General features: G+C 72.3%; 55 protein-coding genes and 1 pseudogene (1 of these 56 cut by a window edge). 22 read left to right on the forward strand and 34 right to left on the reverse strand.

The genetic code is table 11. The features are described from left to right. From ftsZ to ACTZWW_RS04675, 4 genes are all read right to left on the reverse strand, one after another. On the reverse strand, positions 1-1,167 hold a 1,167-nt coding region (ftsZ, locus tag ACTZWW_RS04660), incomplete at its 3' end, for a cell division protein FtsZ (RefSeq protein WP_444779777.1). 113 nt (positions 1,168-1,280) lie between these two features. Next, entirely contained in the window at positions 1,281-2,594 is a 1,314-nt protein-coding gene (gene ftsA, locus ACTZWW_RS04665; protein WP_444779778.1) for a cell division protein FtsA, read from the reverse strand. Then, positions 2,591-3,568 carry a cell division protein FtsQ/DivIB gene (locus ACTZWW_RS04670; RefSeq protein WP_444779779.1) on the reverse strand — a complete coding sequence of 326 codons (978 nt, stop codon included), beginning with the start codon at positions 3,566-3,568 and terminating at the stop codon, positions 2,591-2,593. The genes ftsA and ACTZWW_RS04670 overlap by 4 nt, the downstream gene beginning before the upstream one ends. Continuing rightward, complete coding sequence (locus tag ACTZWW_RS04675; protein WP_444779780.1) at positions 3,535-4,455, reverse strand: D-alanine--D-alanine ligase; 921 nt, start codon at positions 4,453-4,455, stop codon at positions 3,535-3,537. The genes ACTZWW_RS04670 and ACTZWW_RS04675 overlap by 34 nt, the downstream gene beginning before the upstream one ends. 191 nt (positions 4,456-4,646) lie before the next feature. Between ACTZWW_RS04675 and ACTZWW_RS04680 the strand changes: the two genes are divergently transcribed. Continuing rightward, the gene (locus tag ACTZWW_RS04680; protein ID WP_444779781.1) at positions 4,647-5,387 is read left to right on the forward strand and encodes a ribonuclease HII; all 741 of its coding nucleotides are present in this window, start codon (positions 4,647-4,649) and stop codon (positions 5,385-5,387) included. 28 nt (positions 5,388-5,415) lie between these two features. On the opposite strand, the gene ACTZWW_RS04685 is transcribed toward ACTZWW_RS04680, so the two are convergent. The 9 genes from ACTZWW_RS04685 to ACTZWW_RS04725 all read right to left on the reverse strand — a co-directional run bounded on the left by ACTZWW_RS04685 (position 5,416) and on the right by ACTZWW_RS04725 (position 14,294). Further along, complete coding sequence (locus ACTZWW_RS04685; protein WP_444779782.1) at positions 5,416-6,102, reverse strand: hypothetical protein; 687 nt, start codon at positions 6,100-6,102, stop codon at positions 5,416-5,418. A gap of 99 nt (positions 6,103-6,201) precedes the next feature. Further along, positions 6,202-6,867, reverse strand: a complete 666-nt coding sequence (metW, locus tag ACTZWW_RS04690; protein ID WP_444779783.1) for a methionine biosynthesis protein MetW — start codon at positions 6,865-6,867, stop codon at positions 6,202-6,204. Next, complete coding sequence (gene metX, locus ACTZWW_RS04695) at positions 6,864-8,054, reverse strand: homoserine O-acetyltransferase MetX (RefSeq protein WP_444779784.1); 1,191 nt, start codon at positions 8,052-8,054, stop codon at positions 6,864-6,866. Before metX ends, metW begins: the two co-directional genes overlap by 4 nt. Before the next feature lie 446 nt (positions 8,055-8,500). After that, entirely contained in the window at positions 8,501-9,988 is a 1,488-nt protein-coding gene (locus ACTZWW_RS04700) for a TrkH family potassium uptake protein (RefSeq protein ID WP_444779785.1), read from the reverse strand. 4 nt (positions 9,989-9,992) lie between these two features. Beyond that, positions 9,993-11,390 carry a Trk system potassium transporter TrkA gene (gene trkA, locus ACTZWW_RS04705; RefSeq protein WP_444779786.1) on the reverse strand — a complete coding sequence of 466 codons (1,398 nt, stop codon included), beginning with the start codon at positions 11,388-11,390 and terminating at the stop codon, positions 9,993-9,995. A gap of 240 nt (positions 11,391-11,630) precedes the next feature. Further along, positions 11,631-12,500, reverse strand: a complete 870-nt coding sequence (locus ACTZWW_RS04710) for a hypothetical protein (protein ID WP_444779787.1) — start codon at positions 12,498-12,500, stop codon at positions 11,631-11,633. A 70-nt stretch (positions 12,501-12,570) separates the two neighbouring features. After that, positions 12,571-13,074, reverse strand: coding sequence for a DUF3618 domain-containing protein (locus ACTZWW_RS04715; protein ID WP_444779788.1), 504 nt, complete (start codon positions 13,072-13,074; stop codon positions 12,571-12,573). A gap of 16 nt (positions 13,075-13,090) precedes the next feature. Next, positions 13,091-13,525 (reverse strand): phage holin family protein, encoded by a 435-nt coding sequence (locus ACTZWW_RS04720; RefSeq protein WP_444779789.1) that lies wholly within the window; start codon positions 13,523-13,525, stop codon positions 13,091-13,093. 10 nt (positions 13,526-13,535) lie between these two features. Then, positions 13,536-14,294, reverse strand: coding sequence for a hypothetical protein (locus ACTZWW_RS04725; protein ID WP_444779790.1), 759 nt, complete (start codon positions 14,292-14,294; stop codon positions 13,536-13,538). 338 nt (positions 14,295-14,632) lie between these two features. Between ACTZWW_RS04725 and ACTZWW_RS04730 the strand changes: the two genes are divergently transcribed. The 4 genes from ACTZWW_RS04730 (at position 14,633) to ACTZWW_RS04745 (ending at position 18,733) form a co-directional block, all read left to right on the forward strand. Next, complete coding sequence (locus ACTZWW_RS04730; protein ID WP_444779791.1) at positions 14,633-15,574, forward strand: YihY/virulence factor BrkB family protein; 942 nt, start codon at positions 14,633-14,635, stop codon at positions 15,572-15,574. Beyond that, positions 15,571-17,001 carry an NfeD family protein gene (locus ACTZWW_RS04735; RefSeq protein WP_444779792.1) on the forward strand — a complete coding sequence of 477 codons (1,431 nt, stop codon included), beginning with the start codon at positions 15,571-15,573 and terminating at the stop codon, positions 16,999-17,001. The genes ACTZWW_RS04730 and ACTZWW_RS04735 overlap by 4 nt, the downstream gene beginning before the upstream one ends. Then, positions 17,001-17,867 carry a slipin family protein gene (locus tag ACTZWW_RS04740; protein WP_444779854.1) on the forward strand — a complete coding sequence of 289 codons (867 nt, stop codon included), beginning with the start codon at positions 17,001-17,003 and terminating at the stop codon, positions 17,865-17,867. Before ACTZWW_RS04735 ends, ACTZWW_RS04740 begins: the two co-directional genes overlap by 1 nt. Before the next feature lie 155 nt (positions 17,868-18,022). Further along, on the forward strand, positions 18,023-18,733 hold the full coding sequence (locus ACTZWW_RS04745) for a Spy/CpxP family protein refolding chaperone (protein ID WP_444779793.1): 711 nt from the start codon (positions 18,023-18,025) through the stop codon (positions 18,731-18,733). 120 nt (positions 18,734-18,853) lie between these two features. Here the strand turns inward: ACTZWW_RS04745 and rpsD are convergent, their stop codons facing one another. After that, complete coding sequence (rpsD, locus tag ACTZWW_RS04750; protein WP_444779794.1) at positions 18,854-19,471, reverse strand: 30S ribosomal protein S4; 618 nt, start codon at positions 19,469-19,471, stop codon at positions 18,854-18,856. Positions 19,472-19,742: 271 nt separating this feature from the next. On the opposite strand from rpsD, the gene ACTZWW_RS04755 reads away from it, so the two are divergent. Beyond that, positions 19,743-20,195 (forward strand): DUF1489 family protein, encoded by a 453-nt coding sequence (locus ACTZWW_RS04755; protein ID WP_444779855.1) that lies wholly within the window; start codon positions 19,743-19,745, stop codon positions 20,193-20,195. A 25-nt stretch (positions 20,196-20,220) separates the two neighbouring features. Here the strand turns inward: ACTZWW_RS04755 and ACTZWW_RS04760 are convergent, their stop codons facing one another. After that, a complete protein-coding gene (locus tag ACTZWW_RS04760; RefSeq protein WP_444779795.1) occupies positions 20,221-20,715 on the reverse strand; it encodes a GNAT family N-acetyltransferase in 495 nt (164 codons plus the stop codon). Between the two features lie 48 nt (positions 20,716-20,763). Between ACTZWW_RS04760 and ACTZWW_RS04765 the strand changes: the two genes are divergently transcribed. Continuing rightward, entirely contained in the window at positions 20,764-21,489 is a 726-nt protein-coding gene (locus ACTZWW_RS04765) for an NAD-dependent deacylase (protein WP_444779796.1), read from the forward strand. An 18-nt stretch (positions 21,490-21,507) separates the two neighbouring features. Here ACTZWW_RS04765 and ACTZWW_RS04770 read toward each other — a convergent pair whose 3' ends face one another. Further along, a complete protein-coding gene (locus tag ACTZWW_RS04770) occupies positions 21,508-22,674 on the reverse strand; it encodes an acetyl-CoA acetyltransferase (RefSeq protein ID WP_444779797.1) in 1,167 nt (388 codons plus the stop codon). A gap of 226 nt (positions 22,675-22,900) precedes the next feature. Here ACTZWW_RS04770 and ACTZWW_RS04775 point away from each other — a divergent pair, with 226 nt between their 5' ends. From ACTZWW_RS04775 to ACTZWW_RS04800, 6 genes are all read left to right on the forward strand, one after another. Then, positions 22,901-23,815, forward strand: coding sequence for a DMT family transporter (locus ACTZWW_RS04775; RefSeq protein WP_444779798.1), 915 nt, complete (start codon positions 22,901-22,903; stop codon positions 23,813-23,815). A gap of 137 nt (positions 23,816-23,952) precedes the next feature. After that, a complete protein-coding gene (locus tag ACTZWW_RS04780) occupies positions 23,953-24,195 on the forward strand; it encodes a hypothetical protein (RefSeq protein ID WP_444779799.1) in 243 nt (80 codons plus the stop codon). 20 nt (positions 24,196-24,215) lie between these two features. Continuing rightward, positions 24,216-24,737, forward strand: a complete 522-nt coding sequence (locus ACTZWW_RS04785; protein WP_444779800.1) for a hypothetical protein — start codon at positions 24,216-24,218, stop codon at positions 24,735-24,737. Between the two features lie 41 nt (positions 24,738-24,778). Beyond that, complete coding sequence (locus ACTZWW_RS04790) at positions 24,779-24,916, forward strand: hypothetical protein (RefSeq protein ID WP_444779801.1); 138 nt, start codon at positions 24,779-24,781, stop codon at positions 24,914-24,916. A gap of 160 nt (positions 24,917-25,076) precedes the next feature. After that, positions 25,077-25,652, forward strand: coding sequence for a molybdopterin-guanine dinucleotide biosynthesis protein B (mobB, locus tag ACTZWW_RS04795; protein WP_444779802.1), 576 nt, complete (start codon positions 25,077-25,079; stop codon positions 25,650-25,652). 13 nt (positions 25,653-25,665) lie between these two features. Further along, positions 25,666-26,928 carry a molybdopterin molybdotransferase MoeA gene (locus ACTZWW_RS04800; protein WP_444779803.1) on the forward strand — a complete coding sequence of 421 codons (1,263 nt, stop codon included), beginning with the start codon at positions 25,666-25,668 and terminating at the stop codon, positions 26,926-26,928. On the opposite strand, the gene ACTZWW_RS04805 is transcribed toward ACTZWW_RS04800, so the two are convergent. From ACTZWW_RS04805 to ACTZWW_RS04845, 9 genes are all read right to left on the reverse strand, one after another. After that, the gene (locus ACTZWW_RS04805) at positions 26,925-27,101 is read right to left on the reverse strand and encodes a hypothetical protein (RefSeq protein WP_444779804.1); all 177 of its coding nucleotides are present in this window, start codon (positions 27,099-27,101) and stop codon (positions 26,925-26,927) included. The two genes, ACTZWW_RS04800 and ACTZWW_RS04805, sit on opposite strands and share 4 nt — an antisense overlap. A 58-nt stretch (positions 27,102-27,159) precedes the next feature. Continuing rightward, positions 27,160-27,825, reverse strand: coding sequence for a molybdenum cofactor guanylyltransferase MobA (mobA, locus tag ACTZWW_RS04810; protein WP_444779805.1), 666 nt, complete (start codon positions 27,823-27,825; stop codon positions 27,160-27,162). Continuing rightward, positions 27,815-28,714 (reverse strand): formate dehydrogenase accessory sulfurtransferase FdhD, encoded by a 900-nt coding sequence (locus ACTZWW_RS04815; RefSeq protein WP_444779806.1) that lies wholly within the window; start codon positions 28,712-28,714, stop codon positions 27,815-27,817. The genes mobA and ACTZWW_RS04815 overlap by 11 nt, the downstream gene beginning before the upstream one ends. Continuing rightward, a complete protein-coding gene (locus tag ACTZWW_RS04820) occupies positions 28,711-29,067 on the reverse strand; it encodes a hypothetical protein (RefSeq protein WP_444779807.1) in 357 nt (118 codons plus the stop codon). Before ACTZWW_RS04820 ends, ACTZWW_RS04815 begins: the two co-directional genes overlap by 4 nt. A 10-nt stretch (positions 29,068-29,077) precedes the next feature. Beyond that, on the reverse strand, positions 29,078-29,749 hold the full coding sequence (locus ACTZWW_RS04825; protein WP_444779808.1) for an FRG domain-containing protein: 672 nt from the start codon (positions 29,747-29,749) through the stop codon (positions 29,078-29,080). A 167-nt stretch (positions 29,750-29,916) separates the two neighbouring features. Further along, positions 29,917-31,047, reverse strand: coding sequence for an Mrp/NBP35 family ATP-binding protein (locus tag ACTZWW_RS04830; protein ID WP_444779809.1), 1,131 nt, complete (start codon positions 31,045-31,047; stop codon positions 29,917-29,919). An 80-nt stretch (positions 31,048-31,127) separates the two neighbouring features. After that, entirely contained in the window at positions 31,128-32,396 is a 1,269-nt protein-coding gene (locus tag ACTZWW_RS04835) for a c-type cytochrome (protein ID WP_444779810.1), read from the reverse strand. A gap of 7 nt (positions 32,397-32,403) precedes the next feature. Further along, complete coding sequence (locus ACTZWW_RS04840) at positions 32,404-34,365, reverse strand: molybdopterin biosynthesis protein (protein ID WP_444779811.1); 1,962 nt, start codon at positions 34,363-34,365, stop codon at positions 32,404-32,406. Continuing rightward, positions 34,362-35,372 carry a molybdopterin-binding protein gene (locus tag ACTZWW_RS04845; RefSeq protein ID WP_444779812.1) on the reverse strand — a complete coding sequence of 337 codons (1,011 nt, stop codon included), beginning with the start codon at positions 35,370-35,372 and terminating at the stop codon, positions 34,362-34,364. The genes ACTZWW_RS04840 and ACTZWW_RS04845 overlap by 4 nt, the downstream gene beginning before the upstream one ends. Positions 35,373-35,562: 190 nt before the next feature. Here ACTZWW_RS04845 and ACTZWW_RS04850 point away from each other — a divergent pair, with 190 nt between their 5' ends. The 4 genes and pseudogenes from ACTZWW_RS04850 (at position 35,563) to ACTZWW_RS04865 (ending at position 37,331) form a co-directional block, all read left to right on the forward strand. Next, entirely contained in the window at positions 35,563-36,027 is a 465-nt protein-coding gene (locus ACTZWW_RS04850) for a VOC family protein (RefSeq protein ID WP_444779813.1), read from the forward strand. Positions 36,028-36,041: 14 nt separating this feature from the next. Continuing rightward, the gene (locus ACTZWW_RS04855) at positions 36,042-36,392 is read left to right on the forward strand and encodes a DUF1428 domain-containing protein (RefSeq protein WP_444779814.1); all 351 of its coding nucleotides are present in this window, start codon (positions 36,042-36,044) and stop codon (positions 36,390-36,392) included. Between the two features lie 46 nt (positions 36,393-36,438). Then, positions 36,439-36,837, forward strand: a pseudogene (locus ACTZWW_RS04860) (GFA family protein); the annotation flags it as partial. A 62-nt stretch (positions 36,838-36,899) separates the two neighbouring features. Further along, positions 36,900-37,331: a VOC family protein gene (locus ACTZWW_RS04865; protein ID WP_444779815.1), complete on the forward strand. Its 432-nt coding sequence runs from the start codon at positions 36,900-36,902 to the stop codon at positions 37,329-37,331. Between the two features lie 45 nt (positions 37,332-37,376). Here the strand turns inward: ACTZWW_RS04865 and ACTZWW_RS04870 are convergent, their stop codons facing one another. The 5 genes from ACTZWW_RS04870 to ACTZWW_RS04890 are packed head-to-tail and all read right to left on the reverse strand — an operon-like array spanning position 37,377 to position 42,080. Then, entirely contained in the window at positions 37,377-38,657 is a 1,281-nt protein-coding gene (locus tag ACTZWW_RS04870; protein ID WP_444779816.1) for a TRAP transporter large permease, read from the reverse strand. A gap of 4 nt (positions 38,658-38,661) precedes the next feature. Further along, a complete protein-coding gene (locus ACTZWW_RS04875; protein ID WP_444779817.1) occupies positions 38,662-39,156 on the reverse strand; it encodes a TRAP transporter small permease in 495 nt (164 codons plus the stop codon). 40 nt (positions 39,157-39,196) lie between these two features. Further along, positions 39,197-40,192 carry a C4-dicarboxylate TRAP transporter substrate-binding protein gene (locus ACTZWW_RS04880; RefSeq protein WP_444779818.1) on the reverse strand — a complete coding sequence of 332 codons (996 nt, stop codon included), beginning with the start codon at positions 40,190-40,192 and terminating at the stop codon, positions 39,197-39,199. A gap of 29 nt (positions 40,193-40,221) precedes the next feature. Next, on the reverse strand, positions 40,222-41,340 hold the full coding sequence (locus ACTZWW_RS04885) for an Ldh family oxidoreductase (protein ID WP_444779819.1): 1,119 nt from the start codon (positions 41,338-41,340) through the stop codon (positions 40,222-40,224). After that, complete coding sequence (locus ACTZWW_RS04890) at positions 41,337-42,080, reverse strand: SDR family oxidoreductase (protein ID WP_444779820.1); 744 nt, start codon at positions 42,078-42,080, stop codon at positions 41,337-41,339. The genes ACTZWW_RS04885 and ACTZWW_RS04890 overlap by 4 nt, the downstream gene beginning before the upstream one ends. A 184-nt stretch (positions 42,081-42,264) precedes the next feature. Between ACTZWW_RS04890 and ACTZWW_RS04895 the strand changes: the two genes are divergently transcribed. The 5 genes from ACTZWW_RS04895 to ACTZWW_RS04915 all read left to right on the forward strand — a co-directional run bounded on the left by ACTZWW_RS04895 (position 42,265) and on the right by ACTZWW_RS04915 (position 47,557). Beyond that, positions 42,265-43,020, forward strand: coding sequence for an SDR family NAD(P)-dependent oxidoreductase (locus ACTZWW_RS04895; RefSeq protein ID WP_444779821.1), 756 nt, complete (start codon positions 42,265-42,267; stop codon positions 43,018-43,020). A gap of 118 nt (positions 43,021-43,138) precedes the next feature. Beyond that, positions 43,139-44,125, forward strand: coding sequence for a GntR family transcriptional regulator (locus ACTZWW_RS04900; RefSeq protein ID WP_444779822.1), 987 nt, complete (start codon positions 43,139-43,141; stop codon positions 44,123-44,125). Next, on the forward strand, positions 44,122-44,883 hold the full coding sequence (locus tag ACTZWW_RS04905) for a metallophosphoesterase (RefSeq protein WP_444779823.1): 762 nt from the start codon (positions 44,122-44,124) through the stop codon (positions 44,881-44,883). The genes ACTZWW_RS04900 and ACTZWW_RS04905 overlap by 4 nt, the downstream gene beginning before the upstream one ends. Beyond that, positions 44,880-45,671, forward strand: coding sequence for a 4'-phosphopantetheinyl transferase family protein (locus ACTZWW_RS04910; RefSeq protein ID WP_444779824.1), 792 nt, complete (start codon positions 44,880-44,882; stop codon positions 45,669-45,671). The genes ACTZWW_RS04905 and ACTZWW_RS04910 overlap by 4 nt, the downstream gene beginning before the upstream one ends. A gap of 725 nt (positions 45,672-46,396) precedes the next feature. Next, on the forward strand, positions 46,397-47,557 hold the full coding sequence (locus ACTZWW_RS04915; RefSeq protein WP_444779825.1) for a hypothetical protein: 1,161 nt from the start codon (positions 46,397-46,399) through the stop codon (positions 47,555-47,557). Between the two features lie 120 nt (positions 47,558-47,677). Here ACTZWW_RS04915 and ACTZWW_RS04920 read toward each other — a convergent pair whose 3' ends face one another. The 4 genes from ACTZWW_RS04920 to ACTZWW_RS04935 form a co-directional block, all read right to left on the reverse strand. Continuing rightward, positions 47,678-48,985: an McrC family protein gene (locus ACTZWW_RS04920; RefSeq protein ID WP_444779826.1), complete on the reverse strand. Its 1,308-nt coding sequence runs from the start codon at positions 48,983-48,985 to the stop codon at positions 47,678-47,680. Then, positions 48,982-50,760, reverse strand: a complete 1,779-nt coding sequence (locus tag ACTZWW_RS04925; protein WP_444779827.1) for an AAA family ATPase — start codon at positions 50,758-50,760, stop codon at positions 48,982-48,984. Before ACTZWW_RS04925 ends, ACTZWW_RS04920 begins: the two co-directional genes overlap by 4 nt. Positions 50,761-50,882: 122 nt before the next feature. Further along, positions 50,883-54,068 carry a UvrD-helicase domain-containing protein gene (locus ACTZWW_RS04930; protein ID WP_444779828.1) on the reverse strand — a complete coding sequence of 1,062 codons (3,186 nt, stop codon included), beginning with the start codon at positions 54,066-54,068 and terminating at the stop codon, positions 50,883-50,885. Further along, positions 54,068-54,547: the 3' end of a PD-(D/E)XK nuclease family protein gene (locus tag ACTZWW_RS04935; protein WP_444779829.1), read on the reverse strand. Its footprint extends 2,166 nt past the window's final position; the window shows 480 of its 2,646 coding nt (coding positions 2,167-2,646); the start codon falls outside the window, past its right edge — the gene reads right to left on this strand; it ends in the stop codon at positions 54,068-54,070. Before ACTZWW_RS04935 ends, ACTZWW_RS04930 begins: the two co-directional genes overlap by 1 nt.

A 54,547-nucleotide genomic window follows, 5' to 3' on the forward strand; every position in this document is an offset into this window, starting at 1 on the left:
CGCCTCGGCGGCGCGCTGCGCCGGCACCTGCGGCACGACGGTCGTCGTCGCGGGCGCGGGAGCCTGCCCGTGAGCCTGCCCGTGAGCCTGCCCCTGCGCCTGCTGAGCGGCGCGGGCGCGGGCCTCGGCGCGCAGGCGCTCGGCCACCTCGGCGATGCGCTGCTCGGTGGCGGAGACCTCGAGCGCCGCTGCGGCGAGCTCGTGGTCGATGCCCGTGGCGACCACGGACACGCGAATGACACCCTCGAGGGTCTCGTCGAAGGTGGCGCCCAGGATGATGTTCGCCTCCGAATCGACCTCCTCGCGGATGCGGGTCGCCGCCTCGTCCACCTCGTAGAGGGTGAGGTCGGGGCCGCCGGTGATCGAGATGAGCAGCCCGCGGGCGCCCTTCATCGAGACGTCGTCGAGGAGCGGGTTGGCGATCGCCGCCTCGGCCGCCTGCAGCGCGCGGTTGTCGCCGGACGCCTCGCCCGTGCCCATCATCGCCTTGCCCATGCCGCGCATGATCGCGCGCACGTCGGCGAAGTCGAGGTTGATGAGGCCCTCCTTCACCATCAGGTCAGTGATGCAGGCCACACCGGAGTAGAGCACCTGGTCCGCCATCGCGAAGGCGTCGGCGAAGGTGGTACGCTCGTTGGCGACGCGGAAGAGGTTCTGGTTGGGGATGACGATGAGCGTGTCGACGTTCGACTGCAGCTCCTGGATCCCCGCCTCGGCGAGCTTCATGCGCCGCGAGCCCTCGAACTGGAAGGGCTTGGTCACGACGCCCACCGTGAGGATGCCCATCTCGCGGGCGGCCCGCGCGATCACCGGCGCGGCGCCCGTGCCGGTGCCGCCGCCCATTCCGGCGGTGATGAACACCATGTGCGCGCCCGAGAGCTGATCGCGGATCTCGTCGATCACCTCCTCGGCGGCGGCGCGGCCGACGTCCGGCTGCGAGCCGGCGCCGAGGCCCTCGGTGACGGCGACGCCCATCTGCACGATGCGGCTCGCCCGCGAGGAGGCGAGCGCCTGCGCGTCGGTGTTGGCGACCACGAACTCGACGCCCTGGAGCCCCGAGTCGATCATGTTGTTGACGGCGTTGCCGCCGGCGCCGCCCACGCCGAAGACGGTGATGTGCGGCTTGAGCTCGCGAATGTCCGGAGCCTGCAGATTGATCTGAGCCATTGGCTTGCCCTCTCGTGCCCTGTCCCGTGTCCCGCGGCGCTCTCTCGACGCCGCCCCTGTTCCGTGTCCCGACCGTGCCGCGCGCCCGTCATGCCGGCGCGGGCCGGCTCACCTCAGAAGCTCTCGCGCAGCCATCGCCCGACCCGCGAGATGTAGCCCTGCCCCTCGGCGCCCCCCACCTGCCCGCCGCGGGTGTCGAAGCGCTCCGCGTGCGCCACCTGCGGGTAGACGAGGAGCCCCACCGCCGCCGTGAAGGCGGGTCCCTTGGCCGCCTCGGGCAGCCCCTTGATCCCGAGCGGACGGCCGATGCGGACCGGCCCCTCGAGGATGCGGCGTGCCGTCTCCGGCAGCCCCGCGAGCTGGCTCGCGCCGCCCGTGAGAACGATGCGCCGGCCCGGCCGCGGGCCGTGGCCGGCCTCGCCGAGGCGGTCGCGCACGAGCTCGAGGATCTCCTCGACCCGCGGCCGCACGATGCGCACGAGATGCGATTTCGGCAGGTGCGCGGCGAGCGCGCGCTCGTCCTCGTCGACGGTCGGGACGTGGATCAGGTCCCGCTCGTCGGCGGCGGACGCGATGCAGGCGCCGTGCAGCGTCTTCAGCCGCTCGGCCGCGGAGAGCTTGGTCGCGAGGCCGCGCGCCACGTCCATGGTGACGTGGTGGCCGCCGACCGCGAGCGCGTCCGCGTGGACGAGATGCCCCGCCTCGAAGACGCCGACCGAGGTCGTGCCCCCGCCGCAGTCGACGACGACGACGCCCATCTCGGCCTCGTCGTCGGAGAGCGCGGAGAGCCCGGCCGCGTAGGGCGTCGCCACCACGGCCTCGACGTCGAGATGGCAGCGCTGGATCGCGAGCATCAGGTTTCGCGCCGCAGCCGCCTGGGCCCCGACGACGTGCAGGTCGATCGAGAGCTTCTCGCCGAGCATGCCGGTGGGGTCGGCGATGCCGGCCTGGCTGTCGAGCGTGTAGGCGAGCGGGATCGAATGGAGCGTGATCCGGCCCTGCCCGACGCCCCCGGCGGTGGCGAGCCGCAGCGCGCGCTGGATCTCCGAATCGCCCACCGTGCCGCGGGCGACGACGCTCGACGAGAGCCGCTGCGAGGCGATCCGCCCGCCGGTCAGGTTGACGACGACGGATTGGATCTCGACCTTCGCCATCCGCTCCGCGGCGTGGACCGCGTGCCGGATCGCCGTCTCGGCGGCCTCGAGGTCGACGATGGCGCCGCCCTTGAGCCCGGTCGAGCGATGGTGGCCGATGCCGAGGATGCGTGCGAGATGCGTGCGGTTGGTCAGCCCCTCCGCGCCCTCCCAGGGCTGCAGCTGGGCGACCAGGCAGACGATCTTCGAGGTGCCGACGTCCAGCACGGAGAGGATCGCGCCCTTGCGTGCGGAGAGCGGCTTCAGGCGGGGGAGGACGACGGTCGCGCTCACGTGCGCACCCCCCGGCCACGCAGCGGGCGGTCCTCCATCTCCTCGGCGCGCGCCGCGGCCGCCTCCTCCGTGAGCCGCACGACGATTCGATCGGGCATGCGCAGGTCCACGGCGATGATGTCCTTGTCGAGGAGCGCGTGCTCGCGCTCCAGCGCGACGAAGCGGGCGAGCGCCGCCATCGGGTCGCGCTCGGGCAGCCGCAGGTCGATGCCGCTGTCGAGGGTGAGCGTCCAGCGCCGCTCGGCGACGAGGCTGCCGGCGCGGATGCGCGCCCGCAGCGGGCCGGCCGCGTCGACGATGGCGAAGTAGTCGTCGAGCCGCTCGTTGGCGCCCTCGCCGACGACGTGCGGCAGGACGCGGTAGCGCGGATCGTCGTGGAAGACGTCGATGACGCGCCCGTCCGCGGCGATGACGTAGACACGCCCGTCGACCTGCCAGAGGGCGTAGGGCTCGCGCTCCTCGATGCCGATCGTCACCTGGTTCGGGAAGAGCTTGCGCACCGAGGCGTGGCCGACGAGGGGCAGCGCCTCGAGCCCCTCGCGGGCGATGCCAGCGTCGAGGAAGGGCAGCGAGCCGCGCGGGTCGATCCCCGCGGCGGCGAGCACCTCGCGCTCGTCGAGGCGCGCGATGCCGGAGATGGTCACGGCGTCGATGCCGAAGCCGAGCGCCCGGGCGAGCACGTCGCGGGGAGACCCGTTCTGCGCGAAGAAGGCGTCGAGCCGGCCGCCGGCGGAGAGGCCGGCGATCGTCGTCGCCCCGAAGAACGCCGTGAGCAGCATCGTTCCGGCCCAGCGCGGCAGGCGCCGCTCGAGGCGGGCCATCGGCCCGCGGCGGCGGAAGGCGGCCGGAAGGTCGGCGGAGAGAGCGGAGCCCAGCGCGTCGAGCCGCAGGGCCGCGCGGAGCCCGGCACGCGCCGTCGCGCCGCCGGGCGATCCGGCGGTCAGCGGTTCAGCGAGGCGTCCTCCACCATCCATCGTACAAGCTCACCGAAGCTGTAGCCCGCATGGGCTGCGATCTCGGGCACGAGGCTCGTCGGTGTCATGCCGGGCTGGGTGTTGACCTCGAGCGCCACGAGCTTTCCGGTCCCGCCGGGGCCGTCGTCGTAGCGAAAGTCGGTCCTCGTCACCCCTCGACAGCCGAGAGCTTGATGCGCCGTTAACGCCGACTCTTGGACCTGATGGTAAATTTTCGGTTTAAGGTCCGCGGGCAGGACGTGGATCGAGCCGCCCGCGGCATATTTCGCGTCGTAGTCGTAGAACGCCCCCGTGGCGGGGCGGATGTCGATGACGTCGAGCGCCCGGTCGCCCATGACGGCGCAGGTCAGCTCGCGCCCCGCCACGTATTCCTCCGCGAGCAGGACGTCGCCGTAGGGCCAGTCCTCGCGGGCGATCTCCTGGGGCGGATGCGTCCTGTCCTCGCGCACGATGACGACGCCGAAGGACGAGCCCTCCGCCACGGGCTTGAGCACGTAGGGCGGCGGCAGCACGTGGCGCCGCGCCGCCTCGAAGCGGGTGCAGACGAGGCCCGTCGCCACCGGCACGCCGGCGGCGGCCATCACGATCTTGGCCTTGTCCTTCTGCATCGCCAGTGCCGAGGCGAGCACGCCGGAATGGGTGTAGGGGATGCGCAGGTATTCGAGCAGGCCCTGGATGCGCCCGTCCTCGCCCATCGGACCATGCAGCGCGTTGAAGGCGACGTCCGGGGCGAGCGCCGCGAGGTCGTGCGCCACGTCCGGCCCGACATCGACGGTCGTCGCGCGGAAGCCGACGCTCTGGAGCGCGGCGGCGCAGGCGCGCCCGGTGCTCAGGCTCACCGGCCGCTCGGCCGAGGAGCCGCCCATCAGGACCGCGACGTGCTTCATGAGATCATCCCTTCCCGGCGGCGCGCGCCCCCTGGAGCGAGAGCGTCGGACCTCGTGCTGAACGGGCGGTAAACGCCTCCGTTCGATAAGCCTCGATCGGCGGGGTAGCGCGGGCGGGTCGCGCGCGCAAATCGAGGCGGGTAGGATGCGTGGCGACGGCGCCGATTCGCGCCGCCCGATCGCGAGGCCGCATGCCCCCCGCCGACGCCAGGAAACGAGCCGCGCAGACCTCGCCCCCCCGGCTCGACGGGCGCCGCGAGCGTGCGCTCGCGCCGGGCGCCCTCGTCGCGGGGATCGACGAGGCCGGCCGCGGGCCGCTCGCCGGCCCGGTCGTCTGCGCGGCGGTGGTGTTCCACGGCCCCGTGCCCCGGGGGCTCGCCGATTCGAAGACGCTCGCGCCGGAGCGCCGCGAGGCGCTCTACGAGACCATCCTCGCACGCGCCCACGTCGCGGTGGCGAGCGCCGGACCCGACGAGATCGACCGCCGCAACATCCGCGGCGCGACGCTGGCGGCCATGTGCCGCGCGTTGCTCGCGCTGCCCTGCCCACCCGATCTCGCCCTCGTCGACGGGCGCGACGTGCCGCCGGGCCTCTCCTGCGAGGGCCGCGCCGTGATCGGCGGGGACGGTGCGGTCGCGGCGATCGCGGCGGCCTCGATCGTCGCCAAGGTGACGCGCGACCGGATGATGACGCGGCTCGACGCCGTGCATCCGGCCTACGGCTTCGCGCGCCACATGGGGTACGGCACGCCCGAGCATCTCGCGGCGCTCGCCGCCCACGGCCCCTGCCCGGCCCACCGCCGCAGCTTCGCACCTGTTCGGGCGCATCTCTCCGAGGCCGAGCGCGCCGCCCGGGAGCGTGCGCGAGCGGGGCCTGCGCACGCGAAAGAGGCCGGCGACGAGGCCGGCCTCCCTCTGCTGCGCGCGTCCTGAGGGACGGCGCTCTCACTCGGCCGCGTCGTCAGCCCTGGGGCTGGAACACCTGGCCGTCGAGCATCTCGCAGGACGACGTCTCCGCCGAGATGCGGAAGCCCTCGCCCTCCTCGGCGATGGTGCAGGTCATCGGGAACGACGCGTCGCCGGTGGCGCCCTCGACGTTGGAGAGCGTCAGCGTCTGATCGAACACCCGCCAGTCGCCCTCGACGGCGTTGCCGTCCGGACCCGTCAGGGTGAACGTGCCGCCATCGGCGAGCTCGAGCGAGAGCTGGTCGGACGCGTAGGTGCCCGGGTCGATCATCGCCCCGGTCGTGGCGCTGATCGCGCCGGTGGCCTCACCGGTCGTCCCGGCGCCGAACGGCGTGCCGCTGTCGGTCGCCTGGGCGGTCGTCTGCGACCCGGCATCGGGCGTGATCACGGTGACCTCGGCCTCGCCGCCGCCCTCGACGATCGGCTCGATCTCGGTCGCCGCGGTGTCCGTCTCGGTGGCCGTGCCGGTCACGGGGTCGGTCGCGCCGACCTCGGTCTCCGTCTCGGTTCCGAGCGGCTCGACCGCGGCGGTCTCGTTCTCGACGACCGGGGCCTCCTGCTCGACGATCGCGGTCTCCTCCTCGATCACCGGCGCCTCGGCCGTGGTCGTCTCGTTGTCGCAGGCGGCGAGCGCGAGGATGGCCACGATGGGCGTCAGCTTCGCGAAATTCATGGTGCGCATGGCATCACCTCTCGTGTGTCCGTTTCGGATGAGTTCCGATGTCGGCCTGACAACGAGCGAAAGCGCCGTGCGTTCGATCACGAAAGATGACGATATGAATCAGGTCCGGCTGAGCAGGAACACGCCCTGCTCGCCGAGTATGTTCCAGGCCCACCACGGCAGCAGCACACGCACCGGCTCGCCGCGCCCGTCCAGCACCCACGCCTTCTCCATGCGCGCGCCGACGAGCTCGCACAGGCCGACGAAATCGCGGATCGTGCAGAAGTGGATGTTGGGCGTCTCGAACCACGTGTAGGGCATCGTCTCGTTCACCGGCATGCGTCCGCGCAGCCCGATGTCGACGCGCACGCGCCAGTGCCCGAAATTGGGGAAGGAGACGATGGCGCGGGTGCCGATGCGCAGCATGTGCTCGAGCACCTCCCGTGGATGCCGCGTCGCCTGGATCGTCTGCGAGAGCACGACGTAGTCGAACGCGTCGTCGGGATAGTCCGCGAGATCCGTGTCGGCGTCGCCCTGGATGACGGAGAGGCCCTTCGCCAGGCAGGCGGCGACGTTGTCGCGGGCGATCTCGATGCCGCGCCCGTCGGCGCCGTTGCGGTCGCGCAGGAGCGCCAGCAAGGAGCCGTCGCCGCAGCCGACGTCGAGCACGCGCGCGCCCGGCGCGACCATGCCCGCGAGCAGCAGATGGTCCTTGCGCGGCTGCACGGCCTCGCCGGCGGGACCGACCGGGGCGGGAAGCGCGGGAGCTGGCTGGTGCACGGTCATCGCGAGATCCCCCGCGCCGCGGCGGCGCCGTCGACGAAGCCCTTGGCGGCCGCGAACATGTCCGGCTCGTCGAGCAGGAAGGCGTCGTGGCCCTTGTCGCTCTCGATCTCGACGAAGGAGACCGACGCCCCCGCCGCGTTGAGCGCGCGCACCACCGCGCGGCTCTCCTCGGTGGGGAACAGCCAATCGGAGGTGAAGCTCATCACGCAGAAGCGCGTGCGCGTGCCGCGGAACGCGTCGGCGAGCTTGCCGCCGTGCGTGTCGGCGAGATCGAAGTAGTCCATCGCCCGGGTGACGTAGAGATACGAATTGGCGTCGAAGCGCTCGACGAAGGTGATGCCCTGGTAGCGCAGGTAGCTCTCGATCTGGAAGTCGGCGTCGAAGGAGAAGGTCGGCGCCTCGCGCTCCTGCAGGCGCCGGCCGAACTTGCGGTGCAGCGCGCTCTCCGACAGGTAGGTGACGTGCGCGCCCATCCGCGCGACGGCGAGCCCCTTGCGCGGACGCGCGCCCTCCTCGAGGTAGCGCCCGCCGCGCCAGTCCGGATCGGCCATCACCGCCTGGCGGCCGACCTCGTGGAAGGCGATGTTCTGCGCGGAATGGCGCGCGGAGGCCGCGATCGGCATCGCCGCGAAGACGCGCTGCGGGTAGAGCGCCGCCCATTCGAGCACCTGCATCCCGCCCATCGAGCCGCCGACGACGCAGAACAGGTCGTCGATGCCGAGCTTCTCCACCAGCATCGCCTGCGCGCGCACCATGTCGCGGATCGTGACCAGCGGAAAGTCGAGCCCCCACGGCGCGCCCGTCTCCGGGTTGGTGGAGGCCGGGCCGGTCGAGCCCATGCAGCCGCCGATGACGTTGGCGCAGATCACGAAGAACCGGTCCGTGTCGATCGGCCGGCCCGGCCCGACGAAGCTCGACCACCAGCCCGGCTTGCCGGTGACCGGATGCACGTTGGCGACGTGCTGGTCCCCCGTCAGCGCGTGGCAGATCAGCACCGCGTTCGAGCGCTGCGCGTTCAGCGCGCCGTAGGTCTGGTAGGCGAGCTGCCAGGGCGCGAGCGCCGTGCCGCAATCCATCATCAGCGGCTCGTCCCCCGAGAAGCGCATGACGAGGCTCTGCGGCTCGTCGGCCTGCGAGCGCGCCTCGCGCGCGAGGGTGGAGTCGGGGATGGGGGCGGCGGCGGTCATGGGCGGGATACGGGGTCCGGGGAGCGGGATGAGCCGATCGAACGATCGAATTCGTTCGGTAAGCCGAACGGAGCATAATGGGTGGGGGCGGAGGGGGCAATGGGGAGGGGAAAGGATGCACGATGCCGGAAGGTCACGGGCTTGCGATCCCAGATCGGCACCGCGTACCTTGGCTGCAGCTGGAGGATGCTCGGCGCGGACGTCGAGGTCGGGTCAGGCGCGCGGCCTGAGATCACGATGCGGGCGCACGGCGGCAGCCGCGGCACCATTCGGCTCGACCCCGCACCTTGAGCAGCCGTCGGCACACAGGCCGATCGTGGTGGGGAGCATGATCTCGCTTGGCGCAGCGCCTCCCGAGAATGCCGGGCCGCACACCGATTCGGAGGGCGCCTCGCCAACCCCGTACGCCCTCACCCCCGGCACCTCTCCCGTCCGGAAGAGGGGAGCTACCCCCGCCAGAACCGCGGCATGAACAGGATCAGCACCGTGAAGAGCTCGAGCCGCCCGAGCAGCATGGCGAACGCCAAAACCCATTTCACCGGGTCGGGCAGCGAGGAGAAGTTGCCGGCGGGCCCGATGATCGGGCCGAGGCCCGGGCCGACGTTCGACAGGGCGGATACGGCGGCCGAGGCGCTCGTCAGGAAGTCGAGGTCGAAGGCCATCAGCACGATGGTGATGATCGAGTAGCACACGAAGAACAGCGAGAAGAACACCACCACGGAGGCGACGACGTCGTCGGGAAGCGGGCGCTTGGCGTAGGTGCGCGGGAAGACGCCGCGGGGATAGATCAGGTGCAGGAAGTGGCTGTGCAGCAGCCGCGCCATCACCTCGTAGCGGAAGATCTTCACGCCGCCCGCGGTGGAGCCCGTGCAGCCGCCCACGAACATCAGGCCGAAGAACACGCCCACCGCCACGTTGCCCCAGGCGCCGTAGTCGGTGGAGGCGAAGCCCGTCGTCGTCACCACCGAGACGATGTTGAAGGCCGCGTGGCGTATCGCGTCGACCAGCGCGTAGCGCTCCGAGGAGACGAGCCAGAGCGTCATCAGCGTGACCACCACCGCGAGGAAGCCGAACAGGATGCGCACCTGGCTGTTGCGCAGCGTGTCGAGCTCGCCCTGGAACAGGCGTACGTAGAGCACGAAGGGCACGGCGCCCGCCAGCATGCCGACGACCGCGATCCAGTGCACCGCCGGGTTCACCCAATTGCCGAGCGAGTTGTCGTGGGTCGAGAAGCCCGCCGTCGAGATCGTGGTGAGCGCGTGCGCCAGCGCGTCGAAGGGCGTCATCCCCGCGATCCAGTAGGCGAGCGCGCAGGCGACCGTGAAGCCGGCGTAGAGCGACACGATGGCGGTCGCGATCTCGCGCACCCGCGGCAGCACCTTCTCCGAGCGGTCCGAGCTCTCTGTGCGGAAGAGCTGCATGCCGCCGACGCCGAGCGCCGGCAGGATGGCGATCGCGGTGGCGATGATGCCGATGCCGCCCATCCACTGCAGCAGCGCCCGCCAGATCAGCACGCCGGGCGGCGCGTCCTGCAGGCCCACGATCACCGTCGCGCCCGTCGTGGTGAGGCCCGACATCGATTCGAAGAAGGCGTTGGCGAAGCTCTCGCGCAGCTGGGCGTAGTCGGAGAAGTACAGCGGCAGGGCGGCGAAGAGGGCCACCGTCAGCCAGGTCAGCGGGGTGAGCACGAAGGCCTGGCGCAGCGTCAGCCCGCCGGCGAGCTTGGTGCGCGCCACCGTCACGAGGGAGATCCCGCAGGTGAAGGTGACGGCCGAGGAGAGCGCGAAGGCACGCCAGTCCTCGTTGCGGGCGTAGAGATCGAAGCCGGCGGGGATCAGCATCGCCGCCGAGAGCGACAAGAGCATCCCGCCGACGAGGAGCATGATCGGCCGGAAGGCCGGCGGCGTCCAGGTGTCGAGCGAGACGCGCGCCATCGGCTCAGCGCTCGCCGATGCGGATGTCGGGTCCCTTGCCCGCCAGGAAGGCCTCCGCCTTCTTCAGCGCCTTGTAGGTCACCATCGCAATGACGGAATCCCCGGCCTGGACCAGGAAGTCGCCATGGGGGATCACGACCTGCTCGCCGCGCACGACCGCCCCGATGAGCATGCCGTCGGGCAGGCCGATCTGGTTGATCGGGCCCGATACGAGCTTCGAGCCGGCTTGCGCCTTCGCCTCGATCACCTCGCCGAACTCCTCGCGCAGCGTGTAGAGCGCCGACACCGAGCGGTGGCGCACGTGGCGCAGGATGGTCGAGATGGTGATGGCGTTGGGCGAGACCACCGCGTCGATGCCGAGCGAGGGCATGATCGGCTCGTAGCTCGTCTTGTTGACGAGCGTGATCGCGCGCTTGCAGCCCATGCGCTTGGCGAGCACGGAGGAGAAGATGTTGGTCTCGTCGTCGTTGGTGACGGCGACCACCGTCTCGGCGGAGCCGGCGTTCGCCTCCTCGAGCACGTCGGTGTCGAGCGCGTCCCCGTGCAGCACCACGGCGCGGTCGCCGAGCTCGCGGGAGACGAACTCCGCGCGCTCGCGGGAATGCTCGATGATCTTGAGGCGCACGTAGGGCGCCTCGCGGGCGAGCATCTTGGCGAGGTTGAGCCCGACGTTGCCGCCGCCGACCACCACGACGCGGCGCGCGACCCGCTCCTCGTGGCCGAACACGGCCATCACCCGGTCGACCCGGGAGGGCTCGGTGACGACGTAGACGTCGTCGCCCTTCTCGATGCGGTCGGCGCCCTTGGGCACGAAGGCGGTGCCGTCGCGCACGATGGCGACGACGATCATGTGCGGGTCGGGCATCACCTGCGGCACCTCGGAGAGCGTGCGACCGGTGAGCACGCAGCCCGGCGTGTCGGTGTGGATGCCCATCAGCTGCACGCGGCCTTCCGCCAGCGGCACGGTGTCGAAGGCGCCGGGCGTGCGCAGGCGGCGCGCGACGCCGTTCGCCACCTCGAGCTCGGGCGAGATGACGACGTCGATGGGCATCTGGTCGGCGGCGTAGAGCGCGCGGGAATAGGGGTCGAGGTAGCCGTGATGGCGCACACGGGCGATGCGGCGCGGCACGCGGAAGAGCGAATAGGCGACCTGGGCGGCCACCATGTTCACCTCGTCCGAGCGCGTGACGGCGATCAGCATGTCCGCCTCGCGACAGCCGGCGCGCTCGAGCACCTCCGGGTGCGAGGCGTGGCCCACCATGCCGCGGACCTCGTAGCTCTCGTCCACGCGCCTGGCCTGGGCGGGATCGGAGTCCACGACGGTGACGTCGATCCCCTCGTTGGCGAGATGGCGCGCGATGGTGGAGCCCACCTGTCCCGCGCCGCAGACGACGATCTTCATGCCCTGCCCGTCGCGTGTTCGACACCCGCCGCGCACGAGGGCCGCGCGTGGTCGGGAAAGGTTCGGACCGCCCTGCGGGGCGAAGGCCGGAAGCCCGTGTGTACGACGAAGCGGGAGTGCCGACAAGCCGGGGGCGCGGCCGGACGCGCGCCCGAACGCGACCGGGCCGCGCGCCACCGCCTGGAGGCGGGGCACGCGGCCGCTCGTCGTCGGGTCGGCGCCCGCGGGAAGGCGAGGACGTCAGTGACGCCCGTTGCCGCCGGGGCTCGTGCGCCGCGCGGCGTCCTCTTCCTCGTTGCGCTCGCGACGCCATTCGTCCTCGTGGACGGGGTGGCCGCCCTCCTCGGAGAAGGCGTGGTGGGCGTAGTCCCGGCCGCGGTCGATCGCGTCGCGGGCGTAGCCCATGCCGCGCTCCTGCGCCTCGCGGGCGTAGTCGTAGCCGCGACGGCGCGCCTCGTCGGCGTAGGGCCCGTAGTACCGGTCCTCCTGGCGCGTGCGCGGCAGGAGCGCGCCGAGCGCGAGGCCGGCGGCGAGGCCGAGCACGCCGATCAGGATCGGGTTCTCGCGCAGGATGCCGCGGCCGGCGTCGTAGGCCTCGCGGCCGTAGGCCATGGCGTCCTCGTAGTATTCCTCGCCGTAGTGGCGCGCCTGATCCCAGGCGGCCTGGCCGCGGCGGCTCGCCTCCTCGTAGTACTCCTCGCCGCGGCGACGGGCCTCGTCGTAGTAGCCCTCGCCGCGGGCGCGGGCCTCGCCGAGACGCTCGCGCCCGTGCTCCTGCGCACCGGCGGCGCGGTGGCGGGTCTCCTCGTAGGCTCGGGCGGCGCGGTCGCGCACCGAATCCGACGAGCTCGAACCGGCGCGGCCGCCGCCGGGGGCGGCGGCGTAGGTCGGGTGCGGCGAGTAGGTGCCGCCAGGCGCGGGATTCGGCGTGTAGGGCGGCGTCCCGGCCGCACCCGGGGTCGCGGGCATCGGCGTCGGGCTCATGCCGGGCGTCGAGCCCGGCGCGGCGGGCGAGACCGGGCTCGCCGCCGTGGCGGGCTGGGCCGGGCGATCCGAGCGGGCGTCGCCCGGCTCGACGATCGGCTTCTCGTCCTTCCTGATCTCGGCCATGATGGTCTCCTTTCGCGAGGCATTCGCCTCGATCGTGTGTCTCGCAGGCTCGACGGCGGCGCGCCCCGCGTCAGCGGCGCACGCCCGATGTCGATCCCGCCACCGGCGCGTAGGGCGCCGGACGTTCGGGGCTGAGGGGCTCGACCGGCGGGCGGCCGGCCCCGGCGGGCGTCTCCGTGCGCACCATGTCCGCGGGGACGGGATGCGCCCGTGCGGCCGGGTCGATGTCGGTGTCGCGCAGGGCGGGATCACCCGAGACGTGTCGACGCGCGGGGCGATCCCAGACGCCCCGCTGCTTCAGATCCTCGCGAGCCGTCCGGCGCCGGCCGGCGCTCGTCATCGACAAGGCGAGCCAGCCGACGCCGGCGGCGACCAGCAGGACCGGAATCGGGTTCTCCCGGATCGCCTCGGCCGCGCGGTCGAGCTGCGGGCCCCAGCCGTAGCGCCGCGCCGTGCCGAGCACGTCGTCGGCGACGCCGGACGCGTTCATGCGGTCCTGCAGGCGGTCGATCGTGTGGTCGAGCCGCGCGCGGCTCTCCTCGATGTCCCGCTCGAGATCGGTCATCTTGTTCATCGCGTTCCCCTCGGGGTCAGTGGCGCCGGTTCGAGAGCACGTCGCCGTCGCGCTCCACCGAGCGGATCGTGTGCGTGGGCTCGAGCGTGGCCGCGGACAGCTTCGAGCGTCCGTAGAGGACGAGCGCGATCGTGATCACGAGCAGCACGCCGGCCACGATCAACGACGCGAGCGCATCGGACCCGACGACCACGGCGAGCCAGTCCACCAGGGCGTCCGTGAGCAGGATGATCGTGCCGATGGCGAAGACGCTCGAGGCGAGAAGCGCTACGAGACCGGCCACGACGAGCTTCACGTTGTGGCTCATCTCCGCGCGGAAGAGGGCCACCTCCTTGCGGGCGAGATCGGCCGCCTCGCGCAGGGCCTCGGCGACGAGGCCCTGGATCGAGGCGTTCTCGCGGGCGCTGCGGCGGGCGTACTCGGCGTCGGCTGCGGGATCGCGATGATCCATGACGGCCTCCTCAGCTCTCGCCGCGCGGGCGCGCGGCGGCGTTGGCGGCGGCCTGCGCCGCGGCCGCGTTGGACGTGCCCGGCGCGCCGCCGGACCGCTCGGGCGTGCGGGTGCCCGAGACGTTCGGGCTCTCGCTGCGGGCGGCGCCGGTGCCCGTGGGACCCGCGTGGGTCTCGCCGGACGGCCGGCGCTCGGCGCCGTAGCCGCCGGGATCGCGTCCCGAGGTCTCGAAGCCCGCCTGCGCGGCGCCCGGCGCGTAGCCCGCACCGCCGTAGCGGCGGGCGTGGCGCTGCTCGCGCTGCCAGGCACCGTGCATGCGCCGCTCCTCCACCTCCTCGGCCGAGCTCTTCAGGAAGCGGGCGAGCATGAAGCCCGCGACCCCGGCGGCGGTGGCGAAGAGGGCGGGACGGCGGCGCGCGAGCTGCTCGACGTCGGCATAGACCTCGATGAAGCTGCGGTCTCGGATCTCCTCGGCGAGATTCTCGAGCCCGTCCGCGGCGCTGTCCACGAACAGCCGCAGGTTCGGCCGATCGTCGAAATTCTCCGAGCTCTCGCGCAGGGTGTGGGCGACGTCGTCGATCGACTGGACGGCGCTCTCCTTGCGGCGCTCGAGGTAGTCGGCCGCGCGGTCGCGGGCCCCGTTCACGAAGGCGTAGCCCGCCTCGCGCGCTTCCTCTGCGGTGTCGCGGGCGGCGTCGGAGGCCTCGCGCTTGAGCTCGTCCCAATCGGCGCGGGGACGATCGTCGCCGTTCTGAGCACTGGCGGTCATGGATGAGCACTCCTCGTCGGTTCGCGCTCTCAACATCCGAGCCGTGCGAGGGTTCCGTGCCCTCGGCGGCCCAGGGCGACGCTTCGTCGCGCCGTCTCGCGCCCCCGTGCGCGCGCGGCCGTCGAACGTCCCGGCGGGCGGCGGCGTTGGCAGCTACGAGGACGCAGGCGAGAGGGAAAGTGCACGACGACGACGCCGACACGAGCACGAGCGGCAGGCGGGCCGGACCGCCTCTCCCCCGGCGCCGGCCGCCGGGCCGCGGACACACGCCGCTGCCGGTCTCCCACGCGCGCGCCAGCGAGGAGGGTCGCGGACGCGACGCGACGAGCCCGTGGCGCATGCCGGCCAAGGGCCTGCGCGACGTCTTCTGGCGCGTGATCGAGGGCTACACGCGCGACCGCATCGCGCCCAACGCCGCGGGGGCGGCCTTCTTCCTCGTCTTCGCCATCGTTCCCTCGCTCGCCGCCCTCGTCGCCCTGTTCGGGCTCGTGGGCGACCCGGAGGTGCTCGCCGGGCAGCTCGACGAGCTCGAGGGCTTCCTGCCCGTGGGGCTGCTCGAGCTGATCGCCGGCGAGCTCGACCGGCTCATCGCGGCGCAGGCCGGCACGCTCACCGCGACCTTCGCGATCACGCTCGCGATCGCCCTGTGGATCATCAACTCGGCGGTGCTCGCCCTGTTCGACGCCCTCAACGTCATCTACGGCGAGCGCGAGAAGCGCGCGCTCGTCTCGCTCTACGTCCGCTCCTTCGCCTTCACGGTGGCGACGCTGGCCTTCACGATGGTGCTGGTGAACGTCGTCGTCGGCGTGCCCGTGGTGCTCCAGGCCCTCCCGCTCGGCGGGCTGGGGCGGCTCCTCATCGCGGTGTTTCCCACGCTGGTCCTGTTCTTCGTCGCCAACGTCGGCATCGCCGCGCTCTACCGCTACGGGCCGAGCCGCGTGGCGGCACGCTGGCGCTGGATCTCGCCGGGCTCGCTGACGGCAGCCGCCGTGTGGCTCGTTGGTTCGGCGGGGTTTTCGTACTATGTCTCCAACCTCACCGACTTTTCCGCGACCTACGGCTCGCTGGGCACGATCGCGGCGGTGATGATGTGGGCCTGGATCTCGACGGTCATCCTGCTCGTGGGCGCGGAGGTCGACGCGGAGATGGAGCACCAGACGGCAGCCGACACGACCCGCCCGCCGGACGCGCCGCTCGGCGCCCGCGGCGCGGTCGTCGCCGACCAGGTGGGGGCCGCGAAGGTGGATGTCAGCGCGGATACCGGGGAGGGCGGCCCGTGAGGCACGTCGCACCCGCCCCGCGCATCGGCGTGACGACGCTGGCGCTCGTTCTCGCCGGCCTCGTCGTGGTGGCGGCACTGCGCCCCGCCGCGGCCCAGGTCGAGCCGCGCGCCGCGCGCTACGCGGTGGAGACCGTCGTCGTCGCCGACATCGACGGCCCCATCGGCCCCGCCACGACGCTGCTCGTCGAGAACGCGCTCGCGCAGGCCGCCGAGGCGCCCGGCGGCATGCTCGTCCTGCGCATGGACACGCCCGGCGGCCTCGACGCCGCCACCCGCGACATCGTCGCCGCGATCCTCGCCGCCCCCGTTCCGGTCGCGACCTTCGTCGCGCCGGCCGGCGCCCGCGCCGCCTCGGCGGGCACCTACATCCTGTATGCGAGCCACGTCGCGGCGATGGCGCAGAGCACCACGCTCGGCGCCGCGACGCCGGTGAGCCTCGGCGGCGGCGCGGCCGGGGACGCGTCCGCGCGCAAGGCGATCAACGATTCCGCCGCCTATATCCGCGGCCTCGCCGAGCTGCGCGGGCGCAACGCCGCATTCGCCGAGGCCGCGGTGCGCGACGCCGCGACGCTGACCGCGGCCGACGCCGTGCAGGACGGCGTCGTCGAGATCCTGGCGAACGACCTGCGCGCGATGCTGCGCGAGACGAACGGGCGCGTCGTGCGGCTGGGCGAGGCGGACGTGCGGCTCGGGACGAGCGGCGCGGCGATCGTGGCTCACGAGCCCGGCTTCCTGGTGGAGGCGCTGGCGCTGATCACCAACCCGAACATCGCCTACATCCTGCTGCTCATCGGCATCTACGGCATCATCTTCGAGTTCGCGAACCCCGGCGTGATCTTCTCCGGCGTGGTCGGCGCGATCTCCCTGCTGCTCGCCCTCTACGCGCTCAACTTCCTGCCGATCGACGTGATGGGCGTGCTGCTCATCGCGCTCGGCGTCGCGCTGATGGTGGCGGAGGTGTTCGTGCCCGCCTTCGGGGCGCTGGGCATCGGCGGGGCGGTCGCCTTCGGCTTCGGCTCCTTCATCCTGTTCGACACGGACGCGCCGGGCTTCTCGCTCTCCCCCGCCGTCGCGCTCGCCGCGACGCTCGCCACCGGGCTCCTGCTGACCATCGTCCTCGCCGCCGCCGTGCGTGCGCTGCGGCGGCGCCCGGCGACCGGCGACGAGGCGCTCGTCGACGCGCGGGCGCGGGTGCTCCACTGGGAGGCCTTCGCCGGCGAGGTCGAGATCCACGGCGAGCGCTGGCGCGCCACGGCCGACGAGCCGCTCGCGCCCGGCGAGCCGGTGCGCGTCCTCTCCCGCGACGGCCTGACGCTCACGGTCGCGCGCCTCGGCGCGGACCACCGCGACCCGGCGTCCCCCGACGCACAGCCACCGGCGCATCGGCCGGCCGACCGTCCGGCAAACGTGAGGAGTACCCGATGATGGGCCTCGATCTCGTCGCCTACCTCGTCATAGCGCTCGTCGTGCTCGGCATCGTCGCGAGCGCGATCCGCATCATGCGCGAGTACGAGCGCGCCGTCGTGTTCACGCTCGGGCGCTACAGCGGCGTGCGCGGGCCAGGCATCATCTTCGTCATCCCGTTCCTGCAGCAGGCGGTGAAGGTGGACATGCGCACCATCACCATGGACGTGCCCTCGCAGGACGTGATCTCGAAGGACAACGTCTCGGTCAAGGTCAACGCTGTGATCTACTTCCGCGTCGTCGATGCCGACCGCTCGATCATCCAGGTCGAGGACTACATGATGGCCACGAGCCAGCTCGCCCAGACGACGCTACGCTCGGTGCTCGGCAAGCACGACCTCGACGAGATGCTGTCCGAACGCGACAAGCTCAACTCGGACATCCAGGAGATCCTCGACAGCCAGACGGACGCCTGGGGCATCAAGGTCGCCAACGTCGAGATCAAGCATGTCGACATCGACGAGAGCATGGTGCGCGCCATCGCCCGCCAGGCCGAGGCCGAGCGCAACCGGCGCGCCCGCATCATCGACGCGGAGGGCGAGATGCAGGCCTCGCAGAAGCTTTCGGAGGCCGCGGGCATCCTCTCGCAGACGCCGGAGGCGATGCAGCTGCGCTTCCTCTCGACGCTCTACGACATCGCCGGCGACAAGAACTCGACCATCGTCTTCCCCGTGCCGATCGATCTGCTACGGGGATTCGTGGGTGCACCCGCGGGTCCATCCTCGGGCGCATCATCCGGCGCGGGCGCCGCGCCGGCGAACGCCGGCTCGCGGGATGCCGGGCCGCCGGAAGCGGCGCCGGGAGAGTGGCAGAAGCCCGCGGGCTGAGGGACGGGCCTCCCCCGACGGCGCAGGGGGCACTCGGCGCGTCCTCGCGCGTTCATGACGAAACGGTCATGCGTAGGCCATCTCGGCGGCAGCCGGGACCTGCGACGATCCGTCCCGAAGCGTCCCGGCGGGACGCACGGACAACGAGGACAGCCATGAGATTCGCCTCCCCACGCGCCACCTTCCTCGCACTCGCGACGGTCGCGGCGCTCTCCGCCGCGCCGGCGCTCGCGCAGCAGCAGCAGCAGGCGCCAGGCCCGGGCAACGCCCGGGGCGACACGCCGGCGGTCGCGATCGACCGCGGCACGCTGATCGACGCCCGCCTCGCCGGCATCCGCGCCGGCCTCGACCTGACGCCGGAGCAGAGCGCCCTGTTCGAGCCCGTCGCCGAAGCCTGGCGCGCGGCCGCGCAGAGCCGCGGCGCGCGCCGCGAGGCGATGCGGGACGAGCGCCGCGCGCGCATGCAGGAGCGCTTCGGCGATCGCGGCGGGCCCGGCATGGAACCTCGCGACGGCATGGGCCCGCGCGACGGCATGGGCCCGCGCGACGGCATGGGCCCGCGCAACGGCATGGGACCTGGAGAGGGGCCGCGCGCCGATCGCGGCGGCATGCGCGGATCCGGAGCCGGCCCCGGACCCGGGCTCGACTTCATGGAGCGGCTCGAGCGCCGCGCCGAGACCTCGAACGAGCGCGCCGAGGAGATCGGCGCGCTGGCGCAAGCGATGCGCCCCTTCTGGGACAGCCTCGATGCGGACCAGCGGACCCTGCTGCCGGTGCTCGTGCGCGAGCTCGGCGGCTTCGACGCCGGCCCGCGCCGCGGCGAGCGCCACCACGGCGGATATCATCACGGCCGCGGCCGCGGCTGACGCGGCGCCCGTCCGTCCAGCGACCCCTGGAAACGAAGGAAGCCGCCCGGTCGCCCGGGCGGCTTCGTCGTCTTCGTTCGAGCTCTCTCGCCCCGAGCCGCTCGGCCCGGAGGCGCGCGATCAGCGCGAGTAGAACTCGATGACGAGGTTCGGCTCCATCTGCACCGGGTACGGCACCTCCGAGAGGGTCGGGATCCGGGCGTAGGTGGCGACCATCTTGGAATGATCGACGTCGATGTAGTCCGGCACGTCGCGCTCGGCGAGCTGCGAGGCCTCGAGCACCACGACGAGCTGCTTGGAGGCCTGCTTGACCTCGATCACGTCGCCGGGCTTGACGAGGAAGCTCGGGATGTTGACCCGGCGCCCGTTCACCCGGATGTGGCCGTGGTTGACGAACTGGCGGGCGGCGAACGGGGTCGCCACGAACTTCGAGCGGTACACCACCGCGTCGAGACGACGCTCGAGCAGGCCGATCAGGTTCTCGCCGGAGTCGCCCTTCTGGCGGATCGCCTCGGCGTAGTAGCGGCGGAACTGCTTCTCGGTGATGTTGGCGTAGTAGCCCTTGAGCTTCTGCTTGGCGCGCAGCTGCGTGCCGAAGTCCGAGATCTTGCCCTTGCGGCGCTGGCCGTGCTGGCCGGGGCCGTACTCGCGGCGATTGACGGGGCTCTTCGGACGGCCCCAGATGTTCTGACCGAGGCGGCGGTCGATCTTGTACTTCGCCTCAATGCGCTTCGACATCGCGGTTCCTCTTTGCGTTGTCTGGTCTTCGAGGAACGCGCCCTCCTCTCCCCGAACCGGCTCGCGAGCCGACCGGGACGACAGGCCCGGCCTGCCGGCCGGATCCGCGGGTGCGTGAACGAGAACGCGGGCCTCGTGGCGAGACCCGCGCTTCGCGGGGCGACATAGCCGAGGCGAGGGCGGGTGTCAACGAAGGGGGCGCGGCGACATCGCCGTGGACAAGCGCGCCGGGACGCTTCACCGCCCGCCCGGCGCGCGCTACATCTCCCGCATGCACGCCCGCCCGCCCCTCCATCTCCTCAAGCTCTGCGTCGGCGCCGAGTCGATCGCCGATCTCGAGGGCTGGATCGAGGAGAGCCGGCTCTACGCGGCGCGGGCCGGGCGTCCCTACGAGCAGCGGCACACGACGCGGATGGTGCCCAAGCGGATGGACGAGATCGCCGGGCGCGGGTCGCTCTACTGGGTGATCAAGGGCCAGCTCTGCGCTCGCCAGCGGCTCGTCGCGATCCGGCCCTTCACCGACGAGGGCGGCATCGGGCGCTGCCATCTCGTGCTGGAGCCGGTCGTCGTGCCTGTGCAGCCGCGCCCGTGCCGGCCGTTCCAGGGCTGGCGCTACCTCGAGGAGAAGGACGCGCCGGCGGACCTCTCGGACGAGGCCGCCGCGGGGCTCGCGGAGATGCCGGAGGGGCTCAGGCGCGAGCTGGCGGAGCTGGGGCTGCTGTGACGGAGCTTGCGCCCGTCCGGCGCCGTCAGCTGTTCCAGTCCGCCCGCTCCAGCCGATAGACGATGCAATCGTCCTCCCCGAACGTCCGCCGCTCCACCGCACGAAACCCCAGGCGCTCGTAGAAGCGGCGGGCGCGCACGTTCTCGACGAGCGGATCGAGCAGGACGGCGCAGACCGAGGGCTCCGCGAAGCAGCGGGCGAGGACGAGGTTCATCATCGCGCCGCCGTAGCCGCGGCCGCGATCGGCGGGATTGCCGATCCAGACGTCGAGCGCCCGCAGCCCCGGGCCGCAATCGCCCCAGTAGTGCGTCTCCTCCCGTGCGGCGTCGATCACCACGACGACGCCCACGGGACGACGGTCGGCCTCGAAGATCAGGATCTCGCGCCAATCGACCGTGCGGGGTATCTCCCCCGCCCAATCGAAGGCGTCGTCCGCGCCGCTGGAGGCGACGACGTCGGGGTCCTCGTTCCAGGCGAGCAGCGTCGGCAGGTCGGCTAGCGTGGCGGGCCTCAGGCGCATTCGTCGTCTCCCCTCCCGCGTTCGTCGAGGATGATCTAAAACAGCCGGATGCAGCGCATCGATCACGTCTTCATGCTCACCGGCGCCGGGATCTCCGCCGAGAGCGGGCTCGGCACCTTTCGCGACGTCGGCGGCATCTGGGCGACGTTCGATCCCATGACGCTCGCCACGCCGGAAGCCTTCGCCCGCGACCCTGAAACGGTCCAGGCCTTCTACGACGCCCGCCGCCGGAACCTGCTGGCGGCCGAGCCGAACCCGGCGCACCATGCGCTCGCCCGGCTGGAGGCCGGCCTCGCGGCGCGGGGCGGACGTCTCACGCTCGTCACCCAGAACATCGACGACCTGCACGAGCGTGCCGGACACCGCGAGGTGCTGCACATGCACGGCGAGCTGCTGAAGGCGCGCTGCACGTCCTGCGAAGCGGTGGCGGAGGTCCGCGCGGACCTCTCGACGGCGGACACCTGCGGCGCCTGCGGGCGCGCGGGTACCCTGCGGCCCCACGTCGTCTGGTTCGGCGAGATCCCCTTCCACCTCGACACGATCGAGGAGCGGCTGATGGCGGCGGACCTGTTCGTCGCCATCGGCACGTCCGGCGCGGTCTACCCGGCCGCCGGCCTCGTCGGGGCGGCGCGGCAGTCGGGGATCGCGACCCGCGACATCAACCTCGAGCCCTCGGACAACGCCCATCTGTTCGACGAGCGGGATTACGGCCGCGCGAGCGAGACCGTGCCGCGCTGGGTGGACGCGGTGCTCGGCACGGGCCGCTCGCCCTGAGGGCGGCGGCACGCCGCCTCAGCGCACCCGCTCGAGGACCGACACGTAGTTCGCCACCGCCGCGCCGCCCATGTTGAAGATGCCGCCGAGGCGAGCGTCCTTCACCTGGATGCCGCCGGCCTCGCCGACGAGCTGCATGGCGGATAGGACGTGCATCGACACGCCCGTGGCGCCGATCGGGTGGCCCTTGGCCTTGAGCCCGCCGGACGGGTTCACGGGGAGCTTGCCGTCCTTGCGCGTCCAGCCCTCGGCGACGGCGCGGGCGCCCTGCCCCTCCGGCACGAGGCCCATCGCCTCGTACTCGATCAGCTCGGCGATGGTGAAGCAGTCGTGCGTCTCGACGAAGGAGAGATCGCCGAGCGTCACCCCCGCCTCCGCCAGGGCCCGCTGCCAGGCCACCGCGCAGCCCTCGAACTTGAGGATGTCGCGCTTGGACATCGGCAGGAAATCCTGCGCGTGCGCGGTGGCGCGGAAGCCCACCGCCCGGTGCATCGCCATGGCGCTGTCGATGTCGGCGATGACGAGCGCGGCGGCGCCGTCGGAGACGAGCGAGCAGTCGGTGCGCTTGAGCGGCCCGGCCACGAAGGGGTTCTTCTCGCTTTCGGCACGGCAGAAGGCGAAGCCGAGGTCCTTGCGCATCTGGGCGTAGGGATTGTCGACGCCGTTGGCGTGGTTCTTCGCCGCGATGCCCGCGAGCGCGTCGGACTGGTCGCCCCAGCGCTGGAAGTAGGCCGCCGCGATCTTGCCGAAGACGCCCGCGAAGCCCGCCGGGGTGTCGCCGTCCTCGGGCAGGTAGGAGGCCTTGAGCAGGTTCTTGCCGATCTCCGGCCCCGGCGTCGTGGTCATCTGCTCGACGCCGACGACGAGCACGCGGCGCGCGCGGCCCGCCTCGATCGTCTTCAAGGCCTGCTGCACGGCGGCGGAGCCGGTGGCGCAGGCGTTCTCGACGCGGGTGGCCGGCTTGAAGCGGAACAGGTCGGAGGCCTGGAGCACGAGGCCGGCGGTGAAGTCCTGCGCCGAGAAGCCCGCGTTGAAGTGGCCGAGGACGATCTCGTCGATGTCCTCCGGCCCGATCTCCGCGTGGGCGAGCGCCTCGCGCGCGACACGCACGATCAGGCTCTCGACGGTCTCGGCGTCCTGCTTGCCGAAGGGCGTGTGGGCCCAGCCCACGATGGCGGCTCTCATGGCGTCCTCTCTCAGGGATCCGGGGCGGCGTCTTCTCGGGGCGCCGTCCGCGCGCGCGTCGTTCGCCCAATGTGCGTGCGCGGGCGCCACGCGGCAAGAGGTCCGGCGGGCGCGGCGGCCACGCGGGTCAGGTGTGCCGCCGACGCCGTTCAGCGACGGCGCGCCACGCGCTAGGATGGCCCATCGTCCCGCCACCGAACCGCCCTCCACCGGATCACCCACCCCCATGCCCGCCCCGCGCGCCTCGACGCTCTCCGCCCTGACGACCCCCGGCGCGCGCGCCGGCATCCTGGTGATGCTCCTCGCGATGCTCCTGTTCGCGGTGAACGACACGCTCGGCAAGTGGCTCGTCGCCACCTATTCCGCCGGGCAGGTACTGCTGATCCGCAGCCTCGCCGCGCTCGTCGTGCTCGCGCCCTTCCTGATGCGCACGAGCCCCACCGCGCTGCTGCGGCCGGAGCGCCCGCGCCTGCAGGCGCTGCGCGTGGCGCTCTCGACGCTGGAGGTGTTCTGCTTCTACGTCGCGGTGGCATACCTGCCGCTCGCCGACGTGCTCACCTACTGGATGGCGGCGCCGATCTGGGTCGCGGCGCTCTCGCCCCTCGTGCTCGGCGAGCGGGTCGGCTGGCGGCGCTGGAGCGCCATCGTGGTCGGTTTCGTCGGCGTGGTGATCGCGCTCGAGCCCTCACGCGCGACGATCTCGGCGGCGGCGGGCGTGTCGATCGTCGGCTCGCTCGCCTTCGCGGGGATGATGCTGCTCTCGCGGGTGCTGCGCGGCACGCCCGACACCACGCTCGTGCTCTGGCAGACGACCGGAGCCGGGCTCGCCGGGCTCGTGCTCGCGCCCTTCGCGTGGGTCTCGCCGACACCGCTCGACCTCGGCCTGCTGGCCCTGCTCGGCGTGCTCTCGATGATGGGCCACGTCGCGGTCAACCGGGCCTTCAAGCTCGCGGACGCAGCGACGGTCGTGCCCTATCAGTACACGCTGCTGTTCTTCGCCGCCGTGCTCGGCTTCCTCGTCTTCGGCGACGTGCCGCGCCCCGCGCTGATGCTCGGCGCGGCGATCATCGTGGCGGCGGGGGTGTACATCTTCCTGCGCGAGCGGGCGGTTGCGCGGCGGGAGCGCGAGCCCGGCCGATGATCGCAAGATCTCACCGTCGATTATCCTTGTATTCGGCGGGGAAGGGTCTTAGCATGACCGGGAGAGGTGAAGAACCGGCCTCCTCGCGGTGGATGTCCACCCCCGCCGGCTCCGTATTCCTCTCTCCAGGAGCCTTCATGCCCGAACGTCGCGGTGGCGAGAGCCCCGCCCACAGGTACGCGCTCCACCAGGAGGTGCGGCTCTTCGCGACGCGTTTCTCCGGCGTGCGCGCCAGCGAGACCGGGGTGTACCGGATCACCCGGCTGATGCCCTTCGACGAGCGCGGCGAGCCGTCCTACCGGATCGAGGGCAGGGGCTCCGGGGTCCGGGCGGTGCGCGAGAGCGAGATCGAGCGGCACGTCTCGCCGTTCCGCGCCTGAGCGCCGCCGGAACCCGCCGGATGGACCACGACCCCACATCGCTCGACCACCACCGCGGCGCCGCGGGCCGCAGGGCGACCGAGCTGCGGCGCCTCCACGCGCGGATCGAGGCCGATCAGGCCGCCGTGCGTGCGAGCCGGTCCGAGCTCGAGGTGCTGCTCGCCACGACACCCGCCGAGACGCTCGGGGACGCGCTCGAGACCGCACGCTATCTGCTCGAGCTCTTCGCCGGCGGCGCGAGCGCGGCCGAGCCCAGCCGACGCCGGCTGATCGCCCGCACGCTGATAGACCTGGACCGGCTCGCCGGCGACGGCGGGTCGGATGCGGGTTCGGACCTGGGCGAGAAGCGCGCCGTCGGGCGCGGCGGCCGCGGCGGCTCGGGGCGCAGGGTCGCGAAGCCCGCCGGCGAACGCCCCCCGCCCGCCGCGCAGCGCGACGTGGTCACGTCGATGGCGTCGCACCGCGGCCCCAGACATCCGAACGAGCCGCCGAGCGACGGCGCCCCTGCGCCACGGGCCCCCGGCGACGATCGAGACGCATGACGGGCCGCGATCCGCGAGCCGATGCACGAGGAGATATCGAGATGGCAAAAGGTCAGATGCGCGGCAACAAGGAAGTGCGCAAGCCCAAGACGAAGAAGGAAGCCGCCCCGGCGCCGACCGGCTTCGCCAAGGGCGCGCTCACCGCCACCGCGGCGACCGCCCCCAAGAAGAAGGGCTGAGCCGCGGGGCGTTCGACGGACATCGCCCCGCCTTCATGCGAAGGCCGGCAGGTCGAGCCGTCCGGGCCGAGCCTCGGCACGGCGGCGCGCGCGTTCGCCCGCGACAAGCGTGTTCGCGCGCGCTAGAACCGTCGCCGGTTCATCGGACGTGAAGGATCCCATGTCGGCACCCACGCGCGTGATCGGGCTCGCCGGGTGGAGCGGTGCGGGCAAGACGACGCTTCTCGCGAAGCTCATCCCGGTCCTCGTCGCCCGCGGCGTCGAGGTGTCGACGCTCAAGCACGCCCACCACGCCTTCGACGTCGACCAGCCGGGCAAGGACAGCCATACGCATCGCGCGGCCGGAGCGCGGGAGGTTCTCGTCGCCTCCGGGCGACGCTTCGCCCTCATGCGGGAATACGCGCCCGGCGAGGCGGAGCCGCCGCTCGGCGCCCTGCTGGCGCGGCTCGCGCCGGTCGATCTCGTCATCGTCGAGGGCTTCAAGTCCTGGGGGCACCCCAAGATCGAGGTCTTCCGCGCGGCGACCGGAAAGCCGCCCCTCCATGGGCGGGCCCCCGCCGTGCGCGCGATCGCGAGCGACGTCGCGCTGCCGGACGCACCCGTGCCGGTCGTGCCCCTCGACGACGTCGAGGCGATCGCCGACGTGGCCCTGCGCGAGGCGCTCGACCGCGACACCCTGCTCGCCATGCTGGCCGAGGCCCCCGCGCCCGCCCGCCTGAAGCCTTCCCGCGCCTGAAGGAGCGAGATCGATGGCACAGCTCTCGAACGACTGCTTCGCCTTCGGCGGCGCACTGATGCGGGTCGACGAGGCGCGCGCGCTCATGGCCGCGCGGCTCTCGCCGGTCGCCCGCGTCGAGCGGGTGTCGCTCGCCGAGGCGGACGGGCGCGTGCTCGCCGACGACGTCTCGGCCCCGATCCCGCTGCCGCCCTTCTTCAACGCGGCGGTCGACGGCTGGGCCGTGCGCCACGCCGACCTCGCGCCGGGCGGTGAGACGCGCCTGCCGGTCGCGGGACGCCTGCCCGCCGGCGCAACGCCGGGCGCGGGCGGCGCGGGGGTCTCGCGCGGCACGGCGCTGCGCATCTTCACCGGCGCGGCGATGCCGGACGGCTTCGACACGGTGTTCATGCAGGAGGACGCCGTGCGCGAGGAGGGCGACGTCGTGCTTCCCCCGGGCCTGAAGCCCGGCGCCAACGCGCGGCCCGCCGGAGAGGACATCGAGGCCGGCGCGCTGGCGCTCCCCGCCGGCCGTCGCATCGGCCCGCGCGACCTCGCGCTCCTCGCCGGCCTCGGCATCGCCGACGTCGCGGTGCGCGCGCCCCTGCGCGTCGGCGTGTTCTCCACCGGCGACGAGCTCGTCGTGCCGGGCGAGGCGCTCGGCCCCGCGCGGCTCTACGACGCCAACCGATTCATGCTCCTCGCGCTGGCGCGCCGGGCCGGCTGCGCCGTGCGCGACCTCGGCATCCTGCCCGACCGGCGCGAGGCGGTCTCGGCCGCGCTCGCCGCCGCGGCTGCGGACGTCGACATGCTGGTGACGTCGGGGGGCGTCTCCACCGGCGAGGAGGATCACGTGAAGGCGGCGGTGGAGGCGACCGGCGCGCTGACCTTCTGGCGCGTCGGCATCAAGCCGGGCCGCCCCGTGGCGCTCGGCGTGGTGGACGGCAAGGCCTTCATCGGCCTGCCGGGGAACCCGGCCGCGGTGTTCGTGACCTTCGCGATGCTGGCGCGCCCGCTCGTCGCCCGGCTCGCGGGGGAGGCCTGGCGGCCGCCGACGTCCTTCCCCGTGCGCGCCGGATTCGCCTACGCCAAGAAGGCGGGACGGCGCGAGTACGTGCGCTGCACGCTCGCGCCGGACGGCGCCGGCGGGCTCGTCGCCCGCAAGCACCCGCGCGAGGGCGCGGGCGTGATCACGTCGCTGACCCAGACGAGCGGGCTCGTCGAGCTACCCGAGGACGTGACGCGCGTCGCGCAGGGCGAGACGGTGGCGTTCCTGCCCTACGGGGCGCTGGTCTAGCTGCGGGACGAGTACCAGTCCGTGCCGACGAGGTTGTGGCCCGGATCGCCGACGCGCGCGCCGTTGGTGGCGTAGGCGTCCGCGGCGGTGGACTGATAGGTGGTCTCGAGCAGCCAGGCCGCGCCGACGGCGACGGCGAGCGCCACGACGAGCGAGGCGAGGAAAGCTTTCATCGGGGTGTCCTCCCGGACGTTTTCGGTCCCCCACTCTTGCCGCGAAACGGCACCGCTTTCAAGATCTTGGCGCACGATCCGGGCCGGTTCCGGCCTGCCCGCCACCCGCCAGGAGCCGCTCCGCTTCCGCGATGTCCTCGGGCGTGTTGGCGTTGAAGAACGGGTCGAGGGGCTCCACCGGCCAGGCCGCGTGCGCGATGCCGTGGCGAGCGGTCCAGCGGTCGATCTTGCGCATGTCCTCGACGACGAGGGCATGGCGCAGGTCCTCGCGCAGGTCGACGCGCCAGAGCGCGTTCGTCGGGTGCGTGCGCCCACCGCTCTCGGGGCAGGCGAGCGGCGTGCCCGCGGCCGCGCGCGCGGCGTGCAGGCGCGCGGCGAAGTCGTGCGGCACGAAGGGCGTGTCGGCGGCGAGCGTCGCCACATAGGCGATCTCCGGCCGGTTCTCCGCCGCCCAGTCGAGACCGGCGAGCACGCCCGCGAGGGGGCCGGCGAAGCCCTCGACCGTGTCGGCGACGACCGTGAGCCCGGTCTGCGCGAAACGGGCCGGGTCGCCGTTGGCGTTGAGGACGAGGCCGTCGCATTGCGGGGCGAGCCGCTCGATGGCGCGATCGAGGATCGTGCGCCCGCCGATCGTCCGTAGCGGCTTGTCGCCCCCGCCCATGCGCCGTGCGAGCCCGCCGGCGAGGAGGACGCCGAGCGTCGGAGGATGCGTCTCAGTCGTCACCGCCGGCTCCCTCCTTCGACCCCTTGCGGCGAGACTTCGCGCTCTCGTCCGCGACGTAGGCGAGGTCCTGGTCGAACACGATCCGCTCCTCGCCGGCCAACGCCACGAACCGCTTGCCCCGCGCGCGGCCGATCAGGGTGAGCCCCGTGCGCCGCGCGAGCTCGACGCCCCAGGCGGTGAAGCCCGAGCGCGAGACGAGGATGGGGATGCCCATGCGCACGGTCTTGATCACCATCTCCGAGGTGAGCCGGCCCGTGGTGTAGAAGATCTTGTCCGCCCCGGTCTCGCCGTGGCGGTACATCCAGCCCGCGATCTTGTCGACGGCGTTGTGGCGCCCGACGTCCTCCATGTAGACCAGCGGGTCGTCGGCCCGCGCGAGCACGCAGCCGTGGATCGCCCCCGCCTCAAGGTAGAGCGAGGGCGTCGTGTTGATGGCGTGCGTGAGGCGGTAGAGCCAGGAGGTGCGCAGGCTGGCCTTCGGCAGCACGATCTCGTCGAGAGCCTCCATCAGGTCACCGAAGGTGGTGCCCTGGGCGCAGCCGGAGGTCTGGGTGCGCTTCTTCAGCTTGTCCTCGAAATTGGTCTCGCGCTCGGTGCGCACGACGACGACCTCGAGATCCTCGTCGTAGTCGACGTCGGTGACGACGTCGTCGGCTTTCAGCATGTTCTGGTTGAGCAGGTAACCGATCGCCAGGTATTCGGGATAGTCCCCGATCGTCATCATCGTGACGATCTCCTGGGCGTTCAGGTACAGCGTCAGCCCCCGCTCGACGGTGACGGCGGTCTCGACCGGGCGACCGGCCTCGTCGATGCCGGTCACCTTGCGGGTGAGGCGGGGGTCGGAGGGGTCGGGGGTGATGCGGTGGGGGTGGTCGGGACGAGGGGTCATGGGGGCTCGATACCGCTGCCGATGTAGAAGGAGCGCACGCTCACGTCCGCTTCGTCTATCACCGCACGTTCGCCCTCGAAATGGCCTTCGAATCGCGCCGGGAAGGCATCAGTCTCCTCGAACGCATCATCTCCGTGCACCTTCAGGATCACGTAGATGTTCATGATGCCGCTGAAACGGTCACCTTTGAGGATGATCGAGTCGGGATTGGCTCGAATGCCGTCGAGAACGGTCTCATCCGACAGCTCCGCGAGCTTGCGCCACTCCGGCGTTCCGGCGATGCGATAGACCTCTGCCGCATCGAGGATCGCCTCGACCTTGGCATGTCTCTGCTTTGCGGCCTTGAGCGACATGTCCGGTACCTCAGTAGTTGAACGCGCCGACCGCAACGCCGTTGGCGAACTGCCACGCGAGGGTCCCGCCGATGCCGTCGAGGTCCGCCTCGATGGCGCTCGACTCGACCGCCAGCTGGAACAGCTTGCGCTCGAAATACTGCCTGAACGCGGCGTCGATGTCGAAGTGGTCGATTCGCGACGCCGCCGTCGAACGCCGTTGCCAAGCCAACGTCGGATGCGGGTGTACCGTGAAGAGGCCGCGCTGCGCGACGATGCGCGGGGTGACGGCAGGCGGAACGAACGTGCGAACACGGGCTACGCCGAATGGATCGGGCTCGGACGCGAGGTCTACGAGGCGAGGGGCTTGCGCTGCGAACACGCGAGCGGTCGTGTGCCTCGGCTGGCTCGTCACCGCGAAATAGGCGCCCACCAGCGGATTCGTCGTCCAGTCCAAAAGACGCGTCGGCAGCCCATGATGTTGCCCCAGCGCGAGAACATCCCAATCCGTCAGCACCGAAATGCCGACGAACTGGTGCGCTCGGCGCTTGAAGTTGCGAAACACCGCGAGCTCCTTCTCGAGTGCGTACACTCCGGGCTCACGACCGACCTTCGGGACGAGCCGGTGTCTCGCGGCATCGGCGACCCCACGGAAGATCCAGTGATCCTGGCGATGCTTGTCGACGAATGCAAGAAATTGCATCCAAGCATCTCTACGACGACGCAGAAGCAGAGCTGATTCCGTCACGGCCATATCGACGAGCCCTCACTGCGTCGACATTCTGCACAGGGGTCTCCTCCATGCAACCTTTACCCCTGTGGGATAGCAACGTCTCGACTCAGCTGAGACTTGGCTCGCGCCCGGCGAGATCACTCCCAAACAATCCTCGGCGCAACCCTCGCGCGTCCTCCCGACAACGCCCCCCACACCTTCTCCGCGATCCCGCGATAGACGCGCGCATGCGGCCCGTCCGGGTCGAGCGCCGTCACCGGGCGGCCGGCGTCGGAGGTCTCGCGGATGGTCATGTTCAGCGGCACCTCGCCCAGGAACGGCACGCCGAGCTTCGCCGCTTCCGCCGCCGCGCCGCCGTGGCCGAAGATGTGGCTCGTCTCCCCGCAATGGGGGCAGACGAAGGTCGCCATGTTCTCGACGATGCCGAGGATCGGGATCTGGGTGCGCTGGAACATCGCCACGCCGCGCCGGGCGTCGATCAGGGCTAGGTCCTGCGGCGTCGAGACGATGACGGCGCCCGCGAGCGGGGTCGCCTGCGCCATGGTCAGCTGCGCGTCGCCGGTGCCCGGCGGCATGTCGACGACGAGCACGTCGAGCTCGCCCCAGGCGACCTCGCGCAGCATCTGGGTGATGGCCGACATCACCATCGGCCCGCGCCAGATCATCGGCGTCTCTTCCTCGACCATGAAGCCGATCGACATCACCTTGACGCCCCAGCCGTCGAGCGGCTCGAGGATGCGGCCCGAGAGCACGCGGGGCTTGCCGTGCAGGCCGAAGAGCTTGGGCATCGAGGGGCCGTAGATGTCGGCGTCCAGGATGCCGACCGAGAGCCCCATCGCGCGCAGGCCGAGCGCGAGGTTGCAGGCCGTCGTCGACTTGCCGACGCCACCCTTGCCCGACGCCACCGCGATCACGTGCTTCACGCCCGGGATGCCTTGCGCCTTCGGCTGCGGTGGGCTCGCCGGGCGGCCGGGCTGGACGCCCGCGCGGGCGGGCGTCGTGGAGGAGGGGCCCTTCGGCACGGGGCGATCGGCGGTGAGGGTCGCGAGCACCGTCGCGTCGCCCGCGACCGTGCGCGCGGCGTCCTCCGCGGCCTTGCGCACGCCCTCCATCGCCTGGGCCTCGGTCGGGTCGATGGCGATCGAGAACATCACCCGCCCGCCCTCGACGACGACGTCGGAGAGGCGCCCGGATGCGACGAGCGTGCCCCCGCTCGCGGGAAGCCGGACGGCGGCGAGCGCCTGCAGGACCTGTTCTCTCGTCGTCACGGGCGCATCCCTCCGGAAATCACGTGCGTCGGCCTGATCTAGTGCGTCCCGCCCCCATCCCGCAACGGCGGGCGTGACGGTCAGCGGGTGACCTCGGCCAGGAAGTCGACGAGCGCCTGCCTGTCCTCGGCCGCGAGGATGCGCTGCTCGGGCATCTTCGAGCCGGGCGTGTAGGCCGTCGGGCCCTGCTCGAAGAGGGCGGCGACGGTCTGCGGCGTCCAGACGATGTCCATCGCGACGAGCGCCGGCGAGTAGTCGTAGCCCTCCGCCGTGCCGATGCGCCGGCCGAAGATGCCCGCCAGCGTCGGACCCGCGCGCTCGCCTTCGTCCTCCGAGAGCGTGTGGCAGGCCGCGCAGGCGCGGAACACCTCCGCCCCGCGCGAGCCGGCGAAGCGCGCGAGCGGGTCCTCGGCGCCCGACAGGATCGGCCCGCCTATGGGCTCGCCGGTGCGCGCGTCCCAGGCGCGCACCACGGCGTCGCCGCCACCGGTATAGAGCGTCTCGCCGTCGGGCGCGAAGGCGGCCGACCAGACCGGGAGCCCCGGTCCGACGAGGGTGAACATCACGGCCCGCGCCGCGACGTCGATCACCGCGACCGAGCCCCGGATCGTCGCCGCCGCGAGGCGCGAGCCGTCCGGCGAGAGGGCGAGGGCGATGATCGGCAGGGGCTGCGTCTCGATCTGCGCCAGCGTCTCGCCCGCGGGCGAGAGGAGGCGCACGACACCGTCGGCGCCGCCCGCCGCGATCGTGCCGTCGGGGGCGATCGCGAGCGCGTTGAGCGGCGTCGGCAGCTGGATCACCCGCGCCGGGTCGCCGCCCTCGGGCCAGATCCGCAGCGTCGCGTCGTAGCCGGCGCTGACGAGGGTGCCGTCCGGCGCGAAGGCGACGGCGTTGACCTGGCCGCCATGGCCGGTCAGAACGCGCGCCGTGCCGTCGGTGAGCGGCGTGAGGCGCACCGCGCCGTCCCATCCGGCGGAGGCGAGCGTCTCTCCGTCGGGCGAGACCGCGAGGCCGGCGACCGGCGCCTCGTGCGCGGCCTCGACCCGCACGGGATCGGCCACGCCGAGCCGCCAGAAGGCGATCCGCCCGTCGGCGCCGCCGGTGGCGATGGCGTCTTCGGGGAGGAACGCGACCGCGTTCACCGCCCCGTCGTGATGGCGCAGCACCCGCGCCGCCGCTTCGCGGCCGAGGTCCCAGACGATGGCGCGGTTGTCGAAGGAGCCCGATACGGCGACGTCGCCCACAGGCGCGACCGCGAGCGCCCGGACCGGCCCTCCGTGGCCGCGCATCTCGGCGGAGGCGCTTCCCCCGGCGGCGATCAGGCACAGGGCGACGAGGACGGCACGCATCGACGGGTCAGCTCCTCGGAGCGGGGGTGAATCCGAGCGCGCGCAGGGCGGCGTCGGTCTCGGGTGCTGCGAGGGCCGCGAGGAAGGCGGCGACGCCGCGCCTCTCGCGGCGTGCCTCGACGAGCGCGAAATCGTAGTGCTCTTCCGCCAGCGGCAGGAAGCCGAGCCCGTAGGCCTCCGCCACGGGCGCGATGGCGAGGCCCCAATCGGCGCGCCCCTGCACGACCGCGGCGGCGACGGCGTTGTGCGACCGCGGCTGGTTCCAGTAGCCGTCGGGCCGGGCGCCGGCGAGGAGGCCGTCCAGCAGGATGCGCGTGCCGGCACCCTGGTTGCGGCCGACCATCAGGCAATCCGGGGCATCCTTCGCCGCCGCCACCGCCGCGCGCGCGTCCTCGCCTTCGAACCGCGCGTCGCCCTTTCGGAAGACGACGCCCTGCATCCGCCTCCAGCCGGGAACGAGCGCGAGCCCCTCGCCGAGGAAGGGCGCGTTGTAGGTCCCGCTCCTCGGATCGAGCAGGTGGATCGGCGCGAGATCGCACTCCCCGCGCTTCGCCGCCGCGAGCCCACCGAGGCTGCCCACCGCGATCACCCGCGCCGCGACGCCCGGCAGCCGCGCGATCACCGCGTCGAGCCCGGTGCAATGGCTCCCCGCGACCACGAAATCGGGCACGCGCACCGTCGGCGTGAGGAGCCGTATGTCGACTTCCGCACCGGCGGGGAGCGCGTCCGCCAGCGCCTCGATGGCGAGGAAGCCGTCCGCCTGCGCGAAGGTCGTCACCGAGCCGGAGCCCTTTCCCGTCGGATAGGCGACGAGCCCGTCCTCGCCGTCGACGAGCGCGCTCATGACGTACTCCGTGCGGCCGATGTCGGAGGCGATGCGCACCGGCACGCGGGCGCGTAGGCTCGCCTCCGCGCGAGCGGGGAGCCCGGCGAGGATGCGCAGGACGGGCGCGATCATGTCGTGGAAGGTGAACATCGCCGAGGTGGGGAAGCCCGGCAGCACCACGACCGCCTTTCCGTCGCACACCGCGAGGCACAGCGGCTTGCCGGGCTTCAACGCCACGCCGTGCGCGACGATCCCCGGCGCGCCGAGGCCGGCGACGGCCCGGTAGGTGAGGTCTCCCGCGCCCTTCGAGGTGCCACCCGACAGGATCACCGCGTCGCACGCGGCGTGCGCGCGCCGGAGCGCCGCCTCGAGCGCCGCCGGCTCGTCGGGGACGATGCCGTACGGTACCGGCGTGCAGCCGCATTCCGCGATCGCGGCGGCGATCACGGGGCCGTTGGCGTCGTAGATCCGCGCCGGCGCCAGCGCCTCGCCCGGCGCGACGAGCTCGTCGCCGGTCGAGAGCACCGCGACGCGCGGCCGGGCGAAGACCGGGACGCGCGCGATCCCCACCGCCGCCAGCATGCCGATCTCGCGCGCGCCGACGACCGTCCCCGCCCGCAGCAGCATCTCGCCGCGCGCGATGTCGGAGCCGGCGAAGGCGACGAACTGGCCCGGGTTCGCGGCGCGCCGCACGGCGATGGACGGCCCTTCGGGGGTGTCGAGCGGGCGGGTGTGCTCGATCATCACGACCGCGTCGGCGCCGCGGGGGATCGGCCCGCCCGTGGCGATCGGTGTCGCGCGGCCGGACGTCACCGAAATCGTCGGCGCGACGCCGCAGGCGATCGTCTCGGCGTTCAGGAGAAGCGTCGCCGGCGCGGCCTCCGACGCACCCGCGAGATCCGCCGCGCGCACCGCGAAGCCGTCGACGCCGGAGCGGTCGAAGGGCGGCGCGTCGACCGGGGCGTGGACATCCGCGGCCAGCGGCAGACCGAGCGCGTCGGCGAGCGCGACCTCGGTCGGGCGCAGCGGCGCGGGGGCGAGGGCCTGCGCGAAGCGGGCGGCGGCGTCCTCGCGCGAGCGCACGGTGAGGAACTGCTCCTGGGAGCGGCTCGGGTCGTGCGGAGCGGCGGGCGTGTCGGTCATGGCAGCGGCCGGGCGTCGAGGATCGCGCCGTCGGCATAGCCTTCCGCCTCGGGAGGCACCAGCGCCCAGGCGTCGGCGCGCGCGAATGCCGCGAGCCCGAGATCGCCGACCGCGAGCGGGACGAAGCGGCCGTCGGCCTCCCGAACCAGCAGGACGATCTCCGCGAGGCCCACGGTCGAGGTGACCGGCGCGGCGAGGCGGACGGGCGTCGTCGCGGCGGGGGCGCCACCGGCGAGGTCCGCGAGCGCGTGAGGGAGCAGCGCCAGCGCGGCGCCGAGCGCGTCGCTCTCGAGCGCCGGCAGATGCGCGACGAGCGCGCCGCGCGCCTCCCGAGCGAGACGCGCGGTCTCCCCGGGGCGGAGCGCGAGCCCGTCGGCGACGACCGGCTCCCCTCCCCCGTGAGCGTCCCCGCCGCGCGCCAGCACGAGATCCGCCTCGCCTTCCGCGACCTCCCCGCCGAGTGACGCGACCAGCGGCGCCATCGTCGCCACGCCGTCGAGGCGCACCCGCGGCCGGCGGACGGCCACGGTCTCGACCCCGAGCACCGCGAGAACCGTGGCGTCGCTCGCCCGCAGTCGATGCCCGGCGCGCAGGATCGGCACGCCGGCCCGCGCGTCCTCGCCGGCGCGCCGTACGTCGGTACCGGGCGCGACCTCGGCCATGAGCTCGGCGATCGGCCCCTCCGAGAGCGCCCCCTCGGGCAGGATCGCGTCGCAGCCCGGCGGCAGCGCCGCGCCGGCCGCGATCCGGGCGGGCGGCATCGCGCAGGCGGCGGGGGCGTACGGGGAGGCGCCGATCGTGTCCGCCGCGGCGACGGCGAAACCCGCCCGCCGCGCCAGCGCCGTCGCCGGCACGTCCCCCCGCGCGACGACGTCCTGCGCGAGGACGGCGCCGATGGCGTCCTCCGGCGCGCAGGCGATCGGCGCCACGGGACGCACGCCGTCGAGCCAGCGCGCGAGGGCGACGGCGAGCGGCACGAGCGGCTTTGGCGATCGGGTCGGGGTCACGGCGGGTCCGGGCGCCGGCGGACGATGCGGCATCCGTATCTCTACAGAGTCTCCCGGACGAGCGGAAGGGGCGCCTCGCGGCACCACCCGTGCGCGGACCCGAAAGTCCGCGCATCGACCGAAACCGCTGGACTCGCGCTCGAAGAGTTGATATCAACCTATATCGAGGGTCGAAACAGCGAGGCACGCCATGTCGCTTCCGGAAACCAAGGTTCGCACCTGCTGGTGGTTCGGCGGCGACGGCCGCGATGCGGCGATGCTCTACGTGGCGCTCATCCCCCACAGTCGCATCGAGCGCGTGGTCGAGCGGGACGGCGTGCCCCTCGTCATCGAGCTCACGCTCGCGGGCACGCCGATGATGATCCTGAACGCCGCGCCCGGCGCAGAGCGGACCCATGCGGCCTCGATCAGCGTCTCGACGGAAGACCAAGCCGAGACCGACCGGCTCTGGGCAGCATTGACGGCCGACGGCGGAGCCGAGGTGGCCTGCGGCTGGCTGACGGACCGCTGGGGCGTGTCCTGGCAGATCGTCCCGCGGCGCCTGCCGGAGATGCTGGCGAGCGACGACCGCGCCGCGGCCGAGCGCGCCTTCGCCGCCATGCAGCGGATGGTCAAGATCGACATCGCCGCCCTCGAGGCGGCCTATCGCGCCTGAACGGAGGATCGCTCATGTACGTCGATGGTTTCGTGGCCGCCGTGCCGACCGCCAACAGGGAGGCCTACCGCGCGCACGCCGAGGCCGCCGCGATCGTGTTCAAGGAGCACGGGGCGCTCTCGCTCGTCGAATGCTGGGGGGACGACGTGCCCGAAGGCAAGGTCAACTCGCTGCACACGGCCGTCCTGCGCAGGGACGACGAGACGGTGGTGTTCTCGTGGATCACCTGGCCGGACAAGGCCGCGCGAGACGCGGGGATGCAGAAGGTGTTCGGCGATCCGCGCATGGCGCCGGAGAACAATCCGATGCCCTTCGACGGATCGCGGATGATCTTCGGTGGGTTCGAGATGATCGTGGGGCCGTGACGCAGGTATCGTCGCGGCGGGGCGGCGAGCCGGAGGGGCATGCGTCATGCTGATCGGGACATGCCACTGCCGGGCGACCGGATGGCGGCTCGCGGGCGATCCCGGCACGATCACGGTGTGCAATTGCACGCTCTGCCGACGCTGGGGCGCGCTGTGGGCCTACGACTTCGAGGACGAGCGCATCCGCCTCTCCGGTGAGAGCGCCGTCTATACCCGCGCGGAGCGGACCGATCCGCATCTCGAGTTCCGCTTCTGCCCGACCTGCGCCTGCGTCCTAGCCTGGCGGGAGCGCGCGCCCGGCGCGGACGGGCGCCGGCGCATGGCGGTCAACGTGCGGCTCGCGCCGCCCGAGGCCGTCGCGGAGCTGAGGATCGACTATTTCGACGGGCTCGACACGTTCGAGGACCTGCCGGTCGACGGCCGCTGCGTGCGCCATTTCTGGTTCCGCGCCGACGACCCCGAGGCGGGCCGAGCCGCCCCCGACGCTGCACCGGAAGGACCCTGACCATGGAACCGACGATCTACCTGTTCTTCGACGGCGACTGCCTGCCCGCGATGCGCCGCTACGCGGACGTGCTCGGAGGCCGCATCGAGGGCGTTCTCCTCAACGCCGACGCGCCGGACGCGCAGAGCCGCATGCCCGGGGGCGACGACCTCGTCATGAACATGAGCCTGCGGCTCGGATCCACGACCATCATGGCCTCGGACGCGCCCGCAGACTGGTACCGGACGCCGCAGGGCTTCCGCGTGCACGTCGAGACGACGTCGCAGGCCGAGTTCGACCGCGTCTTCGATGCGCTCGGCGCCGACGCGCGCGAGGTCGCCATGCCGCCCGGCGAAACGTTCTGGGCGGAGCGCTTCGCGATGTTCACCGACGAGCACGGCACGCCGTGGATGCTGAGCTTCACGGGGGCGAAGGCGGAGCCGGACGCGGGTTGATCCCGGCGCGTCGCCGCCCTGCCGAGGGCGGCGACGCGAACGCCGTCAGCCGAACAGCAGGTTCGGCAGGAACAGCACCAGCCCCGGCAGGAACACGAGCGCGAGGGCGACGGCGGCCACGGCCGCGAGCAGGCCGATCGATTCGCGCGTGTACTCCCCGATCGAGGTCTTCAGGATCGTGCACACGGCGTACATCGCCGCGCCCACCGGCGGGGTGAAGTTGCCTATGGTCGCGGCGACGATGAAGACGATGCCGAAATGCACCGGGTCCCCGCCGAGCGCGCGGATCGTCGGCAGCAGGATCGGCGTGAGGATGATGATCAACACCGTGGCGTCGACGAAGAAGCCGATGGCGATGACGCACGCGACGATGAGGATCATGGCGACCTCGAGGTTCCCCGCGACGCCGGTCACCGCGGAGGTGACGGCCGCGGGGATCTGCTCGAGCACGATGCCGTAGGAGAAGATCGCGGAGAGCGCGATCAGCAGCATGACCGCGCCGACGTCGGACAGGCTCGTCTCCAGGGCCTCGACGAAGCCGCGAAAGCGCAATTCTCTATAGATCGCGACACCGACGACGATCGCGTAGAGCACGGCGAAGGCGCCGATCTCGGAGGGCGTGAACACGCCCATCCTGAGGCCGAGCAGCAGGAAGATCGGGAAGAGCAGCGCCCAGACGCCCGCCTTGAAGGCGACGCCGGCCTCCCGCAGCGTCGGGCGCGTCGTGCGCTCGGGCGGATAGCCGCGCACCGTCGCCGTCGCCCAGACGGCGAGGCTGAGCGCGACCCACAGCAGGAGCGCCGGCACGATGCCCGCCGCGAACAGCCGGCCGATCGAGACGTTGCCGATCGTGCCGTAGAGGATCATGCCGATGCCCGGCGGCACGATCGGGGTGAGGATCGCGCTGAAGGAGAGCACGCCCGCCGCGAAGCCGCGGCTCATGCCGCGCTTCGTCATCTCCGGGCCGAGCATGCGCGCCTGCATCGCCGCGTCCGCGATGGCCGATCCCGAGACGCCGCCCATCAAGGCCGACAGCGTCACCGATATCTGCGCGAGCCCGCCGCGCATGCGCCCGGTCAGCACCGAGGCGAGGTCGACGAGCCGGCGCGTCAGCCCCGACCGGTTGAGGAAGTTGCCGGCCAGGATGAAGAGCGGCACCGCGAGGAGGGCGAAGTTCTGTGTCTGCGACACCGTCACCTGGACGGGGATGGTGAAGGGCAGCTCGGGGTGCTGGACGAAGAAGAGCGCCCCCGAGATGCCGATCGCGAAGGCGACCGGCATGCCCATGACGAGCAGCACGAGGAAGGCGACGACGACGAGGAGCATCGCCTCACGCCTCCCCGGCCGGCGCGGGCGCGTGCGGCCCTGCGCGCAGGTGGCGGACGAGCTTCGCGAGCGTCGTCGCGAGCAGCAGCAGGCCCCCGACGACGAGGCTCATCGTCACCCAGGAATAGCTGACGCCGGGGATGCCCTGGAACGAGCGCGCCCGGCTCACCCAGGAGAGCCAGGCGCCGGCATAGACGACGTAGCCGAGGAAGACGGCGATGATCGCGTAGTTCACGGTCTGGAGGAGATGGCGCCCGTGCGGCGGCAGGCGTGCGCCGAGGAGCTCCACCGCCATCAGCTTGTCGTTGCGCCAGGCGATGTCCGCGCACAGGAACGCCGCCCAGGCGAAGAAGCAGGTGGCGAGGTCGATCGTCCAGTTGAGCGGGTTGCGCATCATCCGCGCCACCCCGCCCGTGAAGATCAGCCCCACCATGCCCATGAGGAGGAGGCCGGCGAGGATCGCCTCGGCCTTCGCGAGTGCCGGCATAATTCGCTTCATGACGCCTCCACCGGCCTCCTCCCGCGTCGGGCGGGCTCGGTCACCCCCCGATCTCGGCCTGGAGCGCGGCCTTCTCCTCCGACAGCCCGAGCGCTTCGTACGCCGCCTCGCCCGCCGCGCGGAAGGCCTCCATGTCGACGTCGTCGACGATCGTCATGCCCGCCTCGATCAGCCGCTGCTTGGCGGCCTCGGCGGCGTCGGCGATCTCCGCGGAGGTCGCCTGGCCGGCGGCGCGGCACTCCTCCTTCAAGGCCGCCTGGTACTCGGTGGGCAACCCGTCGAACCATTGCGCCGAGACGATCTGGAAGTTGACGAGGAGGATGTGCTTCGTCTCGTTGGCGACGTCGAGCACCTCGTTGAGGTTGCCCGCCGTGATGTTCGGGTAGGTCAGCTCGGCGCCGTCGATGGCGCGCTGCTGGAGACCGGGATAGACGTCGCCGAAGGCCATGGCGGTGGGCTGTGCGCCCAGCGCGCGGATCGATTCCTGCCAGATCGGCGCCGGTGGCGTGCGGATGCGCAGGCCCTCGAGGTCGGCGGGCGTACGGATCTCCTCGTTCGTGAAGAAGTTGCGGAAGCCCTGCACCCAGTCGAAGCAGACGACCTCGATGCCGTGCTGGTCGGACAGCTCCGCGAGCCAGCCCTGCATGGTGGGCGCGTCGGTGAGCGAGAAGGCCTCCTCGGCGGAAGAGACGAAGTAGGGGCCGTTCACGACGGCGATGCCGGGCACGTAGGTGCCGAGCCGGGCCGCGTCGGTGTTCTGGCCGATGTTCGCGCCCTGGCGGATCTGCTCGATGATGTCCTCCTCGACGCCGAGCTGCGCGGAGTGGAAGACCTGGATCTGCAGCCCGCCGTCGGTCCGCTCCGCGACGCGCTCGGCCCAGGCGGTGAAGCCGCGGTGGAAGGGCTCGTTGGGGCCGAGCACGTGGTTGAAGCGCAGGGTGTGCTCCTGCGCCTGCGCCACGCCGGCGCAGAGCGCGAGCGCGAGCGCGGCGCCGCAGGCGCCCGCCATCGGCCGGATGGTCGTCTTCGTGTTCATGGTCTTTCCTCCCTCTGGTGCGAGACGGCTCATGCGTTGGAGCCGGTGTCGCCCCCCTCCGGCGCGGACGCCGGGAGGGGCACGTCCCAGGCCGCCGCCAGCCGGCGGAAGGCCTCGAGCGAATGGGGATCGACGGGGATGCCGGTGCGGGCGCGCGCCTCGGCCTGCGCCCATTCCCGGTCGCCGGGCGCGAGCACGCGCGCGCCCTCGGCGGGCAGCGATCCGCGCAGGGCGGCGAGGTAGCGGCGCATGCCGGCCTCGAACTCGGCGCGACCGACGAAGGCGTCCGGGTCGAGGGCGAGCACGAAGGCGCCGAGCCCCCGCGGCGTGGCGAAGTCGGGCCCCGTCATCGGCAGGAGCTCGGCGCTCGTGCCCATGCCGGTGAGGAGGGCGGAGAGGATCTCCACGAGCCCGGCGAGTCCCGCGCCCTTGTAGCCGAAGGCGCCGCCGAGCGGCGCGAGCATCGCGGCGAGGTCCGGGTCGCGCGTGTCGCCACCGTCCTCGGTGGAGGCGACGCCCTCGGGCAGCGGTCGCTCGAGGCTCCGGTGGAGCACGATCCGGTTGTAGGGGATGGCGCTCGTCGCCATGTCGAGCAGCCACGGCCGCCCCTCGCCGCAGGGCGCTGCGGCCGCGATCGGGTTCGTGCCGAGGAAGCGCTCCGCACCCCCCTGCAGGCGCACGAAGGCGTCGGAATTGCACACCGCGATGCCGACGAGCCCCTCCTCCGCCGCCGCGAGTGCGTAGGCGCCGGCCGCGCCGAAATGCGAGGAGTTGCGGATGCCGACCGCCCCGATGCCGAAGCGCCGCGCGGCCGCGCCGGCGCGCGCCATCGCAGCGTAGGTCGCGCGCGCGCCATGGGCGTGGTCCGCGTCGAGCATCGCCACCGGCCGGTCGGAGCGGTCGAAGGCGAGGGTCGGCGTGCCGTTCACCCGGCCGCCGACGAGCGCGCGGACGTAGTGGTCGAGCAGGCGCACGCCGTGGCTGTCGACGCCGTGGCGCGAGGCGTGCAGCATCGCGCGCGTCGCCGCATCCGCGCTCTCGAGATCGGCGCCGGCCCCGGCGAGAACCGCGCGGCAGAAGGCGGCGAGCCCGGCCTCGGGGATGCGCGCCGCGTAAGCGGCCTCGGGCGCGTCGTCGGCGGCGCTCACAGCGTCTGCCCTCCATCGACGAGCATCACCGTGCCGGTGACGAAGGCGGCCTCGTCGCTGGCGAGGTAGAGCGCCGCCGCCGCCATCTCCTCGACCGTGCCGAGCCGGCCCATCGGCTGGCGGGCGACGAAGCGCCGACGCGCGCCCTCGGGATCGTCGTCGGCGGCGATTCGCGCCTCGAGCGAGGGCGAGGACGTGGTGCCGGGGCACAGCGCGTTGGCGCGCACGCCCTCGCGGATATGGTCGCGCGCGACCGCCTTGGTGAGACCGATCAGCGCCGCCTTGCTCGCACCGTAGGCCGCGCGCTCGGCGACTCCGGTGACGGTGGAGGCGACCGATGCGACATTGACGATCGAGCCGCCGCCATGGGCGATCATCGCCGGCAGCGTCGCCTTGAGAACGAGGAAGGCGGAGGTGACGTTCTGCTCGAAGCTCGCGCGCCAGTCCGCGAGCGAGCAGGCGAGCAGCGTGCCCTGGTGCACCCACCCCGCCGCGTTGACCACGACGTCGAACGCGCGCTCCCCGCCGAGCACGTCCGAGACGGCCCGCGGATCGGTGACGTCGAGCGCCACGGGCGCGATCGCCGCATGGATGCGCGGCATGTCCTCCATCTTGGCACGCGTGCGGCTCGCCGCGACGACGTGCGCACCCTCCGCCGCGAAGGCGAGCGCGATCGCCCGGCCGATCCCGGCACCGGCGCCGGTCACCAGCGCGCGCTTGCCTGCGAGCCGTCCACCCATCTCGTCTCCTCCCCGTGCCGACCCTGCGCCGAGTCTCTCGCCGGCGTCTCCCGTCGCGTCGGGCTCTTGTAACGTCTACTGTGTGCATTGTACGTTTTTCGGAGCGCGGCGCAAGAGCGACGTTTGGGGAAGACGCGACGTTCGGCGAAGGCGCCGCCGCCGCGACGCGGGAGGGAGGGACAGGATGGACATGTTCTCGCTGCGAGACCGGCTCGCGGTCGTCATCGGGGGCACCGGCGGCATCGGCGGCGAGATCGCCGCAGCCTACCGGCAGGCGGGCGCGCGGGTGGTGATCGCCGGTCGCCGCAGGGCGACGCTCGACGCCGCCGGGCGCTCGGACGCCGACGGGCGCCGCACCGCCTACGCGCTCGATGCCCGCCAGCCGGAGCTGCTCCAGGAGCTCGCAGCGCGGGTGCGCGCCGAGCACGGCCCGGTCGACGTGCTCGTGAACTGCCAGGGCACGACGGCGATCGAGCCCGCGCTCGCCGTGAACGAGGAGACCTACGACCGCGTGCTCGACACGAACCTGAAGTCGGTCTTCTTCGCCTGCACGGCCTTCGCCCCGGCGATGATCGAGGCGGGGCGAGGCGCAGTCGTCAACATCGCTTCGCTCGCGGCGCACACAGGCTGGGCGCAGGCCGCCGCCTACAGCGCGAGCAAGTGGGGCGTGGTCGGGCTGACGCGGAGCTTCGCGGCGGAATGGGGCGCCTCGGGCGTGCGGGTCAACGCCATCGCGCCCGGCTTCTTCCCGACCGACCTCAACCGCGAGCGCATGTCCCCGGCGCGCAAGGAGGAGGCGGTGCGGCGGTGTGCCATGGGACGCATGGGCGAATTGCCGGAGCTCGTCGGCGCGGCTATCTTCCTGGCGAGCGACGCCTCCGCATTCGTCAACGGGGAGACCCTGCGCGTCGACGGGGGCTATCTGGCGTCGGGGATCTGAGCGGCGCGCCGCGCCGCTCGGCAACGGGATGGGACGTGTGGCGGTCACGGACGGAACGAGCGGGACGTTTGCGCCGGACCGGACGTCCGCCGCAAGGGAGCCTTCCGTTACAGGAGCGGTGCCGCGCCTCAACGAGCGGGTCTTCGCCATCCTGGCCGCGGAGATCGCGCAGGGACGCCTCCAGGCCGGCGAGCGGATCGGGGAGACGCAGGTGGCGAGCCGCTTCGGCGTGAGCCGCCCTCCGGCTCGCCAGGCCCTCGCCCGCCTCGCCGAGGCGGGGCTCGTCCGCAAGACGCAAGGGCGCGGCTACGTCGTCGAGGCCGCCGCGGACGCGGTCGCCCCCGCCACGGCCGCCGCCGCCGACGCCGTCTCGGGGCGGCTGCGCGCCGTTGCGACCTGGGAGCGCATCTACGACGAGGTCGAGAGCGAGATCGTGGCCCGTACGCTGCTGGCCGACTGGCGGATCGTCGAGAGCGAGCTCGCCCGTCACTACGGGGTGAGCCGCACCGTGGCGCGCGACGTGGTCGGGCGCCTGCAGCAGGCCGGCGTCGTCAAGAAGGGCGAGGGTGCGCGCTGGGTCGCGCCGGCGCTGACGCCGACCCACGTCGGCGAGCTCTACGAGGTGCGCGCGATCCTCGAGCCCGAGGCGCTGGAGAAGGCCGCCGCCCGCGCGCCGGCCGCGCTGCTCGCGCGGATGGAGGCACGGCTCGAGGCCGGCCTCGCCGCGCCCGAGCGCCTCGGCAGCACCGAGCTCGACGCGCTCGAGGACGAGATGCACGTCCAGTTCCTCGGCCATTGCGGCAACGAGGCCCTTCTCCAGGCGATCCGGCTGCACCAGTCGCTCCTCATCGCCCACCGCTTCCTCTACCCGCGCACGCTGGCGATGTTCGAGGTCGAGCCCTTCCTGCCCGAGCACCTCGCCGTCGTGCGCAAGCTGCGCGCCGGGCGGGTGGCCGAGGCGCGCGTGGAGCTGCGCGGGCACCTGATGGTGTCGCGCGAGAGGGCGCTCGCGCGCATCGCCCGCATCCGCCGGAGCTTCGACCCGCGGGACCTGCCCTACCTGGAGCGGCTCGCGCCGGCGACCTTCCGGGATCCCGGCCCATGAGGGTGCTCGCCGTCTCCGACATCCACATCGACCACCCGGAGAATCTTGGTTGGCTGCAGGGCCTGTCGCGGGTCGACCACCGCGACGACGTGCTCGTCCTCGCCGGCGACGTCGCGAGCGCGCTGCCGCTCCTCGCCCATGGCCTCGAGCTCCTGGCGGAGCGCTTCCGCACGGTCCTGTTCGTGCCGGGTAACCACGATCTGTGGGTGGGCGCGGACGATGGCGACGGCGACAGCTTCGCCAAGTTCCGCGCCGTTGAGCACGTCGCGCGGGAAAGCGGCGCCTCGATGCGTGCATGGCGCCAGGGCGGCCTGCGCATCGTGCCGCTGCTCGGCTGGTACGACTTCAGCTTCGGCGAGCCGGACGCGCGGCTGCGCCTGTCGTGGATGGACTTCCGCGCCTGCCGCTGGCCGGAGGGCCTGGGCGCGTGGGACGTCACCTCCGCCTTCCTGCGGCTCAACGCGCCCTTGCAGCCCCTCGCCGACGCGACGACGCTGACCTTCTCGCACTTCCTGCCGCGCATCGACCTGATCCCGGAGCGCATCCCCGCGACCTACCGCTTCCTGGATCCCGTGCTCGGCAGCCGGCGCATGGACGAGCAGATCCGCGCGCTCGGCGGCAGCCTGCACGTCTACGGCCACAGCCACGTCAACCAGCGCATCGAGCGCGACGGCGTCACCTACGTCAACAACGCCTTCGGCTATCCGCGCGAGCGGCGGATCGCGCGCAAGGACCTCCTGTGCGTGTACGAGACATGAGCGCGCCGGCAACCGAGGCGGGAGCGACGCCGGGCGACGGTGTCGACCTCTGGATCAGCCGGATCGACGCCGTGCGCGCCACGCCCGGCCTCGTCGAGGCCTATCGCGACCTGATGACGGACGAGGAGCGCGCCCGCGAGCGGCGCTTCCACTTCGAGGCCGATCGGCTGCGCTACGCGACCGCGCGTGCGCTCGTGCGCACGACCTTGTCGCGCTACGGCGCGCGCACGCCGCAGGCCTGGCGCTTCGTCCCGGATCGCTTCGGCAAGCCGCATCTCGACGCGGACGGCGCGGCCGCCGTGCCGGGGCTCACCTTCAACCTGTCGCATTCCGGCGATCTCGTCGTCCTCGCGGCGGCCGTGGGGCGCGCCGTGGGCGTCGACGTCGAGCGCATCCGCGACCGCGGCGATCTCCCGGGCCTCGCCGCCCACGCCTTCGCGCCCGAGGAGGCGCAGTCGCTCGCGGGCCTCGACGCGGCGCCGCGCGCCTACCGCTTCTTCGAGCACTGGACCCTGAAGGAGGCCTACATCAAGGCGCGCGGGCTGGGGCTGTCGCTCTCGCTCGCATCCTTCTGGTTCGACCTCGGCACCCCCGGCGCGATCCGCTTCACGACCCGAGAGCCCGGCCAGGACGCCGCCGCCTGGTGCTTCTGGCGGGCCGACCCGGACCCGGAGCATCCGCTGGCGCTGTGCGTCGGCGGCGCGGCGCTCCCCCTGATCCGCACCTGGTCGACGACGCCGCTCGTCGAGACGAAGGCGACGGCGCTCGCGGCGCGGAGGCGGTCGTGACGCGCGCCATCGCGGGGCGGCCGCTGACGCCCTGTTTCGAGGCGGGAATGCGCCTGGTGCTGCACGGCGCGTGATCTCGGCACGGCGCGGGCGGCTGCGGCGCAGACGGCCGGTCGACGGCGCAGGGCGGCAGAAGTGGGTCGATGTCGAGGAACGGATGGTAGCGGAGGAGGGACTCGCTACTCCGGTCGCCCGCAAAGCTTTGCGGATCAACGGATCACGGTCGGCGACAGCCGTTACCGTGGAACATTACACATTTACACTGGCTCGACGACCGGAACAAGACGGTTGGCCCTGAGACAGCAGGAAATGGTAGATTAAGGTTACAGAATGGTTGGCGATCGGCCGAAGCAGCTCGCCGCGATCCGATCCGACCGACCTCTCGTCTCGCAGAGATCGGCCTATGGCGGCAACGACGAAAGGGCGGAGAAGGGGGGCACCCTTTCCCAACGTCCGTGTACCCGGTCATTTGCCAGCGTTATCGTCGCGATGCGGACACGGTCGGTGCCGCTCGCGGGACAACAGCGCGGACGAAGCACGGGCGCAAGAGCAAGCGGTGGTCGAAGGGTAGCCAACCTTTGGCGTAACCAATGCTTCGCGAGCGTCCATCGGCATTCGCCTCCGCCGCGGTCAGCATCGAGCCGTGGTCGCGAAGCTGGAGGTAACGATCATTTTCGCCCTTCACTCGGAGGCGCGGATTTGCCTCGATGGAGCGGCTTACGTCCTTGTCAGCGTACGCCGAAATGCTTTACCGCTGCGCCGGCAGCATGTCGCTCGTGAAGGTCGCACAAAACATGAAACTCGGGGCGGTTCTCCTCCTCGCCGCGATCGGCTCTCTTGCGGGAGAAACCTGCCAAGCGGAGTTAATGCGCTTCGAACTTCAAGGCAACGGCGGAAACTGCCACGGTTGCGAGTGGGTTATCGCCGACGGCGTCATCACGTCCGAGACCCCGGAAGATTTCGAGCGCTTCGTGGAGGACGAGTTCGGGGGCTCGGGAGGACCGACCCTCTATCTCAACTCGGGCGGGGGCAATCTCGTCGCAGGGCTGCGTCTCGGGGAGCTTATTCGTAAGTACGGGTTCTGGACCGCCGTCGGCGCCTCGGTGAGGGACGGGGTCTCGAGCTTCGGCCACGAGATCGTCCCTGGCGTGTGCGCGTCCGCTTGCGCCTACGCTTTTCTCGGGGGCGTCTCGCGCTCGGCAGAGCCGGGCGAGGTCGGCGTGCACCAATTCTACGACGGGGCGGCCCTCACCAATCCGACGGAAAAGGCTTTCGACGCCTACGACCTGTCGAGCCAGCAGATCATGACCGGCGTGATACTCGAATATGTCGTTCGCATGGGCGCCGGCGCCGAGATCGTGACGACGGCAGCGATGACGTCCCCCGGCGAAATGCACTTCTTCGACCACGACGAGCTGACGTCGTTCCGTGTGACGTGGAACCCTCGGGAATTCGACCCTTGGCGGATCGAGCCGTACAAGTCCGGCGTCGTGGCCTTCACGAAGACACGAGACCAGACAGGGACGGTGACCGTCTTCTGCCGCCAGCCGGGTGTCCTGACGGCCCTCGTCTCGGAAAAGGACGAAGAGGCGAGCCGCCGCCTCCAGGAGCCGAATGCGTTCGATCCTATCACCGTCGTGGAGGGAATGGACGCGTTCGGGCATTACGTGCCCGGCTCCATGATGCGAACCTACGCGCGAAACGGGCACTGGAACCTGGAGGTCACAGTGCCGAACTTCAGCCTGGCGCGCGTTCCCGCCGAGGGCGATACGGTGGACCTCGACGTGACGGACCACGCTCCACGCGTCTCGCACGGCCTCAGCCGTTTCCTGCCGCGGACGTCCTTCGCGGAAACCTTCAGCGTCGCCCTGCGGAACTGCATCTGATGCAAGCGATATGGCGTCACTGCACGGCACGTATCCCCGTAGAAGGCGGCGAGGTCGGCCCGACCGAGCGTTCCTCCAGGCTGCCGTCCTGACGAAAGTAGCCCAGCCGGTATTCCGAATTCAGAGCCCGATCGCGGCCGCGAGGCCCGGTGTGCCGATCAGGGGCGCCAGTCCAGTTCTCAAGCGTTCGAGCGCGTCGTCCTCGCTCGCCAAATCGTGGGTGAGGACGGCGATCTCGTCCTCGCAGTCTGCCACGCGATGTCGGCTCGAAAGCCCTTCATCCGCCCCGAGACCGGAATGATGCGGGTAAAGCAGGGCCAAGCGCGGGCAGGCGTAGAGGCGACCGTAGGCCATCATCTGGTAGACGTCGGCCTGAGAGACACCCTGCTTCGGGTCGTCGATCCGCGGCGCGAGACGCTTCCACTTGGTGTCGGCCACCAGCAGGATCGCGTCTCCCCGCCGGACGATCAGGTCGGGACGGGTCTGGAACGCCTGCGACCCGGTCGCGAGGTCGGTGAGGCAGTAGCGGCGCCCGCCCTGGGCGACAACCGTCAACCCGTCCTGCCGAAGAGCGCGGGCGAGCACGCGGGCGATGTAGGCCTCGAACAGCGCGTTCATGTCGAAGAGAAGCGAGAATCCGCGTTGCGGCCCAGACGAGGTCGTCTGGAAGCGACCGCCGAGCAGCAGCTGCGCCAGCTCAACGAGGTCGCGCCAGCGCGCGTTGCTGCGGTCGAGGTGGATCAGATCGAAGCGGAGATGCCCGGGCGGTGGAGCCGGCACGTCCGCATAGACGAACGCGAGCTCCCGCAGGAGCCGCCGGGTCGCCTCTCGCCGTGCATGGCCCGTGAGGACGCCGACGGCGGCCTTCATGACCTGGTTGAGCGGGATGTCCGGCGAGAGCGCGTCGTAGCGGCAGGCGAGCTTCTGGGGCGTCGCGAGCAGCGTGGTGAATTGGCGTTTCGGGTCGAGACGGCCGCGCAGGGCGGTCAGATCGCCCTCCTCGGGAACGTACGCCCGCGGCATTCCGCGGCGCACGGCCTCGGCCAGGCGCTCGGCGAAGAGGCGCACGAGGATCTCCAGGAGATCCTCCCGCTGCGTATCGAGTGCGGTGAGCCGTCCGGCGGCGAGGTCGAGATCGAGGGCGACGGCGAGCATGCGGACGAGCCGGCGGCGGACCGCGCCCTCGCCGTCGAGCCCGTCGATCTTCGGCAGGATCTCGAGCGAGCAGCCCTCGGCGGCGATCACCCCCACGATGTTCCGGGCGCGCAGCCCCGTGCGGCCGTGCTCCAGGACGCCCGTCCCGGTCGCGCCGGCGAGCGGCGAGGCCCGTGCGGCGGCGGCGATCCGGTCCGCCGCGAAGCGCGGGATCTCGTCCGGGCCGTCGCCATAGGGGATGTGCGCCCATTCCGAGACGCTGCGCCGGATCATGCAGGATCGTAGGCGTCGAGGGGGAAGCTGTCCCGGACGCGCCAGCTCACGCGCGGCTCGGCGCCGTCCTCGTCGAGCCCCGGCGGCGGCTTCAGCGTGATGCGCTCCAGGAAACGCTGGCCCTTGGGATCGCCGAGCACCAGCGCGACCTTGCTCCAGTCCTCGAAGAAATACTCCTGGAGGAGCGGGATGATCTTCAGACGCATCGCCTCGTCGACCTCCGCCCGGGTGCGGCAGGCCATGAGGTAGGCGTGGCCGATCTGGCGCTCGCGGTCGACGAGGTACTCGATCCGCTCGTTGACGCGCCGGAGGAACTCGCCGAGGTCGATCCCCGTCGCCGCGCTCGCAGCCGCCAGCAGCTCCGGGCGCGGCATCAGCTCGCGGAAGACGAAACGCCGCCTCAGCGCGGTGTCGAGGAGCGCGATGGAGCGATCGGCGGTGTTCATCGTGCCGACGATATGGAGGTTGTCCGGCACGCCGAACGCGTCGCCGGAATAGGGAAGCGTCAGGCGGATCTCGTTCTCGCCGCCCAGCCGCTTGTCCGGCTCGAGCAGGGTGATGAGCTCGCCCAGCACCTTCGAGACGTTCGCGCGGTTGATCTCGTCGATCACGAGCACGAACTGGTCCGGCGGCAGGTCGTCATCGACGGCCTCGCCGGGTAGCAGCCGGGACAGGGCCTCGCGCTTGAGGTGGTCGTCGGAGAGCCGGTAGCAGGATTGCTGCGTGAACGGCTTGGCGTAGATCTCGTCGACGCCGAGAGGCTCGTCGAGCTTCAGGAGCCAGCGGACGTCGCGGCGATGATTGTAGGTCCGGAAACCCGTGGGCTCGTAGCGGTATCCGCTCGTGATCTCTCCGATGGCGCGGAAGCTGTGATTTCCGGCCGAGACGACCACGAGGTCTCCCACGCGCATTTGCTCCCGGAAGCGCCATACCTGGGCGACGTTGCCGCTGGTCCCGCTCACCCCCGGCTCGATCTCGTTCCAGCGCGCCTTGACGGTCGCGAAATCCCCATAGGACGGATCGGACCAGTCGACGTCGCCGCCCCAGCCCAGCACGATGTATCCGCCGGCGAGCGCCGCGTCGTAGACCTCGTCCTCGGAGCCGGCGCGACCGAGCGACATCTTGTAGACGCTCCGCTCGCCGACGTCGAAGGGTGCGCTGCCGCCGCGTTTGCGGGCTTGCTCGGCGCGAGCGCAGATCTCTCGGAAAACGCCCTTGACGGGGACGAGGCGAAAGCCTGGACCGTCGTCGCCCGAGCCTTCGCCGCCGGGCTCCGCCGAGACCGGCCGCAGGCCTTCCACGAAATCCTCGTAGGAATAGGACTGGTGGAAGGTGACGAAGCGGATCTGGCCGGCCTCCCGCAGCTTCGCATAGCGGGCCATCAGCTCCGCCCGCTTTTCCGGGACCTCGCCGTCGCACAGGCGAACCGCCTCGGCGGCGGTGGCGTAGGTCTTGCCTGTTCCCGGAGGGCCGTAGAGGATCAGGTTCGTCGGCGTGGGGACGTCGGGATCCTCTCCGTCGACGGCGAGCGGTCCGTCGGGCGCGGCTCTGAACCGGCGATAGCTCTCCAGGGCGTTCCGGAACCCGTTCAGCCTGTGCCGCGAGCCGACGGAGCTCGGCATGAGCGCGCGGTAGGCCGTGCCGCCCTCCTGATAGTCCTTCGTCATTGTGGCGAGCGCCGCGCGCAGCTGCTCCAGCCCGTCCGCGTCGTAGGCGGCGTCGATGTCGGCGAACGGGCTTCCCAGCGCCTTCATCCGCTTTTCGATGCTGCTCATGTAGCTGATACGGATCTTGGTCGCGGACGGCGCCCGCCCGCTCTTCTCCAACCACGCCCTGAACTCGTCTTTCTTCAACGCCGCCCCTCCGAGTTTCCAATCGCTGAAAGCGCACGCTCCCGTCAGGCGGGCGCAGGCGCGTCGACCTCGACCCGCACGACCCGCCCCACGATCGGCTGATGCAGCCAAAGATCCCCGCATGGCCTTCCGGTCGCCCGCGACACCGCGCGCGCATAGAGCCCAGCCTGCCCCGCGAAGGCCGCGAGGCGGGCGTCCCCATCCTCGACCCCGCCGGGGAAGCTCTTGTGGTCGACGATGGCGAGGGTCTCGCCCGCGTCCACCAGGAGGTCGATGCGCCCGGCGAGGACCCGGTCGCCGTCGGGCAGGTGCACCGGCCATTCCGGGGCGAGGCCCGCGTCGGGATAGCGGTCGGCGAGGAAGGCGGCGAGGCGCCGGGACATCTCCAGGAGGTCCTCGGGCGCGAGCGGCGCCGCGCCCCAGGCGGCGATCAGGCGCGTGGCGCGGGCGCGGCGACGATCCGGGCCGAAGGCCGGGTCGTCGCAGGCGAGGAAGCGGTGGCAGGCCTCGCCGATCGCCTGCATGTCGGGCTTGCCAGCCAGCACGAAGCGCGCGCCGAGATCGATCGTCTCGACGATCCGCGCGCCCTCTCCCGCGACCCCGCTCGGCGCGATCCGCAGCGGCGGGTGCGTGCGGCGCTCAATGACGGGGCGGAGGTGATCGACGGGCGCGGGCGCCGCCGCGGCCTCGGCCCGCGGGGTCGGCTCGCCGCGGCACGGGAACGTGCGCTCGCCCACCCGCACCAGTCCGTTGGCGAAGGAGACGAGCGGCGTCCCGGCCCCGTCCGTCAGCTCGTCGAGCCAGGCGCAGTCCTTGCCGGTGAGGGCGAAGACCAGCGTGTCGCGGGCGCGGGTGAGGCCGACATAGAGGAGGCGCACGCGCTCGAGCCGCTCGGCGGCCATGGCGGCGACGCCCTCCGGGCTCGTCGCGGCCGTCTCGTCGAGGCCGACGCCCTTCTTCTGGTCGCCGTAAGGCCAGGGCCAGTAGCGCAGGACGCGGCCTGCGAGCGGGTCGCGCCAGTCGGGCGGCGCGCCCGTCGCGTTCTCGGCGCGCAGGCCGAAGGGCGAGCCCTTGGCCTCGGATTCGAGCTCGGTGAGGACGACGATCGGCCATTCGAGGCCCTTCGCGCCGTGATAGGTCAGCACGTGAATGGCGTCGGGATGCCGGCTCTTGGGGCGGTCCGCCTTGTCGAGCGCGCCGAGCCAGGCGCACAGGCCCACCAGGGTCGCGGGCGTGCGCTCGGCGCGGCACTCCTCCTCGTAGGTGGACGCCAGCGCGCGCAGCGCCTCGAGGTCGTGCCAGCGCTCCTCGAGCATGCCCCAGGACCCGACGAGGGCGACGAGGCCGGGGACGTGCAGGACCGCGTCGAGCATCTCGGCCGGCGTGAGCTGGGCGGCGCGACCGCGCAGCGCCTCGAGTTCGCCGGTGAAGGGCAGCGCGACGCGCAGCGCCTCGATCGGCGTCTCGGCGAAGGAGGCGGCGAGCCAGTCCTCGTCGTCGCGCGCGAAGCGGCACAATTCGGCCAGCGCCAGCGTGTCCGAGGGATCGGCGACGGCGCGCAAGGCGGCCGTCATCAGCTCCGCCTGCGGCGTGGCGAGAAGCCCCGCGCGGTCGACGGCGACGCGCAGGCCCGACGCGGCGAGCGCCTTGGCGATGGCGCCGACTTGGCCGTTGCTCCGGCACAGGATCGCGACGTCGCCGCCCCGGGCGGGGCGGGTCTCGTCCGTGCCCTTGACGCCGACCGGCCACGCCTTCGGCTCGGCGAGGAGGCCGGCGAGGTGCGCGGCGAGCGCGGCGGTGCGCTCGCCGGCGTTCTTCCCCGCCATGCTCCAGACGGAGAAGGCCGCGGGCGCCTCGGAGCCGTCCTCGCGCGCGGCCGCGTCGAAGGCGATCTCCTCGTCCGTCGTGCTGACGGCGCGGAAGGGCGGCAGGAAGGCCGCGTTGACGAGATCGACGATCGGCGGGCGGGAGCGCCAGGACTTGCGCAGGTAGCGCGTCGCGCCGCCGGTCCCTTTTGTGATCCCCTGCGCCGCGGCGAGCGTCAGCTCCGGGTCCGCGTCGCGGAAGCCGAAGATCGACTGCTTCGGATCGCCCACCCAGACGCTCACCGGTACGATGGCGGCGAGCGCGGAGAAGATCGCCACCTGGATCGGGCTCGAATCCTGGAACTCGTCGACGAACACGGCGCCGATCAGCTCCTGCAGCCGCTCCCGGTTGGCGGGATCGCGCAGGATCGCGAGCGCGAGCATCTCCTGGTCGACGAAGTCGACGAGGCCGCGCTCGCGCTTGTAGGCGGCGTAGGCCGTCATGCAGCGCGCGGCGCAGGCGAACTGGGCGGCGACGAAGTCCGCGAGGTCGGCGCGCAGGCGCGGATGGCGGGGATGCGTAGCGGCGGCGGTGACGACGTCGGCGAACAGGGCCGCGTCTGCCTTCGTCGCCCCGAGCTTTGAGAGCTGCGCCCAGTCCGACCAGGGGAGAGGATCGCCGCGGCGCAGGGCCTCGCGCGCCGCCTTGACGCGGGGGACATCCTTGTCGAGCGTGCCCTTCTTCAGCGTGTCGACCACGCTCGGCGTCAGCTCCGCGCAGCAGCGCGCGACCGCATCCGCGAGCGCCCGATCGAGGCTCTCCGCCGTCTCGCCCGGGCGCGGGGCGCCGAGGATGCGGTGGAGACCCGCGATCGAATGGTCGGCGCAGCGGCGCATGTCCACGGGCCGCAGCCCGTTCAGATGGGCCACGTCGACCATGCGGCGCACGTCGTCGCGCCAGCCGCGCTTCGTCCCGGCCGGACCCGAATAGTCCCGCTCGGGCACGGAGAGCCGCTCCGCGATCGCGCCGATCTCCGCCGCATGCGCCTCCATCGCCTCGCCGGTGGCGCGGGCGAAGAGCACGGCCTGGCGGTCCTCCGCGACCACCTCGGCCGTGGGCGAGCGTCCGAGCGCGAAGGCGAAGGCCTCGATCAGGGTGCCGCAGACGCTGTTCACCGTGCCGATCCGGGCGGTGAGCATCGCGGCCGCGATGTCCGCGCGGCCCTGCTCGATGAGCTTCGTGCGGATGCGCGCGGAGAGCTCGCCTGCGGCCTTCTTGGTGAAGGTCGCGGCCAGCAGCCGGTCGGGCTCGAGGCCGCCGGCGATGGCGCGGGCGATCTCCTCGACGAGGGTGTAGGTCTTGCCGGTGCCGGCTGAGGCGATGAGCGAGTCGACGCGGCCGAAGGCGGGTTGGCTCGACGACATCACGCGCTCCTCACCCGGCACAGGCCCTGATAGTCGCAGTATTCGCACGCGACCTCGCGCACGAGCGGCAGGTCCGGCGGCTCGTGGTCCTCGCAGCCCTCCACCCCGCGGGCGACGAGACGCCCGCCCTCCGCCGCGTCGCGCCAGAGGCGGTAGGTCTCGCGCATCGCTGCCCAGGTCTCGGGCAGCGTCCGGGACGCCTCGATCCCGAAGCCTGTGAGCCCTTCCCTGGCGGGCGTCGCGAAGAGCCGCTGGCGCAGCAGGAAGTATCCCGCCCGCGCCCCGACGCCGCCGCGCACGGCGGCGTAGGTCGCGAGCTGGATGGCGCGGCCGTCCGCGATCTCCTCCCGTCGACGCTTCGGGCTGCGCGTCCACTTGAGGTCGATGATGACGATGCCGCCGCGCGCGTCCTGCGCGACGAGGTCGATGGCGCCGTGCACGGGCAGACCCGGCTCGGCCTCCGTCTCGAAGCGCTCCTC

It is taken from the genome of Salinarimonas sp. NSM, from assembly GCF_052380005.1.
In the GTDB taxonomy this organism is placed as follows: Bacteria; Pseudomonadota; Alphaproteobacteria; order Rhizobiales; family Beijerinckiaceae; genus Salinarimonas.

What these genes read in the sequence shown, in the direction of transcription:
- rpsD (WP_444779794.1), bottom strand. Translation starts at nt 19,471, where the DNA reads ATGTCGAAGCGCATTGAGGCGAAGTACAAGATCGACCGCCGCCTCGGT.
- ACTZWW_RS04680 (WP_444779781.1), top strand. Translation starts at nt 4,647, where the DNA reads ATGCCCCCCGCCGACGCCAGGAAACGAGCCGCGCAGACCTCGCCCCCC.
- ACTZWW_RS04780 (WP_444779799.1), top strand. Translation starts at nt 23,953, where the DNA reads ATGCCCGAACGTCGCGGTGGCGAGAGCCCCGCCCACAGGTACGCGCTC.
- ACTZWW_RS04925 (WP_444779827.1), bottom strand. Translation starts at nt 50,760, where the DNA reads ATGAGCAGCATCGAAAAGCGGATGAAGGCGCTGGGAAGCCCGTTCGCC.
- ACTZWW_RS04775 (WP_444779798.1), top strand. Translation starts at nt 22,901, where the DNA reads ATGCCCGCCCCGCGCGCCTCGACGCTCTCCGCCCTGACGACCCCCGGC.
- mobB (WP_444779802.1), top strand. Translation starts at nt 25,077, where the DNA reads ATGTCGGCACCCACGCGCGTGATCGGGCTCGCCGGGTGGAGCGGTGCG.
- ACTZWW_RS04700 (WP_444779785.1), bottom strand. Translation starts at nt 9,988, where the DNA reads ATGGCGCGCGTCTCGCTCGACACCTGGACGCCGCCGGCCTTCCGGCCG.
- ACTZWW_RS04715 (WP_444779788.1), bottom strand. Translation starts at nt 13,074, where the DNA reads ATGAACAAGATGACCGATCTCGAGCGGGACATCGAGGAGAGCCGCGCG.
- ACTZWW_RS04920 (WP_444779826.1), bottom strand. Translation starts at nt 48,985, where the DNA reads ATGATCCGGCGCAGCGTCTCGGAATGGGCGCACATCCCCTATGGCGAC.
- ACTZWW_RS04855 (WP_444779814.1), top strand. Translation starts at nt 36,042, where the DNA reads ATGTACGTCGATGGTTTCGTGGCCGCCGTGCCGACCGCCAACAGGGAG.
- ACTZWW_RS04675 (WP_444779780.1), bottom strand. Translation starts at nt 4,455, where the DNA reads ATGAAGCACGTCGCGGTCCTGATGGGCGGCTCCTCGGCCGAGCGGCCG.
- ACTZWW_RS04865 (WP_444779815.1), top strand. Translation starts at nt 36,900, where the DNA reads ATGGAACCGACGATCTACCTGTTCTTCGACGGCGACTGCCTGCCCGCG.
- ACTZWW_RS04740 (WP_444779854.1), top strand. Translation starts at nt 17,001, where the DNA reads ATGGGCCTCGATCTCGTCGCCTACCTCGTCATAGCGCTCGTCGTGCTC.
- ACTZWW_RS04910 (WP_444779824.1), top strand. Translation starts at nt 44,880, where the DNA reads ATGAGCGCGCCGGCAACCGAGGCGGGAGCGACGCCGGGCGACGGTGTC.
- trkA (WP_444779786.1), bottom strand. Translation starts at nt 11,390, where the DNA reads ATGAAGATCGTCGTCTGCGGCGCGGGACAGGTGGGCTCCACCATCGCG.
- ACTZWW_RS04825 (WP_444779808.1), bottom strand. Translation starts at nt 29,749, where the DNA reads ATGCAATTTCTTGCATTCGTCGACAAGCATCGCCAGGATCACTGGATC.
- ACTZWW_RS04930 (WP_444779828.1), bottom strand. Translation starts at nt 54,068, where the DNA reads ATGTCGTCGAGCCAACCCGCCTTCGGCCGCGTCGACTCGCTCATCGCC.
- ACTZWW_RS04770 (WP_444779797.1), bottom strand. Translation starts at nt 22,674, where the DNA reads ATGAGAGCCGCCATCGTGGGCTGGGCCCACACGCCCTTCGGCAAGCAG.
- ACTZWW_RS04815 (WP_444779806.1), bottom strand. Translation starts at nt 28,714, where the DNA reads ATGACCCCTCGTCCCGACCACCCCCACCGCATCACCCCCGACCCCTCC.
- ACTZWW_RS04730 (WP_444779791.1), top strand. Translation starts at nt 14,633, where the DNA reads ATGCCGGCCAAGGGCCTGCGCGACGTCTTCTGGCGCGTGATCGAGGGC.
- metX (WP_444779784.1), bottom strand. Translation starts at nt 8,054, where the DNA reads ATGACCGCCGCCGCCCCCATCCCCGACTCCACCCTCGCGCGCGAGGCG.
- ACTZWW_RS04725 (WP_444779790.1), bottom strand. Translation starts at nt 14,294, where the DNA reads ATGACCGCCAGTGCTCAGAACGGCGACGATCGTCCCCGCGCCGATTGG.
- ACTZWW_RS04785 (WP_444779800.1), top strand. Translation starts at nt 24,216, where the DNA reads ATGGACCACGACCCCACATCGCTCGACCACCACCGCGGCGCCGCGGGC.
- ACTZWW_RS04905 (WP_444779823.1), top strand. Translation starts at nt 44,122, where the DNA reads ATGAGGGTGCTCGCCGTCTCCGACATCCACATCGACCACCCGGAGAAT.
- metW (WP_444779783.1), bottom strand. Translation starts at nt 6,867, where the DNA reads ATGACCGTGCACCAGCCAGCTCCCGCGCTTCCCGCCCCGGTCGGTCCC.
- ACTZWW_RS04890 (WP_444779820.1), bottom strand. Translation starts at nt 42,080, where the DNA reads ATGGGTGGACGGCTCGCAGGCAAGCGCGCGCTGGTGACCGGCGCCGGT.
- ACTZWW_RS04745 (WP_444779793.1), top strand. Translation starts at nt 18,023, where the DNA reads ATGAGATTCGCCTCCCCACGCGCCACCTTCCTCGCACTCGCGACGGTC.
- ACTZWW_RS04710 (WP_444779787.1), bottom strand. Translation starts at nt 12,500, where the DNA reads ATGGCCGAGATCAGGAAGGACGAGAAGCCGATCGTCGAGCCGGGCGAC.
- ACTZWW_RS04670 (WP_444779779.1), bottom strand. Translation starts at nt 3,568, where the DNA reads ATGGATGGTGGAGGACGCCTCGCTGAACCGCTGACCGCCGGATCGCCC.
- ACTZWW_RS04720 (WP_444779789.1), bottom strand. Translation starts at nt 13,525, where the DNA reads ATGGATCATCGCGATCCCGCAGCCGACGCCGAGTACGCCCGCCGCAGC.
- ACTZWW_RS04685 (WP_444779782.1), bottom strand. Translation starts at nt 6,102, where the DNA reads ATGCGCACCATGAATTTCGCGAAGCTGACGCCCATCGTGGCCATCCTC.
- ACTZWW_RS04790 (WP_444779801.1), top strand. Translation starts at nt 24,779, where the DNA reads ATGGCAAAAGGTCAGATGCGCGGCAACAAGGAAGTGCGCAAGCCCAAG.
- ACTZWW_RS04880 (WP_444779818.1), bottom strand. Translation starts at nt 40,192, where the DNA reads ATGAACACGAAGACGACCATCCGGCCGATGGCGGGCGCCTGCGGCGCC.
- ACTZWW_RS04760 (WP_444779795.1), bottom strand. Translation starts at nt 20,715, where the DNA reads ATGCGCCTGAGGCCCGCCACGCTAGCCGACCTGCCGACGCTGCTCGCC.
- ACTZWW_RS04835 (WP_444779810.1), bottom strand. Translation starts at nt 32,396, where the DNA reads ATGCGTGCCGTCCTCGTCGCCCTGTGCCTGATCGCCGCCGGGGGAAGC.
- ACTZWW_RS04755 (WP_444779855.1), top strand. Translation starts at nt 19,743, where the DNA reads ATGCACGCCCGCCCGCCCCTCCATCTCCTCAAGCTCTGCGTCGGCGCC.
- ACTZWW_RS04805 (WP_444779804.1), bottom strand. Translation starts at nt 27,101, where the DNA reads ATGAAAGCTTTCCTCGCCTCGCTCGTCGTGGCGCTCGCCGTCGCCGTC.
- ACTZWW_RS04895 (WP_444779821.1), top strand. Translation starts at nt 42,265, where the DNA reads ATGGACATGTTCTCGCTGCGAGACCGGCTCGCGGTCGTCATCGGGGGC.
- ACTZWW_RS04875 (WP_444779817.1), bottom strand. Translation starts at nt 39,156, where the DNA reads ATGAAGCGAATTATGCCGGCACTCGCGAAGGCCGAGGCGATCCTCGCC.
- ACTZWW_RS04840 (WP_444779811.1), bottom strand. Translation starts at nt 34,365, where the DNA reads ATGACCGACACGCCCGCCGCTCCGCACGACCCGAGCCGCTCCCAGGAG.
- ACTZWW_RS04870 (WP_444779816.1), bottom strand. Translation starts at nt 38,657, where the DNA reads ATGCTCCTCGTCGTCGTCGCCTTCCTCGTGCTGCTCGTCATGGGCATG.
- ACTZWW_RS04820 (WP_444779807.1), bottom strand. Translation starts at nt 29,067, where the DNA reads ATGTCGCTCAAGGCCGCAAAGCAGAGACATGCCAAGGTCGAGGCGATC.
- ACTZWW_RS04765 (WP_444779796.1), top strand. Translation starts at nt 20,764, where the DNA reads ATGCAGCGCATCGATCACGTCTTCATGCTCACCGGCGCCGGGATCTCC.
- ACTZWW_RS04800 (WP_444779803.1), top strand. Translation starts at nt 25,666, where the DNA reads ATGGCACAGCTCTCGAACGACTGCTTCGCCTTCGGCGGCGCACTGATG.
- ACTZWW_RS04850 (WP_444779813.1), top strand. Translation starts at nt 35,563, where the DNA reads ATGTCGCTTCCGGAAACCAAGGTTCGCACCTGCTGGTGGTTCGGCGGC.